This window comes from Jejuia pallidilutea, from assembly GCF_002973595.1.
GTDB classification, from domain to species: Bacteria; Bacteroidota; Bacteroidia; order Flavobacteriales; family Flavobacteriaceae; genus Jejuia; species Jejuia pallidilutea.
In genome coordinates this window covers 1-55,432 of record NZ_PVEO01000015.1, presented here as the reverse complement: position 1 = coordinate 55,432, position 55,432 = coordinate 1, and the positions used below count along the sequence as shown (strand labels likewise).

Sequence of the window (55,432 nt, the reverse complement as noted above, 5' to 3'; positions counted from 1 at the left end):
TAGCCCTGGACAGCTGTTTTCGGGGTTTTTGTGTACGTTAATTTAAAAAGAAACACTCGTATTTACAAGGGATGTGATTTTTATGAATGTGCCTCAGAAGAGAAAAGGTGCATCAAATTATGTAGTAGTTCTACGTATTTTATAAGTTCTTCTTTGGCAATAAACTCGTTTGCTCTATGGGCTTGATCGATGGAACCGGGACCGCATATAATACTCTGTAAACCAGCTTCGTTATACTGTCCTGCTTCAGAGGCGTAGGCCACAGTTCCAAAGTTGGTATTGGCGTTTATTTTGGATATTAGTTTTACAATATCGCTATCCGTTTTACTGTCAAAAGGGGTAACTGGTGGATGAATTTCTTTTGTTTCAATCTTAAAATCGGGGAATATTTTCTTTAACTCTTGCATGCGCTGTTGGCAATGTAACTTAAATGCATTTACAATAGTTGATATATCATCACTTGGAATTACCCTAGCATCCCAAGAAAAATACGCCTTGTCTGCAATAACATTTGGTGCAATACCACCATGGATTATACCCGTGTGTAATGAAGAATGAGGTGGTGTAAAACGCAAATCTATATGTCCAGCGTCTATAAGCGCATTCATTTTAGCTTCCAGCCATAGTATTAAACGTGCAGATTCGTTGATGGCGCTTACCTCTTTTCTAATACCACTACTGTGGCCTGCAGAACCATTTACGGTTGTAGTGTACAAACAAATACCTTTATGGCCTATAATAGGTTGCATTAACGATGGTTCTCCAATAATGGCATATTTTGGAGTTTCAGGATAATAATTTTGTAAATGGCGTATTAATTCTGGAGCAGATAAGCACCCAATTTCCTCATCGTACGAAAAAGCAAAATAAATAGGTTTTTTCAAATCTGCTTTAACCAAATTAGGAAGTACATTTAGGCAACAAGCTAAAAAGCCTTTCATATCGCAAGTGCCACGTCCGTAAAGGTTTCCATCATCTTTATTAGTCAAAACAAAAGGATCTGTATCCCAATTTTGACCTTTAACAGGAACTACATCGGTATGCCCTGAAAGTATGATGCCACCGTCTACAGAAGGGCCAATTCTACAGTGCAAAGAGGCTTTTGTGTGTTCTAGATTAGGAACTAAAGTGCAGGCTACACCAAATGATTCTATATAATCTTTTATCCAGTTTATAATAGTAAGATTAGAATCTCCCCCTAAAACAGGAAAGGCAACTAGTTTTTTTAACAAGGCTGTTGTGGTCATTTAATTTTTGTTTCTAAGTCCTTAATAATTTTAGAGGCATCCTCCTTATAATCAAACCATATGATATCTTCGGTTTTTTTAAACCAGGTTAATTGTCGTTTGGCAAAACGTCTTGTATTTTTTTTTATTTCTGAAATAGCAAATTCTAAGGACCACTCACCATCTAAATAATTAAACAATTCTTTGTAGCCAACTGTATTTAGGGCATTAAGATGTTTATACTCTTTTAAGGATTTTACTTCGTTAAGTAAACCTTCTTCTAGCATAATATCTACACGTTGGTTAATTCGGGAATAAATAATGTCTCTATTGGCATTTAAGCCAACGGTTATGGTGTTAAAAGAACGCTCTTGTTTCGCTTTATTTAAAAAGGAAGCATAGGGTTTCCCCGTGCCTATGCAAATTTCCAAAGCGCGAATTACGCGATGGGGATTATCAATAGCTATGTTATTGTAGCTCTCAATGTCTAGTTGTTTTAATTGTTGTTGCAGATAGTCTAATCCTTTTAGTTTAAGGTCTGAATTAAGTTGTGTTCTTATGCTTTTGTCTACATCAGGAAAGTGGTCTAGCCCTTTAGTAACAGCATCTACATACAAGCCAGAACCTCCCACCATAATTACAACATTATAGGTTTTGAAGAGGGAGTTTAAACAATTTATACCATCTTTCTCAAAACTACCAACATTGTAATTGTCTTTAATGGATTTGTGATGTATAAAGTGGTGTTTTACAGTAGCTAGTTCTGTTTTGGTTGGCGCAGCAGTACCAATTTGCATTTCCTTGAAAAACTGACGAGAATCGGCTGAAATTATTTCAGTATTAAAATATTGAGCTAATTTTATACTCAGCGCTGTTTTGCCAATTGCTGTTGGGCCAACTATTGAAATTAGATATTTGTTTTGAGTTTTTATTGGTTACTATTTTTAGAAATGTAAAGGTACTATGAAAAACAAAGTAGACCAAGGTATGGTTTTAAAAATAGTGTTTGCGGATAGATGCGATAAGGATTGAAGCGACATCCTTTTTTGAGGAACGAGAAAAAGATATAGCGGAAAGCCTGACCACGCCTAAGCGTGGTATCGCCCAAAAAATTAAATATGCAACTTTTCGCCACAATTGTAGCAGTAGTCGGCTTTGTCTTTATGGTTTTCTGCCAAACAATTTTCGCACGATTGGGAATTTAATGAAACGTTGTTACGTGTATCTTGTTTTTTGGGTTTGCTCTGGGCTGTGTATTCTGCGGAAACAATACCAGTAGGAACCGCTATAATACCATAACCTAAAATCATTACTAAAGATGCTATAAACTGCCCTAAAGGCGTTTGGGGAGCAATATCCCCAAATCCTACCGTTGTTAGCGTTACAATACACCAATACACACTTTTTGGTATATTAGAAAATCCATTTTCTTCACCTTCTACCAAGTACATTATGGTACCAAGTATTATTGCAATTATTAGTACCGCAAATAGAAAAACTGATATTTTTGCTTTACTTGCTTTTAAAGCGTTTACTAGATTATTTGAGGCGCCTAAGTACCTTGCTAATTTTAATATTCTAAATACACGAAGTAATCTTAAGGCTCGTAAAGCTGCTAACGCATGAATGCCACCAAAAACAAGGGAAATGTATTTTGGAATTGTGGATAATAAATCGATAATGCCATAAAAACTAAACACATAGTTTAACGGTTTTTTTACTGTAATAATTCTTGCAATGTATTCTATAGTGAAAAGAATGGTGATAACCCACTCTGAGATATCTAAAAAATTATGATATTTTTCGTCAATACTATTAACGCTCTCTAGCATTACAAAGAGGATACTAGCAATTATTACTATAAATAGTACGAGGTCGAATAATTTACCTCCAGGGGTATCTGCTTCATAAATAATGTCATGAAGTTTGGTTCGCCAGCCTTTTTTAGGTGTTATATCCATAATTCAAAAGTAGTAAACATTTATTACTTCTTTTTTGTTTTTTAGTTAATGGCTAAATCCTAGCAAATTCATTGCTGTTTCAGTTTTTGGGGTTTAGTTGTATATGTTAGAAACCTTAGCTATATAAGAACGTATAAGTATTATGCCGTGGTTTAAATTTTAATAACTATTAAATAGTTATTAGTTTTACTTTTTTATTACGTCTTAGGTAACTTTGAATAATGTGCTGGGTGTCTCTATTATTTTGCATGGGCGTAATTATAGATTCTAAAACCTCAATATTGTTTATTTGATAGTTGAGGTTGAAGAACCCAAGTCCTTGAAAAACACCATCTTTTATAAGAATTGCGCTTCTTTCATCCACATCACGTCCTTTATCTACAATTACCATATTTTTATTAGCGTAACTGTTTTTGTCTATTAGTGCTAAAACACGTTTGTTATAATCTGATGCCGATTCTTTGCCTATACAGGCACCGTTACATTCTTTTATGTCGAAGTTAAAACAGCTAGATTTGGTTTTGTATTCGCCTGTTAGTTTTTGGCATAAAACATAATCGCTAATAGCTTTGGTTATAAAACTTTTGCCACTTTGCAAATTACTAAAAGTGGTTATGGGTTTTTTTCTATTATCAGCTTTTCTTACACTTAGGTTTATATAATTATTATCGTCTATAAAACTATAAAGTGCATGTGTAAAAATAGAACGTCTTAAAGCTTTATTAAATATAGGTTTGTTGCGCTTTATCTCTTCGCTTTCTTTTAAAAGTGCAACGAGTTCGCTGCCAGTAGCTTCGTATGTTACAGCTGTAACTAGAGATTGAATTTTTTTTGATTTAGGGTTTGTGTTGGTAAAATGTTGATTAATACGTTTTTTTATATTGTTGCTTTTTCCAATATAGATTATTTCTCCATCTGCATTATGGATATAGTATACTCCTGTTATAGTTGGCAATTCTGCAATAATTTCTAAATGCTTGGGCTCTAGTTGGCGTTTGGGGTTTAACCTAACTACATCTTTAATTATGTTTTTTTCGGTATCCTTATCCAGCAACATTTTAAAAAGTTTTACGGTTGCTTGCGCATCACCAGAAGCACGATGTCTGTCGGCAACGGGAATACCTAAAGAGCGTACCAATTTCCCTAGGCTGTAAGATGGTTGCCCAGGAATTAAATATTTAGATAATTCTACTGTACAAAGCGATTTCCGTTCGTATTCAAAACCCAAGCGTCTAAACTCGGTACATAAAATTCTGTAGTCGAATTGTGCATTGTGGGCTACTAAAATACAACCTTCGGTAATTTCAACAATACGTTTTGCTACCTCATAAAACTTGGGCGCATTTCTTAACATATTGCTATTTATACCTGTTAAATTTACTACGAATGGCTGTATGTCTCTTTCGGGGTTTACTAAGCTTATAAATTGGTCTATTATTTTATGACCATCAAATTTATAGATTGCAATTTCGGTAATACCTTCCTCGTTATACTTCCCGCCTGTAGTTTCTATGTCTAATACTGCGTAAATACTGTAAAATTGTTTGTTATTAATTTTCGTTTTATAAACTAAAAACTATGGTTTATTTTAAAAACGACTAATTGTAATTTCTTGCCCCAAATATACTACTTCCAACACGAATCATTGTACTACCACAATTAATGGCCAATTTATAATCGCCACTCATACCCATGCTAATGGTTTCTGGTTTGAAATTTGAAACCTCTATGGTTTTTAAACTATCAAAAGTATTTTTTAAACTTTCAAACTCTTGTTTAATTTGTGTGTTGTTATCAGTAAATGTCGCCATTCCCATAACGCCCGTTATTTTGATGTTTTTTAATTCGGCAAAGGCAGAAGACTGTAAAATACTTGATGCGTCTTTGGCAGACATTCCAAATTTAGAATCTTCATTGGCTATTTTTATTTGCAGTAAACATTCAATAACCCGATTGTGTTTTTGGGCTTGTTTGTTTATTTCTTTCAACAATTTAAAATTGTCTACACCATGAATTAAACGTACAAAATTCGCCATATATTTTACCTTGTTGCGCTGTAAATGCCCAATCATATGCCATTCAATATCCTTAGGCATTTGTTCGTGCTTTTCAACCATTTCTTGTACCTTGTTCTCGCCAAATACACGGTGGCCAGCATTATAGGCTTCCATAATATCGCTTACGGGTTTAGTTTTAGAAACAGCAACAAGTGTAACATGTTTTGGAATTGCTTCTAAAATAGTATTAAGATTTTGTTTTATGCTCATTCTGCAAAATTACGAGTATTGAAAAGTTGGTGCAATTCTATATGTATTTATAATTTATAAAATGTATAAGTTGATTTATCTTATAAACTGAGAAGCTACTTTTTCTGCTTTTTTACTTTCTGAATAGTCATAAAACCCTTCTCCAGATTTTACGCCTAGTTTTCCAGCATTTACCATATTAACTAACAAAGGACACGGCGCATACTTGGGATTTTTAAACCCATTGTACATTACATTTAAAATAGACAAACACACATCAAGACCAATAAAATCTGCTAATTGCAAAGGGCCCATAGGATGTGCCATACCTAATTTCATAACCGTGTCTATTTCGGTAACACCAGCAACACCGTTGTAAAGCGTTTCTATAGACTCGTTTAGCATTGGCATTAAAATACGGTTGGCCACAAAGCCTGGGTAATCGTTAACCTCTACCGGTATTTTACCCAGTTTTTTAGAGAGTTCCATAATGGTTTGGGTTACTTCGTTACTAGTATTATAGCCACGAATAATTTCAACCAACTTCATAATAGGTACAGGGTTCATAAAATGCATACCAATAACACGTTCTGGATTAGAGGTAACAGCAGCTATTTGCGTAATTGAAATAGAAGATGTATTTGTTGCCAAAATTGTGGTGCCTGAACATGCTTCATCTAGCGCTTTAAAAATGTTTAGTTTTAAATCTAGGTTTTCAGTGGCAGCTTCAACTACTAAATCTGTGTTGTTAACACCGGTTTTAATATTGGTAAACGTTGTAATGTTATTAAGCGTTGTCTCTTTATCCTCTTTAGATATTTTTTCTTTGGCAACCATTCTATCTAAATTATTGGCAATGGTTTGCAGGCCTTTATTTAGGGCTGTTTCACTAATGTCTATAAGGTTAATTTTAAATCCGTTTTGTGCAAAAACATGGGCTATACCGTTTCCCATTGTGCCTGCGCCAATTACTGCTATGTTTTTCATATTTGTATTATATTATGATTATTTTGCTGTGATGTAAAACGAACTAAAAATGAAGGCAAAGGCTAAGAATTCTTCATCTCGATAAAAATCTTAAAAAACACCGATTTGAAAACTCAGCGTTGAACGTCCAATTTTTAATTCTTGGGGCTTTTAAAACTGATTAATAATCATATTTGCTACACGTAGTGCTTCTGTGCCGTCATGTAACGTTACAACAGGGGTTGTGTCGTTATTTATGGCATCCGCAAACGTTTCTAATTCCATTAAGATTGAATTTACATCAGGAATTTTAGGATTATCAAAATAAATCTGTTTTTTTATGCCTTCTGCATTTTGCAAAATCATATCAAAATCTCCCGGGTTTTCTGGGGCATCTTTCATTTTAACCACTTCACACTTCTTCTCTAAAAAGTCTACTGAAATGTAAGCATCCTTTTGAAAGAACCTAGCTTTTCGCATTTTTTTTAGCGAAATTCTACTAGCGGTAAGGTTTGCAACACAGCCATTTTTAAATTCAATACGTGCGTTGGCAATGTCTGGTGTGTCGCTAATTACTGAAACACCACTGGCAGAAATATGTTTTACTTCAGATTTTACAATACTTAAAATAATATCGATATCATGAATCATTAAATCTAATACCACAGGTACATCGGTGCCTCTTGGGTTAAATTCTGCTAAACGATGCGTTTCTATAAACATTGGTGTTTTTATATCCTCTCTTACCGCTATAAATGCAGGGTTAAAACGTTCCACATGGCCTACTTGTCCTTTTACCTTGTGTAGTGCCACTAAAGCTCTTATATCTTCGGCCTCTGCAACGGTATTTGTAATGGGTTTTTCAATAAAAATATGTTTGCCTTTGGTAATGGCGTTTATGGCACATTCATGATGCGAGAGTGTAGGTGTTACAATGTCTACAACATCAACAGCATCTATAAGTTCGTCTATAGAATCAAATAATTTATAACCAAATTCGTCGGCAACTTTTTGTGCCGTTTTGGTATCGGCATCGTAAAAGCCAACAAGCTCGTATTTTTCGGATTGTTTTAAAAGTCTTAAATGAATTTTTCCAAGATGGCCAGCACCAAGAACACCTGCTTTTAGCATAATTTATGTGTGTTTAACTAAAGTATTTACTATAAAAATTTAATTATGAATTTTTGCCAATATTAAAATAGAAAATGGTATAAATTTCACAGCTTAAAGATACTAAAATTAAATTCTGTGAAAATTGTTTTTAGCTTAAAAATGTTTGCTTAATTTTAGCAAAACTAACCTCCTGAAAATTGAAAGATACATTTAAACACAAAGGCTTGCGCCAACAATTGGTTAATGTTATAAAAGCCAAAGGCATACAGGACGAAAAAGTGCTAGCGGCTATTGGAAAAATACCGCGGCATTTATTTATGGACTCTGGTTTTTTAGACCATGCTTACCAAGATAAAGCATTTCCTATTGCGGCAGACCAAACTATTTCTCAACCCTACACCGTAGCATTTCAAACAGAGTTAATGCAGGTATCTCCCGAAGATAAAGTTTTAGAAATAGGTACAGGAAGCGGCTACCAAACAGCTGTTTTGTGCGAGCTGGGTGCACGTGTTTACAGTATTGAGCGTCAGCAAGAATTGTTTAAAAAAACAAGTAAGTTTTTGCCAAAATTAGGGTATAGGGCTAAAAAAATAATTTTTGGCGATGGCTACAAAGGGTTGCCAGACGAAGCTCCTTTTGATAGTATTATTGTTACAGCGGGCGCTCCTTTTGTACCCAAACCTTTATTGAGCCAGTTAAAAGTTGATGGCGGACGCTTAGTAATTCCTGTAGGCGATGATGTGCAGGTAATGACACTTTTTATTAGAAAAGGACCAAAGGAGTTTGAGCAGCATGAGTTTGGGGAGTTTCGGTTTGTGCCGCTTTTAGAGGATAGGAATTAGTATGTTGGTTAGTAGAATCTAGAATTTGGAGGTTGTTATTTATTTATTTATGTCTTTTCGAAAATTCCAAACAATTCCCTGCCCATTCTAGAAGGAATGGAATTGTAGCAATTTTTAAAAGTATTAACATTAAAAAGTGGTTTAAAATAGTTTAGATATTCTTCTTTTGAACCACCAAACGGACGTTTTTCCATATCGTTAGTGAGTGGAAAATTAAACCACAACCCCACAAGTTTTCCACGTTTATGCAGCAATTCATGAATTTTTAAGGCATATTGTTTTCGGTTTTCGGGCAGTGGTGGAAAAGAACAAAAGAAGGTTTGCTCTAAAACTAAATCGTAAATGCCTTTATGCTTAAAAAAATCACCTTTAATGATTTGTTCTGAAGGAAAATGAGGAACTCTTTTTTGAAAAGCTATTAAAGGTACATTCGCAATATCTAACACATAGGTATTTTCAAATCCGTTTTTAAATAAGTATTCGGCCTCATAGGAATTACCAGCACCGGGAATTAAAATTTTTAAGTTTTTGTTCTCCAGTTGGTCTATATATGTTTTTAGCGGGGTAGAAGGCACGCCAATATCCCAACCAGTATTATGTTGTAGGTAGCGTTTGGACCAATAATTTTCTATGTCTTTGGAAAACAAAGTTATAAGCGTTTAAAAGAAGTTATTCACAAATTTCTGTTTCGAACCCATCAATACTCTTGGTGTTATTTTCTTTCCAGTAGCGTTCAATGCGTTCTTTACCTTGTTTTTCTGCCCAAGCATTAAGTTGTTGGCGTTCCTCTTTAAACTCCATAAAAGGTACAGCATAACCGCAGGAGGTTTGCACACTTTCAACAGTCATATCAACTATTTGTCGGGTTCCTGGAATTTCAGGAAATAAATGTTTGTTGTCTTTAAATTCGGTATCTCTTTCGTGATATACTTTAGCGGTGCCGTAAAGTCTAAGTATAAGCGGTTTCCCTTCAAAAGAACAAAACATAACGGTCATTCTATCATTTTTTAAAACATGTGCTGCAGTTTCATTGCCACTCCCTGTTAGGTTTAGCCAAAGCACACGGTTTTTATTAACAATTCTAAACGTATCGGCTAAACCTTTAGGCGATAAATTAATTCTTCCTTCTGCAGCAGCAGTAGCAACAAAAAAAATATGTTGTGATGTAATAAATGATTGAAGTTCTGTAGGTATTTCAGTAAAAAATTTCGACATAGTTTTAGTTGCGAGGTAAGTAAGCTTTAGGTATGGCGTGTTCTTCGGTTTCCTGTGCCCAATATAAATTTATAATCCACCAGCGGTCTTCGTCGTAAAAAAGTTGAATACTATTAATACCACGCATAAAAGGTTTTTTGTCATCTTTACTATAATAACATTCGTAAGTGCTAAATACATGGGCTATATTGCCAAAGGTATTTACCGATCGGTGGATTTCTTTTTCAATAAAACCATTCATTTTTAACCATTTTTGTGAGTTTTTTATGTACTCGGCAGGTGTTAAATATTTGGCTTTGTATTCATAATCGGTATTCATTCCAGAGGCTATTAATTTAGCATCGGGGTGAAACAGGTATTTAAATTGTTTCCAATTACGGCTTTCTTCTTTTTCAGCAGAAATAACATTGTATAGTGTTTTTATGGTTTTATCTAACGTTAACACCTTGGTGCTATCTACTTTAAATTCTTTTTTTTCGGAAGCTTTTTTGTCTTCAGGTTTTTTTTGTGCTTGTAATATAAATGGTATACAAACTAAAAAGAGAAGGAGTGGTGATTTTTTCATTTTCAAAACTATGAAATACAATATAAATTAGCTAATTGTAACTTGTAAACGGTTAATTGTTTATTAAATTATTTGTAGATTTTTTTTATCCTATCTAGATTGCGCTTATTGTCACGATCTTTAATGGTTTCGCGCTTGTCGTATAGTTTTTTACCTTTAGCTAAGGCAATATCTAACTTTGCGTAGCCTTTATCGTTTATAAATAGGCGTAAAGGAATTATGGTTAACCCACTATTTTGCACCTCCTTATTAAGCTTTTTTAGCTCTCTTTTGTTCAATAATAATTTTCTAGTAGCCTTGGGCTTGTGGTTGTAATAATTACCAAAGGCATACTCTTGTATGGTCATATTTACCACAAAAAGTTCTCCGTTATCATTAAATTCACAAAAACTTTCGGCAATAGAGGCTTTACTGCTTCTAATAGATTTTATTTCGGTACCAGTTAACACAATACCCGCAGTATACTTGTCTAATATTTCATATTGAAAGCGCGCCTTTTTATTCTGTATGTTAATGGTTTTTTGCATACCTACAAAACTACATAATTTTATGGATAGAGGTTAAATGGCATAAGACTAAAAAACGTTAAATAATATAAAATAGAATTAAAGATATACGAAATACGTTTATTTTAGCCATCAAAATTTTTTCTGTTGAGTATGAAACTATTGGTTTTAAGTGCTTTTGCAATTTCAGTTTTGTTTTCGTGTAGCAGCGTACAAAAACATAACGAACAAATATCTAAACTACATGATGTTGAATTGCTTAGAGCAGATGTAGATAAAGTATATCTTCAACTTAAACGTCACCATCCAAAACTTTACCAATATACGCCACAAGAGGTTATGGAATTTAAGTTTGACAGTTTAAAGCAATCAATAAAATCACCAATGACATCGCGTGATTTTTACAAAAAACTTGCCCCCGTATTAACAAGCGTAAAACAAGGCCATGTATCTGTTCGTCCTTTAGGAAAACGTTTTAAACGTAAGGAACGTAAAGCGCTCTTAAAGAAAAAGTTTGAGTTTTACGATTTGGATTTTGAATATCTAGATGGAAAATTATGGGTAGAGCGTACTATAGGAAAAGACTCCTCCTTTGTTGGAGCAGAGGTGCTAAGTATTGCAGGAGAACCAGCTAGCGAATTGGCAGAATTGTATAAAACACGTTTTGCTTCCGATGGTTATAATACCACACTATATAACAGGTTTGTAAGCAAAGGCTTTAGACAATTTTATGTAAGGGATAAAGGGTTTTTAGATAGTTTACAAGTAACTTTTAAAACCAAAGATTCTGTATTTTCCAAGCTTTTTAAACGCGTGCCTAAAAAAGAGAAAGAAGATTCCACAAAAGTAAAAACCGATAGCATAAAAAAAGAAAAGCCTAAAAAACTAACTAAGGCCGAAAAGAAAGCTAATAGATTAGCCGCCAAAAAACGAAAAAAGGACAATAAGAAGTATGGGTTTATCTCCAGAACTAAAGAATACACCAGAAGTTTAACGTTTATTGGAAAGGACAGTAGTGTAGCCTACATGAAAATAAGAGGGTTTTCCAACGGTAATTACAAAACTTTTTACGAAGAGAGTTTTAAAAAAATAGACTCAGCCAATGTGAAAAATTTCATTTTAGACTTGCGCGACAATGGTGGTGGCCGTATCGCTGAAATAGAACGCCTGTATTCTTATTTAACCAATAAAGAATTTCAGTTTATTACAGAAAGCGAAGTAAATAGTAGAGTGCCTATTTTAAAATCTATAATGAGCAACACAACGCCAACCGGCATAAAAGTGTTGTCTGGGATACTATCGCCTATTTTGATAGTTCAGAATTTATTAAAAACTAAAAAAAGAGATGGTAAATTGTATTACAAATTTAAATATGCCAAACCAGAAGCACCAAATCCTTTAAACTATAAGGGTAAAGTATATGTATTAATTAATGGTAATTCGTTTTCGGCCTCTTCAATTATATCTACAAACTTAAAAGCTACAAACCGTGCTACCTTTGTAGGAGAAGAAACAGGGGGCGCGTACAACGGTACCGTAGCAGGATTTTATAAATTGTACCAATTACCTACATCAAGGTTAGTTGTTAGAATTGGCTTAATGCAAGTAGAAGCGCCATACAAGCAGGAACCAGACGGTTATGGCGTAAAACCAGATGTTGAAATTTTACCAACTGTAAAAGATAGGCAACAGCAAAAAGACCCTGAATTAGAATGGATTCTAAATGATATACAAGCAAGTAAATAACTAATAAATTAAAGTTATTTTGGCGCCTGTATACTTATAGTGAGTATGCAGTTTTTTCGCCTAATGTAGGTTTGGGCTTTCCGCTAATAGTTTTGGTGCGACGTTATCCCCAACAAAAACTCCCAATTTGTTTGCTGAGGTTCTAGAAGCAGAATCCCAAACACTGCCTATTTGTTTAAGTCCCTATTAACCAATTTTAAGGCGTTTTTTTTTATGGTCTTCACACAAAACATTTGTATTTTTGGTTTTCATATTTTTTAAATACAAAAACACACTATGAAATCATACGATGTAGCCGTTATCGGTTCTGGCCCTGGAGGATATGTTGCCGCCATCCGTTGTGCGCAATTAGGCATGAAAACAGCAATAATAGAAAAATATGCAACCTTAGGAGGTACTTGTTTAAATGTAGGTTGTATACCAAGTAAAGCACTTTTAGATTCTTCACACCATTACGAAGATGCGGTAAAACATTTTGAGGAGCATGGTATAGAAATTCCAGGTGATGTAAAAGTAAATTTGGAAAAAATGATTGCTCGTAAGCAAGCCGTTGTAGATCAAACTACAGGAGGTATAGATTTTCTAATGAAAAAAAATAATATTGATGTTTTTCACGGTTTAGGCACGTTTAAAGATAAAACTACCATAACGGTAAAGGGTAACGATAGTACCGAAACTGAAGTTGTTGCAAAACATACCATTATAGCTACTGGTAGTAAACCTTCAACATTACCCTTTATAGATATTGATAAGGAACGTATCATTACATCGACTGAGGCATTAAAGCTTAAAGAAATTCCCAAACACTTAATTATAATTGGAGGAGGCGTTATTGGCTTAGAATTAGGGCAAGTGTATAAAAGGCTAGGAGCCGAGGTTACCGTTGTAGAATATATGGATAGAATTATTCCAACAATGGACGCAGGACTTTCTAAAGAATTAAACAAAGTCTTTAAAAAGGCTAAGTTTAAAATGCAAGTGTCGCATAAGGTAAAATCTGTAGAGCGCAAAGGCGATGAGGTTATTGTGAAGGCAGACAATAAAAAAGGAGAGGAAGTAGAGTTTAAAGGCGATTATTGCTTGGTTTCCGTAGGGCGTAGTCCGTATACAGACGGATTAAATGCCGAAGCTGCTGGTATTAGATTAGATGATATAGGCAGGGTAGAAGTTAATGCGCATCTACAAACTAGTGCAGAAAATATTTACGCCATTGGTGATGTTGTAAAGGGTGCAATGCTAGCGCACAAAGCAGAGGAAGAAGGCGTATTTGTTGCCGAAACTATTGCAGGACAAAAACCACATATAGATTATAATTTAATACCAGGTGTGGTTTACACATGGCCAGAGGTGGCCTCTGTAGGTAAAACAGAAGAACAATTAAAAGAAGCTGGAATTGATTATAAAACAGGACAATTCCCAATGCGTGCTTTAGGTAGAAGTCGTGCTAGTATGGATTTAGATGGTTTTGTAAAGATTTTAGCCGACAAAACTACCGATGAAATTTTAGGTGTACATATGATTGGTGCCCGTGCTGCTGATATGATTGCAGAAGCAGTGGTAGCTATGGAGTACCGTGCTAGTGCCGAAGATGTATCGCGTATGTCTCATGCACACCCAACATTTACCGAAGCTATTAAGGAAGCGGCTTTAGCGGCTACTGACGATAGGGCTTTACATGTATAGAAATTAAGTTTTTTAATATTAAAGAGACTGTCTAAAAAGTATTTCAGTAGTATTTAGAGCTAAAAAAAACCTTAATGGTTTGATTATCAAATTTTTGGTTTTTTAAAGAAGCACTACATACATAAAAAGTGATGTTTTTTAGGTGGTCTTTTTAGTTTTTGTTTCATAATTTAACATTTTATTTAAACAAAATAAATCGAATTGCTTAATTTTGTGCGTTAGAAATCGCTTTTATGATGCACCCAAAACTATTATGTGTTTCGTTGTTACTTTTACTTTCCGTAGTTGTTACAGCTCAAGAAAAATTTGCTATTAGTGGTACTGTTACCGATGCATCAAATGGTGAAACTCTCTTTGGAGCCTCTGTTTTCTTAGAAGGCACTACCAGTGGCGCTATTACCAACGAGTATGGTTTTTACTCAATTACTGCAGAAGCGGGCGACTATAATTTAATCGTTTCTTACGTAGGGTATGCAACGGTTTCAAAAAAAATCTCATTAAATAGTAATCAAAAAATAGATTTTGAAATATCAGAAGCTTCAACAGAGCTAGACGAAGTGCTCGTTATTGCAGAAGAATCTGAGCGACTCAATATTAAAAGTCCGCAAATGAGTGTTTCAAAACTAAAACTTGAGACCATTAAAAATATGCCCGTAGTACTTGGTGAGGTAGATATTATTAAGTCTATTCAGTTACTACCTGGCGTTACAAGTGGTGCAGAAGGGTCTGCTGGGTTTAATGTAAGAGGTGGTGCTGCAGACCAAAATTTAGTATTGCTAGATGAAGCTATTATCTACAATACATCGCATTTATTTGGTTTCTTTTCAGTATTTAATGCCGATGCCATAAAGGATGTAAAATTATATAAGGGCGGTATACCGGCCCGTTTTGGTGGTCGTGTGTCTTCGGTTTTAGATGTGCGACAAAAAGATGGAAACAGCAAAAATTTCGAATTGAATGGTGGTATTGGCTTAATTTCTAGTAGACTTTCAGCAGAAGGCCCATTGTTTAACGATAAAGGTTCGTTTTTAGTTGCTGGTAGGGGCTCTTACGCACACCTGTTTTTACAGGCTTCTGGAGAAGAGAATGCAGCATATTTTTATGATTTAAATTTAAAAACAAACTATAATATAGATAAAAATAACAAACTGTATTTATCTGGTTATTTCGGAAGGGATGAATTTAATTTTGGTGCAAACTTTAATAGTGGCTACGGAAATACATCGGGTAATTTAAGGTGGAATCATATCTTTAGCGATCGTGTGTTTTCTAATTTATCCTTTATTTACAGCGATTATGATTATGTACTGGATTTTAAATCGTTTGATTTCGATTGGATTTCAGAAATTACAAACTACAATATAAAATACGATTTAAGTTATTACCAAAGCGATAGGCTTCAATTAGATTTTGGACTAAACGCTATATATTATGATTTTAATCCTGGAGAAATAAATCCAACTTCCCCAAATTCATCTATTAATCCACTAGTTTTAGACCAAAAAAGAGCCTTTGAAAATGGGCTGTATGCAAGTGCAGAATACGAAGTTTCAGATAAGTTAACAGCCACCATTGGCTTACGTTACAGCTATTTTATTAGAAACGGCGGACAACCAATTACAGAATACGAAAACGGGCTACCTATAGTTTACAATGAAACTTTAGGTGTTTACGAAGAAGGGAATGCCATTGGCGAAACTAATTATGCTAAAAGTGAAACCATAAAAACTTATGGGAATTTAGAACCTCGTTTGGCATTGGCATATCAACTAAACGAAAATTCATCCATAAAAGCGGGTTACAGCCACACAGCGCAATACATACATTTATTGTCTAACACATTATCTGTTACACCTTTAGATGTGTGGACGCCAAGTGGCTCGTTTATAAAACCACAATTGTCCGATCAATACGCCATTGGATATTTTAAAAACTTTAAAAATAAAAGCTATTCTTTAGAAATTGAGACCTATTACAAAACGGTAGCTAATAGAATTGACTACGTAGATGGATCAGATTTAATTGGCCAAAACACTATTGAAACCGAAATTTTAAATGGCGAATTAAGAGCTTATGGTCTAGAGTTTTTGTTTAGAAAAGCAAAAGGTGATTTTACCGGGTGGTTAGCCTATACCATATCTAAAGCAGAACAGCGCACACCTGGAGGTGCCGCAGGCGGACCCGGAATTAATAATGGTAATTGGTATTATGCGCCTCACGATAGAACCCACGATTTATCAATTACAGGAAGCTACAAATTAAATGATAAATGGAATTTTGGCGCAAACGTAATCTACCAAACGGGTCGCCCTGTTACGTATCCTGATGGGCAGTATACTTATGAGGGTTTAAACATCGCTAATTTTTCAGATAGAAATGCAAGTAGATTAACCGATTATCATCGTATTGACGTTTCTGCAACTTATGTGCCCAATAGAAAACCAGAAAAACGATGGAAAGGCGAGTGGGTTTTTGGTATTTATAATATTTATAACCGCAGAAATGCCGCATCAATTTCTTTTGGTCAGAACAGGGAAACTGGAGCAAATGAGGCTACACGAACTGCAATTTTTGGAATAGTACCATCTGTATCTTACAATTTTAAATTTTAAACCATGAAGCAGCACTTATATAACATCATAGTTCTTATTTTGGTTGTGTTTACATCTTGTACCGATGTGGTTGATGTAGATGTTCCAGAAGCAGCTCCAAGACTGGTGGTAGAAGCTTCCATAGACTGGGAAAAAGGCACCCAAGGCAACGAGCAGTTTATTAAATTAACTATGTCTACGCCATTTTTTGACAATTTAAGTAACACCGATGTTGCTGGTGCTTCTGTTAAAATTACTAATAATACCACTAACCAGGAGTTTGTATTTACAGATCAAGGTGCTGGTATATACGGCACAACTGCGTTTGTTCCTGTTGTAAACCAAACGTATACTTTAGAAATTAATTATCAAGGCGAAACTTATATTGCAGAAGAAACCATGACTCCTGTTGTAGACATCGATGAGATTAGTCAAGCTAGAATAGGAGGTTTTAATGATGAAGCTTTAGAAGTTGATATATACTTTAACGACCCACCTAATCAAGAAAATTTTTATTTCTTTAGGTTTGAAGAAGAAGGTGATTTATTGCCAGAATTACTTGCTATCCCAGATGAATTTACCGACGGTAATAGAATGAAGGTGTTTTTTGAAAAAGAAGACGATGAAGATATCGGTCAAGAAGAATTTGAACCAGGCGATGTAGCGTACATTAAATTTCATGGTATTTCAAAGCAGTATTTTAATTACATAGATTTATTAATTGAGCAATACGATAATGCTGCCAACCCATTTGGTACAGTTCCAGCCACTCTAAAAGGTAATTGTATTAACCCTGCAAATCCAGATAATTACGCTTTCGGGTACTTTAGGCTTTCGCAGGTTATTAGTGTTACATATATTTTTCAATAATACTAATAAGTTGTTTTATTGTTCAATAAGCTGTAGGCTAAGTAATTAAATAGTTTTACGTAAACCCTAAAATTACACCATACAGCAGTGCGTATAAAATGCGTATTAATATGGAGGGTTTTTAGTACACTATTACATTTTTTTTACTTTCTTTTGTTGTACATGTGACTTGTTTAATAATCATGTGTCTTAATACTATCAACAACATTATTTAGCCAAAAGCTACATTTGAAAACCCTAGAAGACATTAACAGTAAACCAGATGAAGATTTGGTAAAAGCAATCGTTGAAACTAACGACACATTGCTTTTTGAAGTGCTTTATGATAGGTATGCAACATTAGTGTATAATAAATGTTATGGTTTTGCTAGGGATGAAGATGAGGCTAAAGACTTAACACAAGATGTGTTTTTAAAACTTTTTGTAAAATTAGCTAGTTTTAAAGGCAAATCTAAATTTTCAACATGGTTATATGCGTTTACTTATAACCATTGTGTAAATTACGTAACGAGAAATACAGCTAAAAAAATTGAAAAGCAATCTGTAGATTATCAAGATATTGAAAATGTATCAGATAGCGAGATAGAAGATAAAGATTTTCTTAATATGCGGGTAGATAAGCTAAAAAAAGCTATGGAATTAATCTCCCCAGATGAGAAAATGATACTATTACTAAAATATCAAGATTATTTAACCATTAAGGAAATAGAATCGGTTTTAGGTATAGGTGAGAGTGCAGTTAAAATGAGAATTAAAAGAGCAAAGGATAAACTTAAACAAGTTTACTCTGATAATTAATAACTAATGGAGAATCCGTTTAAACAAATAAATAGACCGCTTAAGGAAGTGCCTCCAGAACTAAAGGCTAAGGTTATGAGCGATATCGCCATGGCGAAGCTTATTATGGAGTTAGCGGCTTTGTTTTCCTATAACATAGGTCATGTTATAGAAACGGTAATTAGAGAAAGAGAAAAAAAATAACCCAATTTATAAAAGAGAAATTAAGATAAACCAAATTACAACCCTTTAATTATGAAATTTATAGATCAACTAAAAGAATCGCTTCAAGCCGTTTGGTTTGAAATAGCTGCTTCCGTACCAAAAATTCTCGGTGCTATTGCTGCAATTATTATTGCGCTATTAGTAATTAAATTATTAGTAGGGGTAGTAAGAAAAACTTTAAAAATAGTTAGAGCTGATAAGTTAGATGATAAGATTAACCAAATAGATCTTTTTGGAGACAAAAAGATTAACATTAATATTATAGACATACTAGTTAAAGTAGTTAAGTGGCTGCTTTATGTTATTTTAATATTTATCATCACCGATATTCTTGAATTAACAATGGTATCAGATGGATTAAAAAATCTGTTAGGTTATCTGCCAAAATTATTTACAGCGCTAGCCATATTTGTTCTAGGCTTATTATTTGGAAATTTCGTTAAAAAATCATTGCAGTCCTTTTTTGAAAGCATGGAGCTTTCAGGAGCTAAAATGATAAGTCAAATCGTATTTCTGCTCATTTTAGTTTTTGTTTCTGTAACTGCGTTAAACCAAGCAGGGATTGATACAGAAATAATTACAAGTAACATCACCCTTATTATTGGAGCTATATTATTAGCTTTTACAATAGCATTTGGTTTGGGTGCTAGAAATGTAATAGAAAAACTATTAAGCACATTTTACACTAGAAAGCTTTATGAGGTAGGACAAAAAATAGAATTCAATGGCATTCAAGGTGAAATAGAAGCTATAAACAGTATATCTGTAACATTAAAAACAAAAGAAGGTAAATTAATTGTACCAATTAAAGATATTGTAGAGAGTAGAGTAAGTATACAGGATTAACTTTAAGTTAGGGTTAAAATTTGGTTGGTTACTTTTCTGTATGCCCAAAAGCTCTCTACATCTTACCATCCCTTTTCATTAGTTTGAAAAGGGATTTTTTTGTTTTTAATTTTAATAGGCTTACTTTTAAATAATGCTAAAATTTACAAAATGAACTCCCTTTACATATTAAAGATAAGTTGCGCCATATTTTTGGCCAGTACATGTCATATACATGCTCAGTCCCAAATACCTAAAAATTATAATTTGGTTTATAGTCAAGATTTTGAATCGACAAACGCCATTGATGATTTTGAAATGACTGACGATAATGTATGGCAAATTTCAAAAGATAGTACAGGCAACTGTATGGAGTTGCTCAGCCAAAGTAAATACGAGCCTAAAGTAAGATCTCCATTCAACATTGCACTAATAAAGGATGTTTTGGTAGGCGATTTTATTTTTGAAATAAAACTGAATCAAAACGGGCGCGAATATCCGCATCGCGACTTGTGTTTAATGTTTGGTATTACAAATGCCTCTAATTTTTATTATACACACATAGCCACAAAAGCCGATGAATATGCGAATTCTATCTTTATTGTAAATGACGAACCTAGAAAGAGTATAGCGACTGAAAGAACAGAAGGCAGCAACTGGGGAGCTATAGATTCTTGGCACACCGTTAGAATTGTTAGGAAAGTTGAAACTGGACTTATTGAAATTTATTTTGATGATATGTCCCAACCCATCATGAAATCTAAAGATACACATTTTAATTCTGGCTACCTTGGGTTTGGCTCTTTTGACGATACAGGTAAATTTGATGATATTAAGATATGGGCACCAAGAATGTTGGAGAAGAACGAGGGTTTTTTTAAGTAGTTATACATCTTTTATTGCAATTTAAGGTTTAGATTTGAAGGTATAAGAATTAAAACAGTAATTATAATTTTCTTTCTATTTGATTATTTGAGGGATACAATTCTTAAAAATTGTTTTTTCATGTATGGGAATAACGTAAATATTGAATTTAGTAGTTTACAGCTATTTTTAAGTTGGTTGTAGTTTAATAAAATATCGACATATAATAAACTGATTAACTGATTTTTGAAAATAAGTTTAAAAAAATCACGTTTTTAAACTGGGAGTTTAGTCGACTTAATTGTTTTTATAATACAATTAACAACAAAAAATTAATAAAAATGAAAACCCCAAATTTTAAACTAGTTACAATTTTTACTGCAATAGGATTATTCATTGGAACATTTTCATCTTGTTCAGATGATGATGGACCAACTGCTAATATAACTGTTAATGAAGGTCCATCTGGCGATATTGGTGGTGATTTTACTGGAAATGGAGGAAATACTTCTCGAACAATAAATTGGACTAATAATATAGCTACGGCTGATTATAATGCAGATATAACTGCTAATGCAACAGGAACATTTAATATTGTAGTCGCTGATTCTGAAGGAACTGTAGTTCTAGATAGAACTCTTAATGGAGGAACTGAACCTGATAGCATTGATGGTGTAACACAAGCTGGAGAACCTGGAAATTGGACTGTTACAATAACAATTGCTTCATTTAATGGCGATGGAAGTTATTCGTTAAGCGAAGGAAACTAATAATGGATTAGTAAATTAATAATATGTAAGGCTGTCTGAAATTGATGGCCTTTTCTTATATAAATAAAAACTAAGGTACAACATTGGCTCTAAGTAACTACTTAACTCCGCCTACTTCTGAAAAATCTCTCGGTTTTTATTTGATAACGTTAGTGCTTAAAACAAGCCCGAATCTACTCTAAGTTGCTAACGTTTGTGCCAAAGCCAAAATTAAAGCATATATACGTAGCCTGTGGTTATGCCATGCCGTTTTACTTGGCGTTAATGCGAGGCGTAAACTGTAAACCCTACCCGATAAGGTAAGGTTCAACTAAAAATAGCGACTGCTGTTATTAAAATAATTACTTCCTCTTATTCCGTTTGTTGTAGTTTTTATCGCCTCTAGTTTTTGGTTTCTTGTATTTTTGTGCAATTTTAAATTTGTAAGAACCTCCTAGGTTTTCCTTTTGGTTTTTTTCCTTTTTTTCATGAAATGCAGGTCCTGGTGCATCGTCATCACTACGCTTGGTAGGGTTGTTGCGCTCTCTAATTTGCGGACGTTCTTCTTCAATTAGTTCAGTAGAAATTTCAACCGTATCAGGGAGTTCCAAAACAGGAATTTTCATTTGCATAAGCGTTTCAATATTCTCTATAGCCTCTTGTTCTTTTTCAGTTGAAAATACTAAGGTTTTCCCTTCACGTTCTGCACGACCAGTTCTACCTATACGGTGCATGTAGTTTTCTGGATAATCTGGTGTATCAAAATTTATAACATGGCTTACGTTGTCTATATCTAAACCACGCGCCATAACATCGGTAGCAATTAAAATGCGGTTTTCACCGTTCCTAAATTGTTCAATGCTTCTTAGTCTGTAATTTTGGGTTTTATTAGAGTGAATTACGCAGAGTTCTTCTTTAAAATAATCATCTAATTTTTCGAACAAACGGTCTGCCATTCGCTTAAACGCTACAAAAATTAAGACTTTGTTAAAACTATCACGGTCTTGTAATAAATGCACTAACAAATTTACTTTGGTGTAAAAGTTAGGAACATTATAGCGGTATTGCGAAATATTATCTAAGGGCGTTCCAGAAACTGCGATGGATATACGTTCTGGATTCCTAAAAAAATCAGTAATTAATTCATCTACATCTTGCGTCATGGTAGCAGAAAACATAATATTTTGTCTGCGGTCTGGTAGAATATCAAAAATATTTATAAGTTGATGTCTAAATCCTAAATCGAGCATTACATCCACTTCATCAATCACTAATTTTTGAATAGATTTTAACTGTAATACGCGACTCACGGCTAAATCGTACAAACGTCCTGGAGTGGCTACAATAATATCTAGTCCTTCGGCAACTGCTTGCTTTTGTGTGTTAATATTTGTGCCGCCATAAACTCCTAAAACACGATTATTGATGTATTTTGATAGTTTTTCAATCTCTTCAACCACTTGTACCACCAATTCGCGTGTAGGTACTAAAACCAAAACTCGAGGATTATCTTGTTTAGAGAATTTTAAATTCCGCAAAATAGGCAACATGTAGGCAAAGGTTTTCCCTGTACCTGTTTGCGCTATACCTACAACATCCCTACCAGAAGCCACAACGCCAAAGGCTTCAGCCTGTATAGGTGTTGGTGTTGTAAAGCCTAAATCGTCTAAGGCGTTATAAAGCGGTGTGTTTAAATTAAGGTCTTGAAAGCTCAAAAGTGTAGTGTTTTGCGGCAAAGTTACGCTTATTTTCCTGTTTTACAGATGTGCATTGTTTATTTCTATAGTGTAAATGGCATTAAAGGTTTTGTTGGGTGGTAACGTTAAAATGGCTTCCTTTTGCTCTAAAACTTGATTGGTGTCTTCTGCATCAGCAATACCCAACCAAGGTTCAATACATACAAAATTACCATTGGGTTTTGCCCAAATACCCAAATAATTAAAATCTGGATAGCTTACAGTTACTACGTCTCCATTTTGTTTGCTTTTTAAAGTAACTTTTCTGGATTTTAAATTTTTAAAGATAAGCGCATCATCATTAAACAGATTATGGTGCAATTGCAACAATTTAGTGTTTTTTAAAATAGGTTTTGTTTTATTAGACACAAGTCCGTTCTCTGTATTTAACAAATGTGTATGTGCATTTTCGTTTACTTCAAACTCCAAAGAGTAATCGTTATAACTTTCATTGTTAAACACAGGGCACTTAAAGGCAGGATGCCCGCCAACTGAAAAATACATGGTGCTTGTATCTACATTTGTAATGGTGTGCGATACTTCAATAGTATTATCAACTAAAGTAAATTTTAATTCAAATTCAAACTTAAAAGGGTATTGTTTTAATAAGGTTTCGTTATGTTTAAAGGAAAAACTTAAACTGTTATGGGTTTCTTTGGTAAGTGTAATGGCGTTACTATTTCTAATTAAACCGTGTTTTGGAAGTGTGTAGCGTTTGCCATTATAAAAATAGCAGCCATTTTTAAGTCCGCCTATAATGGGAAATAAATTAGGCGCAAAACTACCCCAAACCTTAGGATTTGCATCCCACATAAATTGGGTGTTGTGTTTTACTGATGAAATCTCACAGAGTTCAGCGCCAGTATTTTGTACTACAATTTTTAATTTATCATTTTTTAAGCTATACATAATTAGAATATTTAACTGCTACAAAAATCTTAAAATTTTAAGTATTCTAAGTAACTTTGCAACTTTATTATTTTCTATTGAGAACAGAACGAATTTATAACATTCCCAACCCAAAAGCTTTTAAAAATCTACTATTGATTTGGGCGCAGCAGTTTGATGAAGTGGTTTGGCTAGATTCCAATAATTATAAGCAGAAATTTTCTAATTACGATGCCGTTTTAGCTGTTGATGCCTTTACGAGTATTCAAACCGATACTGAAACAGGCTTTGAGAAGCTAAAAGAGTACCAAACCAATACCAACGATTGGATTTTTGGCTATCTTTCTTACGATTTAAAAAATGATATTGAAGCTTTAACATCTAAAAATTACGATGGTTTAAGGTTTCCAGATTTATATTTCTTTCAGCCCAAAAAACTTTTTCTTTTAAAAGACAATACCCTTAAGGTTAACTATTTGAATTGTGTTGAAGATGAAATTAACGAGGATTTACAGGCTATAAATCAAAGCGAGGCAATACAACAAGGCAACCTGTGTAGTACCACTAAAATAAAACTAAGAATCCATAAAGACGATTATTTCTCTAAAGTCAATAAAATACTAGACCACATACATCGAGGCGATATTTACGAAGCTAATTTTTGTCAGGAGTTTTATGCTGAAAATACTTGTATTCATCCTTTAGAAACCTATAGAAATCTTAATGCTATTTCTAACCCGCCATTTGCATCATTTGTAAAGTTTTACGATAAATATGTTTTATGTGCATCGCCAGAACGCTACATTAAAAAGGAAGACAACAGCATTATTTCACAACCCATAAAAGGCACAGCAAAACGTTCTAGTAACCCCGAAGAAGATTTAAAGTTAAAAACTGCATTACAAAACGATGAAAAGGAGCGTAGTGAAAACATTATGATAGTAGATTTGGTACGTAACGATTTATCTAAAACAGCATTAAAAGGCAGTGTGAACGTAGAAGAATTGTGTAAAATTTACACGTTTGACCAAGTGCACCAAATGATATCTACAGTTACTTCAAAAGTAAGTGCCCAAACACATCCTGTAGATATAATAAAAAGCACATTTCCTATGGGAAGTATGACGGGTGCACCTAAAATTTCGGCTATGAAAATTATAGAAGGTTTAGAAGAAACCAAACGCGGTGTGTATTCTGGTGGAATAGGTTATTTTACACCTAGTGGAAACTTCGATTTTAACGTTGTTATTAGAAGTATTCTGTACAACGCCACAAAACAATACATCTCGTATTCCGTTGGTGGTGCCATTACTGCAAAAAGCGACCCACAAAAAGAATACGAGGAATGTTTGGTAAAAGCAAAAGCTATGCGAGAAGTTTTAGAAAACTAGGTTAAATGCTCTTTAAAATCTTCTATAGCCAACTCTAAAATGCGCTCTACGCGTTTTACTTCAATATTTTTTATTGTTGCAATATCTTCAAATGATAATTTTCCAAAAACGAATAAATCTACAATATCCGATACTTTTAAGGGCAACCATGTGTAGTATTTGCCTAGTAAATGCTTGTTGCGCTTGGTAGAAATATTAGAAATTTCAAAAGCATTTTCAATCGCGGCATTTTTGTCGTCGTACACAAAAACTTGTTTGTTCTCGTGGTCTTGATGGTAGGAAATATCACTTAATTCCTCATTCATAATAAAATCAAAACCTTCATCGGCAGTAAATGCCTCGTCTAAGCCATCTAGTTCGTCTATTAAAATGGAATGCGTACTCATTGTGTTTTGATGAAACGCTTCCTTTTTAAACAGCTCGTCTAAATCTGTATCTACAATTTTAAAAAGTTCTATTTTAATCGAAGCAGCATCAGCATCAATATTGTATCCCTGTTCGTAAAATTTCGCAATACCTTCATCTATAATATCATGAGATTTATACATGTTTTTAGGTATAATCTTTGTAGACTCTGCAATATAAAGCCTGTGCTTTACGTAGGCTTGCAAATGTTGCGTAGCAGAAACCACTTTTTTATTAAATTCCGTTTGGGTGTTTTTATCTGTTAATTTATCTATGGTACACATGGCTTTTTTATTTAAAAATTAGTTCTTTAAAGTTACAAAAACCCTATAATGAACTTATGATTTTTGTCATGTAAAAACTAATAAAAGATACTTATATACTATAGCAAACCTGTACGTACAGTTTTGTTTTTTATGGCGCAACCCAAAAGGGTCGGGCTTTCCGCTATATCTTTTTTTCATGCTTCAAAAAAGGATGCCGCTGCAATCCCTTGCGCGCTTATCCGCCAACTTTATCTCTAAACCCAAGTTGTATAAAACCTAAAAACTTTGCGCTTTGGCTGCTTTACAAGATTAAAATAAAACGTAAATTTGAGCATGCTTCAGAATTTTGAAAAACATATAGATAACAAACTTCCTTTTTTAAGGCATTCAAAAATACTTATCGCCATTTCTGGTGGAATAGATAGCGTAGTTTTAACACATTTATGCCATAACATAAAATTGAATATCGCTTTAGCGCATTGTAATTTTAACCTTCGGGACGATGAAAGTGATGCCGATGAGGATTTTGTTGTAGAGCTTTCAGAATATTTGGATGTAGAAGTATTTGCGCAACGGTTTGATACCAAAGCCTATGCTGAAGATAATAAACGCTCTATACAAATGGCTGCACGCGAATTACGCTACAATTGGTTCTCTGAATTAGCAGAACAATTACAATTCGATTGTATTTTAACTGCACACCATGCCGATGATAATCTAGAAACATTTTTAATAAACTTTACAAGAGGCACTGGTTTAGATGGTTTAACGGGAATTCCTGAAATTAACGGTAAATTTGTGCGTCCGTTATTACCATTTTCCAGTAAAGATATAGAGCATTACGCCAAGGAAAACAACATAAAATGGCGAGACGATAGCAGTAATACATCAGTTAAATATTTACGCAATAAACTAAGGCACGAAGTGGTTCCTATTCTAAAGGAAATCAACCCGAGTTTATTGCAAAGTTTTCATGCTACTTTAGAAAATTTAAATGATACTGCCGACATCGTAGAAGAAAGTACTTATGCGGTATTAAAGCGTGCTATTGTAACGATGGATGAAAACCATGTAGCATTCAAGATTTCAGAATTTAAAAAGGTAAATAACCCCAAGGCTTATCTCTTTGCGGTATTTAAGGATTTTGGATTCACGGAATGGAATGATGTGGTAGATTTGTTAGATGCCGAAACGGGAAAGCTAATTTGGTCTAACACGCATCGTTTAATAAAAAACAGGGAACATTTATTATTAACTGCCATAAATAATACCAACACAGATGAGGTAATTTTAATAGCGCAGAGCGAAACAAGGAAAGAAACACCACTCGGGACACTGTTCTTAAATGAAACTGATGTTGTTTTAGAACCCAATAACACTATGATATATGTTGATAAGGACAAATTAAAATTTCCTTTGGTTCTAAGAAAAAAACAGGAAGGAGATGTGTTTTATCCCATAGGGATGAAGGGTAAAAAGAAACTAAGCAAGTACTTTAAAGATGAAAAACTATCGCTTTTAGATAAGGAGAATACTTGGTTGCTTTGCTCTGGCGACAAAATTGTTTGGGTGGTAAAAAGAAGAGCAGATGAGCGTTTTAAAGTTTCTGAAAATACTAAGAATATCCTGAAAATTAAACTGTCATAATTTTTTATTAACGCCCATTATTAGACATCTATTTAGTTAAAACTATATGAAGCTACAAGGTAACATCGTAGACATACAAAACAAGCGTATTTACAAAGGTGAAGTTACTTTTAAAAACGGTATTATTACATCTGTTATAGAAAAAGCGCACAATGTAAATCATTATATTTTACCAGGTTTTATTGATGCACACATCCACATAGAAAGTTCTATGCTAGTACCATCAGAGTTTGCTAGAATTGCCGTTAAACACGGTACAGTGGCAACGGTTTCAGATCCTCATGAAATAGCTAATGTTTTGGGGGTTGCAGGTGTAGAATTTATGATTGAAAATGGTAAAAAAGTACCTTTTAAATTCAATTTTGGAGCACCCTCCTGTGTGCCTGCTACAAATTTTGAATCGGCTGGTGCAACTATAGATTCTGAAGCTATTAAAACATTGTTGCAAAATCCAGATATAAAATACCTTGCAGAAATGATGAATTATCCAGGTGTTTTATTTGAAGATGAAGAAGTGCTAAAAAAAATAGCTTGGGCAAAACATTATAAAAAGCCTGTTGATGGGCATGCACCAGGAGTAATGGGCGATGATATTTCAAAATATATTGATGCAGGAATTTCAACCGATCATGAGTGTTTTACACATGATGAAGCTTTGGAGAAACTTCAAAAAGGAATGAAAATTCTAATTCGCGAGGGGAGTGCAGCCAAAAATTTCGAGGCTTTAATTGGTTTGCTGCCAGAGCATTTTCTAAATATAATGTTTTGTAGCGACGATAAGCATCCAGACGACTTAATGCTAGGACATATTAACCAACTTTGTGCTAGGGCAATTTCAAAAGGAATTGATGTTTTTAAAGTGTTGCAAGCAGCTTGTGTAAACCCTGTAAAACATTATGGCTTAGATGTAGGTTTACTGCAAGTAGGTGATGCCGCAGATGTAATTGTTGTTGAAGACTTAAAAGATTTTAAAACACTTAAAACTTACATTAATGGCGAATTGGTGTATAATAATGGTACATCGTTAATAGCACCTGTAGTTTTTAAAAACCTTAATAACTTTAATTGTGAAACGAAAGTTGTTTCAGATTTTAGGTTTGAGTCCTCTACAGCACAAATCCAGGTTATCGAAGCTTTAGAAGGACAGTTGGTTACCAATAAATTAATAGAAAAAGCGACTATTAAAAATGGTAATCTAATTTCAAATACTAATAATGATATTTTAAAAATGGCGGTAGTGAATCGTTACGAAAATAAACCACCAGCTATAGCATTTATTAAAAATTTTGGTTTAAAAGCGGGCGCCATAGCATCATCTGTTGGTCATGATTCGCATAATATTATAGTAGTTGGTGCCTCAGATGAAGCCATATGTAGTGCCGTAAATTTAATTATAGAAAACAAAGGCGGTATTTGTGCTGTTTCAGATTCAAAAGAAAAAATAGTACCGCTACCTGTTGCTGGAATTATGAGCGATAAGGATGCAACAACCATAGGTAAGGCTTATGCCCAATTAAATACATTTGCAAAACAGTTGGGGAGTACATTAAACGCACCTTACATGACACTATCTTTTATGGCGCTTTTGGTAATTCCATCATTAAAACTAAGCGATAAAGGTTTGTTTAATGGAAAAGATTTTAAATTTGTCTCACTTGAATTATAATCTTTAACAACTGAAAACTGCGACTGACACTGTCAACTAAAATATGCCAATACTAGAATCTACCTATAAACCACCATTTTTATTTAAAAACGGATTTGTTGCTACCGTGTATTCAGGTTTGGCAAGACGCGTTACATTAGAGCAAGAACGAGAACGCATTACTTTAAAAGACGGAGATTTTTTAGATTTAGACTGGAGCTATTCAAAAGAAAAAAGTAATAAACTCATTATTTTGCTACATGGTTTAGAAGGTCATGGCCAACGCCCTTACGTAACGGGTGCAGCCAAATTATTTAATGCAAATGGGGTAGATGCCGTTTGTATGAATTTTAGAGGCTGCAGCGGAGAGGAAAACTTAAAATACTATAGTTATCATTCCGGAGCAACAGGAGATTTAATTGAGGTTATACAACATGCCATTACTAATAAAAACTACACTGATATTTATTTAAAGGGCATTAGCCTTGGTGCTAATATTATATTAAAATATTTAGGTGAAGGTAATGTAATACCAAACGAAGTTAAAGCAGCTGTGGCGGTTTCTGTGCCATGTAATTTATCTGGAGCAGCTAAAGAGTTGCATGCATTAAAAAATAAACTCTATCATGATAGGTTTTTAAAACCTTTAGTAAAGCGCCTTGAAGAAAAACAGCGCCGATTTCCTGGATATTTAAAAGAAGCTGATGTAAAATCCATAAAAACATTGTACGATTTTGATAATGTTTACACATCAAAAGCCCATGGATTTAAAGATGCGGAAGACTATTATGATAAATGCGCCAGTCTTCAATTCCTTCCAAATATAAAAACCCCATCTTTAATTATAAATGCGCTAAACGATTCGTTTTTATCTCCAGAATGTTACCCAGTAAAAGAAGCAAAAAACAACGCCAATCTTTATTTAGAAATGCCAAATTTTGGCGGACACTCTGGTTTTGTGCATAAAAAAAATGTGTACTATAACGAAAGGCGGGCTTTAGAATTTGTTTTGGGAGAATAAGTTTTTTAAGCTATAAAGAAGGTGTGTTTCTTAAAAAAAATCTGCTTAGTTAAGCGCTTTTATGTTTAAGCTAATATTTACTATATTTAAAATATGGGTAAATCACCAACAGAGAAAGCGTTAACACCTGAAGGTTTTAAAACTTTAAAGACTAAGACACCGCCAACAAATACCGCAGGTTTTGCAGGAATAAAAGCCGCAAGTTCGCATGCCTTTAAATATATTAAACCCAGTAACATTTTAAAGATATCAAAAAAATTAAATCAAAAAGGAGGGTTTGATTGCCCGGGTTGTGCATGGCCAGATCCAGATGATGAGCGTTCTTCTTTAGGCGAATATTGTGAAAACGGATTAAAAGCAATGGCTGAAGAAATGCAGAATACCTTAATTGATCGCGATTTTTTCAAAAAAAATTCTGTTGATGCTCTATCGGATTTATCAGATTTTGAAATTGGTAAATCTGGACGTTTATCAGAACCTATGTATTTACCCAAAGGCGCAACACATTACCAGCCTATTACATGGGCCGAAGCTTTTAAAAAAGTTGGTGCGCATTTAAACGCATTAGATAACCCAGACCAAGCAGTGTTTTATACCTCAGGAAGAACTACTAACGAGGCAGCCTTTTTATACCAATTATTTGTTAGGGAATTTGGCACTTCTAATTTACCAGATTGCTCTAACATGTGCCACGAAGCGAGTGGAAGCGCATTATCAGAAACCTTAGGCATTGGCAAGGGGTCTGTAACTTTAGATGATTTATATAAAGCGGAACTGGTAATGATTGTTGGGCAAAATCCAGCAACAAATCATCCACGAATGTTGTCTGCTTTGGAAAAGACAAAGCAAAATGGTGGAAAAATAATAGCTATTAACCCTTTGCCAGAAGCAGGATTAATGAAATTTACCAATCCGCAAAACCCCATAAAAATGTTAACTGGCGGTACAAAATTATCAGATGTATTTGTACCAATAACAATTAATGGAGACGTGGCATTTTTTAAAGCTTTGTTGTTAAAGTTAATTGAAAAAGAAGAAACTATTGGAAACGTTTTTGATAAAGCTTTTATAAATACCCATACCTCTGGGATTGAGGCTTTTATTTCAGATGTAAAAACCTATGATTTTAAGGCATGTTTGCAAGCATCAGGGGTTTCAGAAGCAATTTTTAATGATGTATTCAATTTAATACTCAATAACAATAAAATTATTATTTGTTGGGCAATGGGCTTAACACAGCATGAGAATGCGGTTGATAATATTCGCGAATTAGTAAACTTATTGTTGTTAAAGGGCAGTATTGGGAAAGAAGGCGCTGGTACTTGCCCTGTACGCGGACATTCTAACGTGCAAGGCGATAGAACCGTAGGTATTTGGGAATCTGCACCACAAGCTTTTTTAGATAAAATTGAAGCTAAATATGGTTTTAAACCATCGCCTAAACATGGTTATAGTGTTATAGAAGCCATAAAAGCCATGTACGAACAAAAAGCCAAAGTATTTTTTGGTTTGGGTGGTAATTTTATTTCGGCAGTTCCAGATACAGCTTATGCTGCACAAGCATTAGCTAATTGCAATTTAACGGTTCACGTAAGCACTAAGTTAAACCGTTCGCATTTGGTTACAGGAAAAGAAGCATTGATTTTGCCTTGTTTGGGAAGAGCAGAAAAAGATTATCAAAAAACAGGAGTACAAATACAAAGCGTAGAAAACTCCATGGGGGTTGTGCATACCACCAAAGGAGTATTAGAACCATGTTCAGATGCCTTATTGAGTGAAGTTGCTGTAGTATGTGGTATTGCAGATGCAACGTTAAAAAACCGCTCTAAAGTAAATTGGTTAGCCTATAAAGATAATTACGAATTGGTAAGAGATGATATTGCTGAGGTTGTTAATGGATTTGAAGATTACAACACCAAATTAAAGCACCCATCTGGGTTTTATTTGCCTAATGGAGCTAGGGAACGACAATTTAAAACCAAAACCGGAAAAGCTAATTTTAGTATTAATAAATTGCCAAATTGGAAATTAAAAGATGAGGAATTGATTATGATGACCATTCGTAGTCATGACCAATTTAATACTACTATTTATGGTTTAAACGATCGTTACAGAGGTGTGTTTAACGAACGCCGCGTTATATTTATGAATAGAGCCGATATGAAAACTCGCAATTTAAAAGAGCAACAGATTGTAAATTTAAAATCTGAGTACAATGGCGTTATACGAGAAGCCAATAATTTTAAGGTTGTTGGTTATGATATTCCTAAAAACTGTTGTGCTACCTATTTTCCAGAAACCAATGTATTAGTGCCTTTAGATAGTTTTGCTCATACAGCAAAAACGCCAGCATCAAAAAGTGTAAGAATAACTGTAGAAGCTTCATTGTATAAATAAAAAAACTGGCTAAAAGCAGCATTTTTTATTGCCTTTAGCCAGCTTAATTAAACTTTAGCTACTAATTATTATTAGTTAAATATTACGTCTTCAGTAGGTTTAATTACACTGTTAACTACATGTATTACACCATTTTTTGCTTCAATATCACTTTTAATAATTTTTCCGCTACCTATATAAGTAATTCCAAAAGGTTCGTCAACAGAAACAGTAATTTCTTCGTCGCCCTGTGTATCGATTACTTGTGAATCTTCAAAATTAAGTTTCATCACTTTATTGGGTAAAAAATGGTATGTTACAAAACGTACCAAATCTGCTCGATTTTTAGGATTTGTTAAATGTAAAAAGTCATCAACAGACATTTCTTTAAAGGCTTCATTAGTAGGGATTAGCAATGTATGGTCGTCTGTCATTAACATAGAAGGCGCCAAACCAGATAAGAACACCAAATTTGTAAATGTAGATAGGTTTCTATCCATTTGTGCCAATTCTAATGTTGTGTAATTTTGTGGCGCTTCAATGTTGTTTAATACTTCGTTACTGCTCCATTGAGCTGATAGTTGAAAAGCAAAAAGTAACATTGCTGTTAATAGTATGCTTTTAATTTTCATAATTTTTAAATTTTTAAAGTTAATATTTGTTTCTATTTGAAAATAAGTTAGTTATGTTGTTTTTTTTGACAGTATTAATGATTTTTTTAACGCATTTCCTAAGTTTAAGACTGTTTTTTTACTCATGTAGCTATTTTGCTTTACAAGCTATATTAAAGTTTAAATCGCTAAAAAGGGAATATGTTTTCTTTTAGATTGTGATAGTAATGCGAACTAAAAAATCTCTAATAATCTCTTTAGTATTGAAACTTGAAATGTGTATATTGCTTTCTATAATAAGAATGATATAAGCATGAAACCAACGCGATTTGAAACTGCCATAGCCTTAATAGATAAAGTAAATTCTGAAGATGTTAATACTTACCAAGTTGCTGGTATGGCGTACCCAAAAGAGCTATTGTATTCGCAACGAATGACTAGAAAGTTATTACAGTTTGAGCCCAATGCCTCAAAAGCATTACAAATTGCAGCGAGAGCACAACATATTTGTAGATGGCGAATTCCTAGGGATGAATATCCTATGGATAGGGTAGGATATTTAAAATGGCGAGAAACCTTAAAAAAAATGCATGCAGACTTAACTACCGAAATTTTAAAACAAGTGGATTATGATGCTGAATATATTGATAGGATAAGAAATATTATCCTTAAAAAAAGGATAAAGAAAAATGAAGAATCACAAACCATAGAAGATACCATTTGTTTGGTGTTTTTAGATTACTATTTTGAGGAATTTGCAGAAAAACATCCTGATGAAAAAGTGATAGATATTTTACAAAAAACATGGAAAAAAATGTCTGAAAGAGGTAGGAACGAGGCTTTAAAATTAAGTTTCTCAGAACGAAGTACAAAACTAATCCATTCGGCACTTTCTTAATTTTAATAGCACCAATATGACAAGAAAATTAATAAGTTCGGGGTCTACTTTTGAAAGGGAAATAGGCTACTCTAGAGCTGTTGTTCAAGACAATTGGATATTTATTTCGGGAACTACAGGATATAATTATGGGAACATGACGATTAGTGATGACATAGTTGAGCAAACCGAACAATGTATACTAAATATCAAAACAACTTTAGAAAAGGCAAATGCTACTTTGTTAGATATTGTTAGGATAACCTATATTTTGCCTGATGCGAACGAATTTAAAACGTGTTGGCCAGTTTTAAAACGCTATTTTGGAGATATTAAACCCGCAGCTACCATGTTTTCAGCTGGTTTGGCTGATGATAAAATGAAAATTGAAATTCAGGTAACTGCCCTAAAACATTAAAATATATGGAATATGCTACGCGATTTTTTGGTGCGATACAATCTGGAGATAAAAACCAGATAGAACATTTATTAAAGTTACATCCAGAATTAGTTAGCACAAAAGATGCTAGAGGTTTTACTCCACTAATTTTTGCCGCTTATTTTGATAAAATTGATATAGTAGAAACGCTTTTAAGCCATAAAGCACCTGTTAATGCTACAGATGCTTCTGGAAACACAGCGCTTATAGGCGTTGCATTTAAAGGGAATATACACTTAGCACAATTGTTGCTTAAATATGGAGCAACTATTAATGCGCAAAATAATTTAGGCTATACGCCTTTAATTTTTGCCGCAATGTACGGACAAACAAAAATGGTAGAATTACTCTTAAGCCACAATGCAGATACTGCCATTAAAGATAATAAAGGAAAGTTAGCTTTAGAGTATGCAAAGAATAAAGGATTTACTGATGTTGTTGATTTATTAAAGTGATATTTTTATTTTGTTTAATAGGTTTTTAGGCTATGGTTAGCAAAAGGTTTAATTCTGAATAGTTTTACTTTACTCGTTTAGCTTGTGTTGTAAAGGATAAGCCTTGTTGCCCCATAGTAGAGGTCATTACTGCCTCAAACAAAGGCTCGGGACAATCTTTAGGTATTTTCCATTCAATAATAAAATTAGAACCAGTTCCTCCAGAAACATCAATTTCATCAATTATTATTTCTGTTGTTTCCATAGGAGCCAAAAAAATTGGAGTATTAAAATATGTTCTAACCGATTTTCCGTGGGTATCATAATATTCTGCTCTTAACAGGTAAATTGTATCTAGTTCACTAGTATTTCTCATACTTACCATGGAAGTTAGATTGTGAGTTCTGTGTTCTGTTATACTATAAATTTGAGAGTAAACAGATAGATAGGATTTTCCAAATTCAAGAGAGTCTTTTGGTGATAGCTTTACAGCGCGTTTAGACCAATTTTCTGGATTTATAGAGCTAATTTCTTTTTCTTTGTTACAACTTAAAAAAAATATGGTTGTAATAATGACTAAATACTTTATTTTCATTTTAATTAAATGTGTATAGTAACTTTTCAGTATAATGAGTTGTAATAATTTTTAGTTGTGCTGTGGTAAACGAATGTAACTGAAATTTTAAACAATATCAAGCAGTTACAATAAAAAAACCATCCCTAAACAGAGATGGTTTTATGAAACAAATTTTCCTTTTTCAATTATGTATCTATAGATCCCATAACGCGTCCCATAAAACTATTTAGAGCGTCTTTTTTTGGTGTACCATCTTTGGTCATTTTATGCACTTCAATAGCGCCATACATGTTAGAGATCAATTCTCCAATTACATCTAATTCTTCATCTTTTAAAGATGGCACTTCGGTTAAGGCTTCTAGGGTTTCAATAGTTTCAACAACAAAATCCTCGTCGTTGTCTTCTATAAAATTAGTGAGATGCTTAATTACTGGTAACTTCATTTACTAAATCTTTTAAAACATCAAACTTATTGGTTTGTACTTGGTTTACAAAACTACCATTTTTAAAAGTAGCAAAAGTTGGTAGATTGTCTACCGTTGCCAGCTTTCTAGACTCAGGGAATTTTTCGGCATCGGCAATTACAAAAGTTACGTCTTCTAACTCAGAGGCTAATTTTTTTACCTTTGGTTTCATAATACGGCAATTGCCACACCATGTAGCTGAGTATTGTACTACTACGGTATCGTTTTCTGCTACTAAGCTTTGTAAATTGTCTTGATCTAATTCTTTTAACATAAGTAATTGTTTTAAAGTTTAAAAAAATAGGTTCCAAATCCTAAGACATAACTCTTGGGATTTAGAGCCTAAAATTTGGGATTTTAGTTGGCGTGTGTTGCTAAATACTGTGCTACACCATCTCTATTTGCGTTCATAGCGTCTTTACCTTCTTCCCAGTTTGCAGGACAAACTTCTCCTTTTTCCTGCACATGTGTTAAGGCGTCTACCAAACGTAAGTACTCACCAACATTTCTGCCTAAAGGCATGTTATTGATGCTTTCGTGTTGTACAATGCCGTCTTCATCTATAATGTATGTAGCTCTGTAAGTAACATTATCGCCTTCTACAGTTACAATACCAGTCTCTTCATTAAAGGTTTCGTTTGTAATGTCTAAAATACCTAAAGTAGAAGCTAAATTTCGGTTAGAATCTGCTAATATTGGGTATGTTACACCTTCTATACCACCATTATCTTTAGCTGTATTTAACCATGCAAAGTGTACCTCAGGCGTATCACAAGATGCACCAATAACAATGGTGTTGCGTTTTTCAAATTCGGCTAATGCTGCTTGAAATGCGTGTAATTCTGTTGGGCACACAAAAGTAAAATCTTTTGGATACCAAAACAGTACTACTTTTTTCTTGTTGTTTACTGCTTCTTCTAAAACGTTTAATTTAAAAGTATCGCCCATTTCGTTCATTGCGTCTACGTTTAAATCTGGAAATTTTTTCCCTACAAATGCCATATAATTGTGTTTTAAAGTTTAAATATTATTTTAATTTCAATGCAAAACTAACATATCATTACGGCTGTATATATAGATTGTAATTATTAAATTTTATTTAAGAATAGTATTTCTGTATCGCTCTAAAAAGTGGTGCTTGTTTTTAAGAATTGAGCAAAAATTAACTACTAAAATTATGAAACTTATAAATTGAACGAAAAAGTGTTGGGGTATTCTTATTTGGAATTTGAAAGTTGTTTTATTTTAATGCGTAAGGCAGCAAAAATTAGGGTTGTAAACGGGCTCATCCAATTAAAAATGGCATAAAAGAAATACTCGCCAACACCAACTCCTAAAACTCCAGACTGGTAGGCGCCACAAGTATTCCAGGGAATAAGGACTGACGTTACTGTACCAGAATCTTCGAGTGTTCTACTAAGATTTTCTGGAGCAAGACCTTTATCTTCAAAAGCTTTTTTAAACATTTTCCCAGGAATTACTATGGCTAGATATTGATCGGAAGCTATGGCATTTAAGCCTAAACAACTTATTACAGTACTTGCAAATAACCCAAAAACAGAGGTGGCTACAGAAAGTAAGGCTTCGGTGATTCTAGATAGTGCGCCAATGCCATCCATAATACCTCCAAATATCATAGCACAAACAATAAGAAAGATTGTCCACAGCATACCTTCCATACCACCAGATGAAAATAATTCATTTAGTTTTTCATTATTAGTAGAAATCTGCGTGTCTGTAAAAATAGAAGTAATAACTGTTGATAGTTTAGAATTACCTAAGTTGTTCAATACTTCAGTTTGAAATATAAATGCAAAAATAGCTGCAATAATAACGCCTGTAGCTAATGCAACTAACGGTTTGGTTTTCATTAAAATTAGTGCAATTACTATTATTGGTACTAAAAACAGCCATGGTGTAATGTTAAAGGTAGCATCAATTGTTTGTAGCAAATTACTAACATCTGCACTTCCGGAGGTGTCGATAGTGGCGCTTATAATAGCAAAAACAACCAGTGTTACTAAAATTGTTGGTACTGTTGTTATGGTCATATATCTAATATGAGTAAATAAATCTGTACCTGCCATTGCTGGTGCTAAATTGGTGGTATCGCTTAGTGGCGACATTTTATCACCAAAATAGGCGCCAGAGATAACAGCACCTGCAATCATGCCTGGGTTAATGCCCAGAGCAGTACCTATGCCTACTAGGGCTATACCAACGGTTGCAGAGGTTGTCCAAGAACTTCCTGTAGCAATAGAAATTATAGCTGAAATAACAACTGAAGCTGGTAAAAAAATAGCAGGACTTAATACCTGTAAGCCATAATAAACCATAGCTGGAATTACTCCGCTAATAAGCCATGTACCTGCGAGTGCACCTACCAAAAATAGAATTAGTATAGGCACAAATACACTTTTTAGGTTTTCCCAAATTTCAGTTAGCATAAGCTGTAAGGAAACCTTATTAAAAAAACCAACAAAGGCAGCTATGGCGCCTCCAATTAATAGTATAAATTGATTAGAATATGTTCCTAAAAGTTCGCCATCTGCAAACACTATATTGTAAAATAAGAGTCCCATTAATAGAATAACAGGAATTAATGCTTCAAAAAAATTAAGTGCTTTATTTTCTACAATATTTTGGTTATTGGCTTTAAAATCGGAGATATTCTTGTCGTCTTTCATCTAGAATTTTTTGATACGTAATGTTACGATTTTATTAATTTCTTTCAAAATGATGTGACTTGTTTGATTATTAGGGTCTTATATGTTAAAGGCCTAATGCCCTTACTATGATTTTTGCACTATCAATTTTATTTGTCTTTGTTGCTCTTTATTTTTTGGTGCATGAAAGTCCGTCTTCTTATAAAAAGCATATTAATTTTAATGACATTAAGAGTGCCAAGGATAATAGCCATACATGTTCGCCAACATCTACAAGTATTGATTTTGACATTGAAGCTTTATTAATGCCAAATGAATTAAACATTACTGTTGTTGAAGAAAAAAAAGTTTAGTTTTTTAACATTTTATCACATAAGCTTACTGTTTTGTTAATCGCGTAACTAAAAAGTTGGTTAACTTAGCTAACTTATATGGATTCTCTAACTCAAATTGTTTTAGGTGCTGCTTGTGGAGAAGCGGTTCTAGGAAAAAAAATTGGAAATAAAGCACTTCTGTTTGGTGCTATTGGTGGTACCATTCCAGACTTAGATGTTTTGGTAGGTAGTTGGATTTATGGTAACGAAATTGATGCAATGCTATTTCATCGAGGGTTTATGCATTCTATTTTTTTTTCTGTTGTGGCCGCTTTTGGTTTTGGTTGGTTGGTTTATAAACTATATAATTCTGGAAAACGACAAAGTACCACAACGCAAAAAGACTGGATAATGCTTTTCTTTTGGTCGTTATTTACGCATCCTATTTTAGATGCATTTACGCCTTATGGAACACAGTTGTTTGCGCCTTTTACTAATTACAGGGTAGCACTTAATAATATTGCAGTGGCAGATCCTGCTTATACGCTGCCATTTTTAATTTGCATGGTTGTTGTAATGTTTTTTAAACGTGTGTCCAAAAAAAGGCGTTTATGGTTAAAACTGGGTATTGGTATTAGTTCTGTTTACTTATTATTTACTCTGGGCAACAAGTTGTATGTAAATTCTATATTTAAAAAATCTTTAATGGCAGCTAATATTAATGCGTTTAGGTATAGTACACAGCCTGCAATTTTTAATAACATTTTGTGGTATGCCATTGCTGAAACAGAAACAGCATATTATGTGGCCGATTACTCATTGTTCGATACACAAAAAAGGTTTTTAAATTTTAGGGAAATACCCAAAATGAGAGATCTACAACCTTCGGAGTATAGCGATATTAAGGCTTTAGCATGGTTTAGTAATGGTTACTATAGTGTTTATGCTATAAACGATAATGAATACAGGTATAACGATTTGCGCTATCCGCTTTTAGATCCAGAAGACCCGGACAGCTCTGTATTTAGTTTATTATTGTATGAAGACGATAACCGATTGAACATGAAGCCTTTCGAGCCCAAGTTCGATCGTTTTGATGCGGTTCTTGTATCTCTTTGGGAACGGATCAAAGGTGTATGATTTTTAAGCTTTTAAAACTCCTATCTCTAACATACATTTTCGCATTACACCGTAAGTACGCTCAATATCCGCATCCAATCCTATTGAAAAACGAATAAGTCCGTCACTTAATCCCATTTGTTTTTGTTCTTCTTCAGGTATTTCAGAAGATGTAGATGTTCCAGGAGCAGAAAATAACGTTTTGTAAAACCCTAAGCTTACTGCTAAATACCCCAAATTTTTATGTTGCATCAGTTCCATAAGCGCATTGGCTTTGTTTAAACTTCCCACATCTATGGTTAGCATACCTCCAAAACCATATTCGGTATTCATCATATTTTTAAATAATTGATGCGACGGATGCGACTTTAAACCAGGGTATACCGTTTTTAGTCCTTCTGCTTCAAATTTTTCAGCTAAAAACATACCATTTTTACTGTGCTGTTGCATTCTAATATGTAATGTTCGTAAATTCTTTAAAATAGAAGAAGCGCGTAAACTATCCATAGTGGCACCAAGCAACATGCAGGCACCATCATTTACATTGCGTAAAGCGTTTATAAATTCTTGAGAACCACAAACAACGCCACCAACCGTATCGCTAGAGCCATTTATAAATTTTGTTAAGCTATGAATTACCACATCTGCTCCTAAAATAGCTGGCGAAATAGACAAAGGAGAAAATGTATTATCTACAACCAGCTTTAAACCATGTTTTTTGGCGATTTTTGCTAAATTTTTAATATCGGCCACTTCTAATAATGGGTTGCTTACCGATTCACAGTAAATAACTTTTGTGTTTTTGGTAATAGCAGCCTCCACAACGTCTAATTTCGTAATATCCACAAAAGAAGTTTCAATATTAAACTTTGGGATAAAATTTTTGAAGAACGCATAAGTGCCGCCATAAATGGTTCTACTAGAAATAATGTGGTCTCCGGCATTACACAATTGCAGCATTACCGAAGTAATGGCACCCATTCCAGATGCAGTAACATTTGCTGTTTCAGTATGTTCCATGGCAGCCAGAGCCGCTCCTAAATACAAATTAGAAGGCGAGGAGTGGCGCGAGTATAAATAACATCCATCTGCATTTCCTTCAAAGGTATCAAACATGGTTTTGGCAGAAAGAAAGGTGTATGTTGAGGAATCTGAAATTGAAGGGTTAACACCTCCAAATTCGCCAAAATATTGTAAATCCTGAATACTATTTGCGGGTTTAAAACTCATAATACAATTGTTTTATAATGATATAAATTTCGTAATATTTAGAATTAAAATCAACTATTATGTGTATATGTAAAAAATAAAACTATATAAATTGTATAATGTAGATTTAAAGTTTGTAATTTGTAAGATGAAAACCCATAGAGCGAATATTTTTCAATTATGATTTTTGATGAAACCGATAAAAAATTATTAGAACGCCTTCAAAACGATAGCAAGCAGACCAATAAAGAATTATCTAATGCCTTAGGGCTTTCTGTAACAGCTGTATACGAACGTATTAAAAAGCTTGAAAAAGAGGGGTATATTGATAGTTATACTGCTGTAATAAATAAAAGGAAAATAGACAGGAATTTTGTGGCATTCTGTCATGTTAAATTATTGCAGCATAGTCAGGATTTTGTAGTTAGTTTTGAAAAGGAAGTAAATGGTTTAAATGAAGTTTTGGAATGTTATCATGTAAGTGGCGATTACGACTACCTTTTAAAAGTAATTGTAAAGGATATGGAAGCATTTAGAGAGTTTATGGTAAAAAAATTAACCACCATAAATCATATAGGAAGTACACATAGTATGTTTGTAATTAATGAAGTTAAACAAACCAATATTATAAGGTTTTGATCTATTCCTCAACATATAAGTTTAAAGAGTCTTTTTTCGGTTTATCCACAGGAGTTAATATATCGTACTTTTTTCTTTAAGCGATATGTTAACTTTTTTAAGTGGTATTTTATTTGCTACAACATATAAAAACTCCAAATCCACACTTTTGGTTGCTGTAAAGCACGTTATTTATGGATGTTGATTATTTACCGTTGGTATGGTAGAAATGCTTGGGTTTCCTATCTAAATAATAAAATAAACCGCCCCTAATTAAATGTTTTTACTATTTTAGACCTAGCTATTATTAACCAATATTATTAATTATGAAAAAATTAGGACCTATTATCTTAGGATTTATTATCGGTGCAGTGTTAACGTATTTGTTCTGCCCTAGGCAAACGGAAGATATGCATACTATTGACACTAAAATTAAAGTGCCAAAGGACACCATTTCAGTAGCAGAGGCTACTAAACTATTTAAAAACTGGAAACAAAACAATGCAACAGAAATAGACTCTACACTTGAAGTTGAAGGTTCTAGAAAGAAAACAACTAATGTTGGTTGGTCTTTAAGTGAGGTTAGAAATTATTTAGATTATGCTGAAGCAACATCAGATTCGTTAGGGTTTAAAATGACAGGTATAAGCGTATATATGGGTAATTATGGTAAAAACGCTAATCCCAAACTTAAAAATAGAAACACCTTGTTTATTGTACCTACTGGCAGTAAAAAACTATCTAAGGCCAGTGCTCTAAATATAACACTTCAAGATGATGGAATTATACCAATAACTCCATTAAACCATGGTGGTGGAGGTACAGGTGAATATCCTTGATTATAAATGAGTAATTTTTTATTAGATAATTATCACCTTATAACATACTCTTTAGAGTTTTTAGCAGCTGTTACAGGTTTGTTTTTTTATATAAAATACAAAAACACAGCTGCTAAATATTTTATTTATTTTCTTTGGTTCATAGCTATTTCAGATACGCTATGTTACTATACGCACTATGTAAAACCAGATAGATTTTTAAGCTTTTTAATTGGAACTAAGTTTGAAAAAAATCATTGGTGGGCTAATTTATATTGGGTAATTGGCGCTATAATGTTTTTCTCTTTTTATTATCGTAAAATTTTAAAAACAGAATTACACAAACGCATGATTAAGGTAGCAAGCTATGGCTTTTTTGCTTTTTCACTTATTTATATAGCCCTTAATTGGGATGCTTTTTTTAATCAATTCTTTTTTGTTTTAGATTTGCTTGGAGCTTTAATAATATTTCTTTGTGCCGTTTTATATTTTATTGAAATTCTGCTCAGTGAAAAAATATTAGTGTTTTATAAATCGCTTAATTTTTACATTAGTGCAGTTATTTTTATTTGGTGGCTAATTATTGCACCGTTAACATTTTATGATGTTTACTATAAATACGAAATAGGTGTTGGAGTTTTTGATAAGGCTTTTGTTGATTTAAGATTTCAAATTTTCTTATTTGCTAATTTATTTATGTATTTAACCTATACCTTTGCTTTAATATGGTGCAAACCGGAGAACGAATTGTAAGTAGCGCTTCAGAACGCTATATGTTGATATATATGATTGCCGTTTTGGTAATTATAACGACGCTCGTCATCATATTTTTTATTGTTTTTCAAAAACGGAAAAACAAGCTACTTCTTGAAAAAATAGAGCAACAACGTGCTTTTGAAAAAGAGATGATTTTGGTACAAACCGAAGCGCAAGAACAAACCTTAAAAAATATTGGATGGGAACTACACGATAACGTTGGCCAATTACTGTCCTTTGCAAGTATGCAACTAAGTATTTTAAAAATGCAGGTAGCAGACGATGTTAAGGATAAGTTTAAAGACACTACTGAAGCGCTGAGCAACGGGTTAAAAGAAGTACGTGCATTATCTAAAACGCTAAATAACGATGTGATTTTAAATATTGGTTTTGAAAAATCTATCACCAATGAACTAGATCGCTTAAGGCGTATGAAATTTACATCTGCTGAACTTAAAACTATTGGTAACAAAGTAGATTTTAAAGACCGAAAGCATGAAATTATTGTATTTAGAATACTTCAGGAGTTTTTATCTAATTCTGTTAAATATTCTGAGGCAAAAAACTTAAATATTACTTTAAATTATCAACCCAATCAAATTATTATATCTGCAAACGATGATGGTAAAGGTTTTGATACGGATACTATTGAGAAGGGTTCTGGACTTATAAACATGAAAAGTAGGGCTGAACTTATTGGTGCAAATCTAGAGTTGAAATCGCAACCCAATAAAGGTGTACTATTACAATTGTTTTATCCTTTAAGTTGATAATTATCCAAGATATTTAAACACTTTTCTTAGTAAATTTAATTTCTTTTTGTAGGGTGCATATCGCATGGGTATATCTAACCAAGTACCACGTTTCATAATAGATTTTTTATGAGAGAATGCATCAAAACCATGCTTACCGTGGTAATTGCCCATACCGCTAGTGCCTATACCGCCAAATGGTAATTTAGGGTTTCCAAAATGTACCAAAACATCGTTTATCACACCACCTCCAAATCTATATTTTTGGATGGTTTTTTCTATAAAGTGTTTGTTTTTAGAGAAGATATAAAACGATAGCGGTTTATCTAAATTCCTAATAATAGTTTCAATATCGGCTTCATCTTCATATGTTAATACAGGAAGTATAGGACCAAAAATCTCTTCTTGCATTAACTTACTATTTAGCTTTGGCGCATCTACAAGGGTAGGACTTATATAGTTCTCAACTTCATCAACATCACCGCCATAAATAATGGTTTCATTGTTTAAAAGCGCTTTAAGTCTTTTAACATTTTTCTTATCTATAATTCTAGGAAAATCATTAGACGTTTTTGGGTGTTTACCATAACGTCTGGTAATTTCTTCAATTATGCTATTTACAAGCTCGTCTTTTATGTTAGGGTTTACAATAAGATAATCTGGTGCAATACAAGTTTGCCCGCCATTAAACAGTTTTCCCCAAACCAAACGGCGTGCCACTAGCTCAATATTATTAGTATGGTCTATTATACATGGCGATTTTCCGCCCAATTCCAATGTAATGGGTGTAAGGTGTTTAGCTGCGGCTTCTGCCACAATTTTACCAACTTTGGTACTTCCTGTAAAAAATATATAATCCCATTTTTGGGCCAATAGTTCGGTGGCGGTTTCTACACCACCTTCAACCGAAACTGCAACAGGTTCTGGAAATACATTTTTAATAATTTGGGTGAGTATATTAGATGTGTTTTGCGTTAATTCACTGGGTTTTAAAACTACTGTGTTGCCAGCTGCAATTGCCATGATAAGCGGTTCTAAAGCTAATAAAAACGGATAATTCCAAGGCGCTATAATTAAAACCGTACCATATGGCTCTTTGTAAATATAATCTTTAGATGGAAAGGTTAACAAGGAAGCCGAAACGCGTTTGGGTTTTGCCCAGTTTTTAATATGTTTAATGGCTAAGTTCAATTCAGAAATTACTAGTGCAAATTCACTAATATAAGATTCGAATTCCGATTTTTTGAAGTCTGTATTTAACGCATCTAAAATTTCTTGTTCTTTCTTTAGAATTTCAGATTTTAAAGCTTTTAATAGCGATAGCCGATACTGAATATCTTTTGTTTTTTGGGATAGGAAAAATGCGTTTTGGGCTAGTACAATATCAGGAATTGATTTCATTCCTTAAAGATAAAAAATTAAAGGCATGCATTCCAAATAACATCTTCTGGTAATGGTGCAATTACCGAGATTTGTTCTTTTTTTACAGGGTGAGTAAACTCAATATGTCTAGCATGAAGATGTATGCTTGCATCTTTATTACTTCTATCGAAACCATATTTTAAATCGCCTTTAATTGGGCAGCCTATGCTGGCCAATTGTGTACGTATTTGGTGGTGCCTGCCCGTTTCTAAGTGAATTTCAAGTAAAATGTAATTGTCTAGTTTTTTTATGGTTTTATAATGAAGAATAGCTTTTTTACTATCCTTAATTTCTTTAGAATGTGTATAGGATTTATTGTTTTTAGGATTTTTTTTAAGCCAATGTATAAGTGTGTCTTCCTGTTTTAAGGGGTGTTGTTTTACAACCGCCCAATAGGTTTTTTTAATAGCTTTTGATAAAAATAATTTATTTAGCCTTGGTAGTACTTTACTGGTTTTAGCAAAAATTACAATGCCGGATGTTGGTCTGTCTAAGCGATGTACAGTGCCTAAATAAACGTTTCCTGGTTTGTTGTATTTGTTTTTAATATACGCTTTTACAACATCGCTTAAGGGTGTGTCTCCTGTTTTATCGCCTTGAACAATATCGCCCGCACGTTTATTCACAATAATGATGTGATTATCTTCGTAAAGTACCTGGAGATTGTTTTTGTTTGAAAGTATTTTTTTTGACACTTTTTTTATTTTACACTAAGATGCACTTAAGCTTTCACAGAGCTTTTAGGTTTAAAAATTAGAAACGGATTTTACTGATTTTCACAAATTTTAAAATGAAATTGAATATTACAATTACTTTTTCACTTTTTGGCACATATTTGTTAGGGCAATAGTACTAATTAATAAGACTCACTCTCATTAGGGAAATCCTGAGTTTTTACATCATCAACATATTGAGAAATGGCATTGCTCATGTCTTCATATAAGTTCAAATATCTACGTAAAAACCTTGGGTTAAATTCGTGGGTCATCCCAATCATATCATGAAGTACCAGTACTTGTCCATCAACATCGGGTCCAGCGCCAATACCAATAATGGGAATGCTAACGCTTTTAGCGACTTGTTTGGCCAATTTTGCTGGAATTTTTTCTAAAACTATGGCAAAACAACCTAGTTTTTCTAGCATTTTAGCATCTTCTAAAAGGCGTTCAGCTTCTTGCTCTTCTTTAGCACGAACTGTATAGGTGCCAAATTTATAAATAGATTGTGGGGTTAAACCTAAGTGTCCCATTACAGGAATACCGGCATTTAAAATACGTTTTATAGACTCTTTTATTTCTTTGCCGCCTTCTAGTTTTACAGCATGGGCGCCACTTTCTTTCATTATTCTAATGGCAGAACGCAATGCTTCTTTAGGATCGCTTTGGTAGCTACCAAAAGGCAAATCTACCACAATAAGCGCGCGGTAAATAGCACGAACTACAGAAGATGCATGATAAATCATTTGGTCTAAAGTAATGGGCAGCGTGGTTTCATGTCCCGCCATAACATTACTAGCAGAATCGCCTACTAAAATAACATCAACACCTGCGCTATCAACAATTTTAGCCATGGTATAATCGTAAGCGGTTAGCATAGATATTTTTTCGCCCGTAGCTTTCATATCAACGAGTGATTTTACGGTAACGCGCTTGTATTCTTTTTTGGCTGTAGACATGTCTTATTTATTTTATTCGCCCGTAAAAATAGTAAATTAAAGGTATTCCTAATTATTTTCTTTATGAAGTTGTTGTAGATACCTTATTTGGATAAAATGAAATGTTGCTGCGAGCTAGTGGGCAATGGTTTGAAGTAGTACCTTTTTTTTGAAGTTTGAAAAATAGACCTGCCTGCTTGCATCTGGTATGCAAGTATGGCGGAAGTCTCTATGCAGGCTTGGGTAGCTTGAGCGATCAAGGGACGGTGCCAAAAAACTACTTCCTTTTTATAATTTTAAAAGATTTTTCCTTACCGTTTTGGTTGGTTTTTAAAATATAAATACCAACAGATAAATTGTGCCCATTAATTGGTAGTGGGTAATTTTGGTTATCTTCTGAAATGGTGATGTTACCGTTAGTAATAGCGCGCCCCATAATATCGTATAGTACAAAATGTAAAGGCTCGTTTTGTGATAAGCTTACTATTCTTAATGCTATGCTATCTATAAAAGGGTTTGGATATACCGATGCGTTATAGCCGTCTTCTTCATTAACTACAAGAAACGGATCTGTTATGGAGATTTTTAATTCGCTTAAGCCATAACAGTCTCCTCCAAAATTTGATGTAGGTGTTATAAGCACATATCTTGCTTTGGTTGCATTAAAATCTGGTCCTTCTACACCTTCATAGGTTGAAGTTCCTGTAGCTTGTTCTATGTTAAATTTACCCAAGTTATCCCAAGTAACTCCATCTAGGGAGTAATCTATAGTGAATTCATTAATTCCATAATTTAACTGTTTTGGCGTATTTGTGTTCCAAAATTTAGTTTCGTTAAGTACGTAATCATATCCTAAATCGTACATAATCCAATGGGTTTCCCCATAAGATGAAATAGGATTTTGCGATGGTTCGCAAGATATCCAACCATCAAACCAATTGGTACTATGCCTATCTGGATAGCATTGTGCTTGTAGCATTTGCAAACCAGAAATTAAAAATACCGTTATGTATATGTTAAAACGTTTCATCATGATATATTCATAAAACCTAATGGAGGTGTACCGCTATTTGTGTCGTAAAAATTGGATAGGTTTGGTAAAATGGTATTTAAATCTGAAGGGGCAACGCCAAACCAGAGTGCCAATTCAGCCATATATAAATCGGCAGCTGTGGTAGGTATTATTACACCACTTCTTAAATCTAAATCACTACCTAGGGCAAGAGTAGGGTAGTTGCCATAAATTTCTCTCCCGTTAACTGCTCCACCCATCATAAAGGCATTTCCGCCCCAAGCATGGTCTGTTCCGTTGCCGTTAGAGGTTAATGTTCTTGAAAAATCTGATACGCTGAAGGTAGTAACGCAATCATTCATATTTAGTTCAAATAACAGGCTATTAAAATAATTTAAAGCGTCATTAACTTCCTTTAAATTGCTACCGTGATTTATTAATAGTTCGTCATGATTATCAAACCCTCCAATTTCTACGAAGAAAATTTGTCTTGAAAAGCCTAGGGTATCTCTAGCACCAATGGTTTTAGCTACCATGTGCAATTGTTCTGCCAAATTGTTTTCTTCTGGAAGTGGCGTAATAAACTCTTGAACACCATCTACAGCTTCTTGAAATGCTAAATTGGCATCATTGGATGCTTTTACGGTGTTTTTGTAAGTGTTTTTATAAATGTCTTGATAGTCTTTTTCCAGCATAGAATTTAACGCCTCGGTTTTTAGTTCGTTAAAAAAACCATTGCCACCATAACCGCTAATGCCAACACTACCAGAGTTTTTAATGGTGTATGGGGTAATTTGGTCTCCACGTTGAAAAATATTTGAACCACGTAGGGAAATATTCATGGAGATAGCGTTGTTGGAATTCATTGATTGTACTAAATCTGCAATTTTTCCGCCCCAACCAATATTTGAGCGTTCCCCAGGATTGCCCGTTTGCCACTGTTGTACTTGGTCTGAATGCGAAAACAAGCCCAAAGGTGTTTTAACTACATTGTTTTTAATATCGCTTTTTGTTGAAGGTTCTATTAATGTTCCTACGTTTGATAGAAACGCTAAATTGCCACTTTCAAACATTTTACGCATATCTGTAAGTTCAGGATGCAATCCAAAAACTCTACCATCAGACGTATTCGGGTTTATTTGTAAAATATCGTTTTTGGGAATTGCTAAATTAGAGCGTGTAGTAGCGTATTCGTTATATTCTGTATTGCCTTTTGGAATTAACATGTTAAATGAATCGTTTCCACCACTTAGCAATAAACAAACTAAAGCTTTATAATCGCCGCCATATGGGATGATTGCTGAATTATCCATGGCAGCTGCCGCCATAGCTTTTAGGTTTATTAAAGACGAAAAAAGGGTAGTATAACCTAATGCAGCACAGGAGTCTCCAATAAATTTTCGTCTAGATATCGTGTTTTTTTTCTTTGTCATAGGTTTTATTTAAGGATGACGTAATCTGGACTAATCATAATAAGATATAATGCCATTTTAACTCTTAAATCTGCTTGGGTTACATCGTCGCCCCAACCTCTCGTTATACCTTCAACAGCTTTTACTATAGTTTGTTTAGTATCGTTTGAAAGTTGCCCACGAGTAAATAGTTTGTCTAGCTGATTTACTAAAACCTCACTGTCTTTTGCGTAGTAAGTTAAGGCTTCAAAATTTAATGTTGTGCCTTCTAGTTCTAATCCCCAAGTTCTTAAAACCTCGTACCAACGCGGATTTGTCCAAGCATCAACCTGATTGAGGTAGTTAATACTTGTAGCTGAATTATGAATTTGAAATTCTGGTGCTACTAGTTTAGCGTTCGCAAATGCACTGTTAGGCACATATTCTGGTAGGAAAAAATTAAATACACTAGGAGCCGATAGCGGTGCTTGACCAGTGTCTCTGTAAAAATGCTGACCGTTATTCCAAAATCTTCCATCGTTATCATCTAAATCTATTTGGCGAACTACATTAAAATAGCGCATCATAGGTTCAATCATTTTACCACTCGTTGGGTTTTCTGCCCAACTACAGCTTCGGGCCTCTTCATCTAATAAAATAGCTTTAATTACAGCTTTCATGTCGCCTCTTACGCCTTTGGTATTATTAAACGCAGCACTAACGCGAGATACATAAGCAGGCGAAGGATTAGATTTTACCAATTGCTGAATTAAGCGTATTGAAATAAAAGGTGCTGTATTTTGGTGGTTAAATAAATGGTTGATGGCAGCATCTACATCTTGCATTCCCGATTGTCCACTAGGTACGGTGTAACCATTTAACAAATACTTAGGTCCTGGTTCATGCCACTCATCATACATCATCATAGGTACATCCTTTCGGGCATGGTAGTGCCCTAATCCAAATTTTGGTGTTTTATTTGAAAAATCCTCTACTTCTGCGGGGCCCAAACCTGTGAAAATTTTTGCAAATTCCTTAATATCGTCATTATTATAGGTTGGTATACGGTTGCCTTGTCCATCTATAACATAGGTGCCATCTTGGTTTAGTTCATACAAACCTATTGTAAACAGTTGCATGATTTCGCGTGCAAAGTTTTCATCGGGATGTATATTTCTATCAGGTATACTTTTTGGGTTGTTATAATGACTTAAATATACGCCCATCATTGGGTGGAGCGTTATGTCTTTTAGAAGGTCTTTAAAATTACCAAAAGCGTTATCTTTTAGTACATCATAATAATCTGCTAAACCAAGCCCGTAACCAGATAAGTTGGAATCTCTAGAAACTACTAAAATTTCACTTAATGCCAGAGCGATTCTTTGGCGCAGTAAATCTTCGTTGTTAATATTGCTTTGCCACCATGCATACATAAAGTATTGCCAATTTGGGGTGTCAAAATCTTCAGCATTGCCACCGTTCGAGATATGTATTTGGCGTGCTTCTGAAAAAATATCTTGAGTTAATTGTTGAAGTGGTGTAGATTCTATACCGAATTGATTATCAATCCAGTCTTCAAAAGGCATTTCTGAAACGTTTTTTATATAATCTAAATTTGTACCAAAAGTGGCTTGTGCTAAAAATCTTGAGGTTTCTAAAAGTCTGCCATCTAAACCATTACCATTTATTGTATTTACGGCATCGGCACTTTCTCTCCAATTTGTTTTTGTTTGTTGGCTGCTAGATGTTACCGTAATACCTTTACTGTGGCCTGCACCTAAATAATCTCTGTAATTCTGAGCAGAAATACCAATTGAGAAACAAACAAGCACAAAAAGTAGATGTTTTTTCATAGTTTTTAGGTTGAACATGTTTAGGAATGTAAGTTTTTTAAGTCTTAATTCGTTCAAATATAAGTAATTAACCGATTAAAGAATTATATTTTCGATGAATTGCATATTTTTGATTCATTTAATCGGAATTTCTAATGTATAATTAAGAATTAAAACGATAAATTAAGTAAGTGATTGTGAATCATAAGATTTGGTATAATACTTAACAGTCTGATAGGTGAACACCAATAGCTAAACCACCTTCCGAGGTTTCTTTGTATTTTGTATTCATGTCTTTTGCGGTTTCCCACATGGTATTCACAACTTTATCCAAAGGTACTTTTACATTTTCGGGAGAGGTATCTAGAGCCAATTCTGCTGCATTTATGGCCTTTATGGCGCCCATAGCATTGCGCTCAATACAAGGTATTTGCACTAAACCACCAATAGGATCGCAAGTTAAACCCAAATGGTGTTCCATGGCAATCTCAGCAGCTACCAGAACTTGCTCTGGCGTACCGCCAAGTAATTCGGTTAGTGCTCCAGCGGCCATTGCAGAAGATACGCCAATTTCTGCTTGACAACCACCCATTGCAGCACTAATTGTAGCACCTTTTTTAAAAATACTGCCTATTTCTCCTGCAACCAGTAAAAAGCGTTTAATATCCTCGAAATTACCATCGTGGTTTTCTATTACCAAATAATACATTAACACGGCGGGAATTACGCCTGCACTTCCGTTTGTTGGTGCTGTAACTACGCGACCTAATGATGCATTAACTTCGTTTACGGCCAAGGCAAAACAACTTACCCATTTAAGGATTTGCCGAAATTTTACTTCTGTATCTCGTATAGCATAAACCCATTCTACAGGACTACTGTAAGGTTTGTTACCTTTTAAATTTTTATGCAAATCGTAAGCACGACGCCTTACGTTTAATCCACCCGGTAAATTTCCTTCAGTGTGGCAACCTATGTAGATGCACTCTAGCATAGTATCCCAAATACGTTGTAGTTGCGCATTAATTTCGGTTTCGGTACGTATCGATTTTTCATTCTCTAAAACTACTTGAGAAATGGGTTTATTAAGTTGTTTACAGTATTGAAGTAATTCTGTGCCCTTATCTATAGGATAGGGGAACGTACATTTTATTTCGTAGTTCTTTTTAGCGTTTTTGCGTTCTTCCTTAACTACAAAGCCACCACCAATAGAGTAAAATTTTGAGGTTAACTTTTTACCGTTAATAACGGCTGTAAAACTCATACCATTGGCATGGAATGGTAAAAATTTTCTATTGAATATAATATCTGTTTTTGGATTGAACTTTAATTGAAATTCACCTCCAAAATTTAACGTATGGTTGTCTTTAATGTTTTTTACAGTGCTTTCTATATCTACGGTAGGAATGGTTTCAGGATCTTTTCCACTCAGTCCTAACATAATGGCATAGTCGGTTGCATGTCCTTTTCCAGTAAGAGACAATGAACCGTAGAGGTTAACAGTGATAGCTTGTACGTTTTGGAACTTTTGCGACGTTTTAAGCTCGCTTATCCACCGTTCGGCAGCACGCCATGGACCAAGTGTATGAGAACTTGAGGGGCCAATGCCAATTTTTAGCATGTCGAAAACAGAGATACATTCCATAGTTACGCAAACGTTATAGTTAGCAAATATAGATTGTTTTTTTGCGCTCGCAAAACCAAAAAGGAGCAAAGTATTTTGAAGGTAAAATAAATAAGTTTGATGACGAGCTTTAGCACACAAACCCGCGCAAGGGATTGCAGCGGCAGCTTTTGGTCCCGCCAATGCGGGAAGCCAAAACTATTAGCGTAAAGCCCGACCCTTGTGGTTGCGCCCAAATACATAGTGATTATAGTTGTATTATTTTATACAACTGTGGTATACTGCAGATTGAGAATATGACAGTATGTCACACTTTTTGCCTTGGCATAATGATTGACTGTCTTTAAACGATTTATAAAACGAACATTCAACACAATAAAAAACATATTATGAGTAAAATTATTGGAATCGATTTAGGAACAACCAACTCTTGCGTTTCGGTAATGGAGGGTAACGATCCTGTTGTAATCCCAAATGCAGAAGGTAAGCGTACCACGCCATCGGTAATTGCATTTGTGGAAGGCGGAGAAATAAAAGTTGGTGATCCTGCAAAACGACAAGCGGTAACAAACCCTACTAAAACGGTTTATTCTATTAAGCGTTTTATGGGGAATAAATATTCTGAATCTAAAAAAGAGGCAGAACGTGTACCTTATAAAGTGGTAAAAGGTGACAATGACACACCAAGAGTAGATATTGATGGTAGATTGTACACGCCACAAGAACTTTCGGCTATGATTCTTCAAAAAATGAAGAAAACTGCCGAAGATTATTTAGGACAAGATGTAAGTAGAGCGGTAATTACAGTACCTGCTTACTTTAACGATTCGCAACGTCAAGCAACTAAAGAAGCTGGTGAAATTGCTGGATTAAAAGTAGAGCGTATCATTAACGAGCCTACAGCAGCAGCATTGGCTTATGGTTTAGATAAAAAAGGTAAAGATCAGAAAATTGTGGTATTCGACTTTGGTGGTGGTACACACGATGTTTCTATTCTTGAATTGGGAGATGGCGTATTTGAAGTATTATCTACAGATGGTGATACACACTTAGGTGGTGATGATGTTGATGAGAAAATCATTAATTGGTTGGCAGATGAGTTTAAGGCAGAAGAGTCTATGGACTTGAGACAAGACCCAATGTCTTTACAGCGTTTAAAAGAGGCTGCTGAAAAGGCTAAAATTGAGTTATCTTCTTCTTCTCAAACAGAAATTAACTTACCTTACATTACAGCAACTGCAAGCGGACCTAAGCACTTAGTACGCACGTTAACACGTTCTAAATTCGAGCAATTAATAGACGATTTAGTAAAACGCACTATTGAGCCATGTGAATCTGCTTTAAAAGCAGCTGGATTAAGTAAGAGTGATATTGATGAAGTAATTCTTGTAGGTGGTTCTACACGTATTCCTGCGGTACAGGCAGCGGTTGAGAAATTCTTTGGTAAAGCCCCAAGTAAAGGTGTAAACCCAGATGAAGTTGTATCTCTAGGTGCTGGTATTCAAGGTGGTGTATTAACTGGTGATGTAAAAGATGTATTGCTTTTAGATGTAACGCCATTATCTCTTGGTATTGAAACTATGGGTAATGTATTTACTAAGTTAATTGAGGCTAATACTACCATTCCTACTAAGAAATCGCAAGTATTCTCAACAGCAGCAGATAATCAGCCTTCTGTGGAGATTCACGTATTGCAAGGTGAAAGAGCAATGGCTGCAGATAATAAGACTATCGGACGTTTCCATTTAGATGGTATTCCACCAGCAAGACGTGGTACACCGCAAATTGAAGTAACGTTTGATATTGACGCCAATGGTATCATTAAGGTATCTGCGGAAGATAAAGCTACTGGAAAGAAACAAGATATAAGAATTGAAGCGTCTTCTGGATTAACAGAGGAGGAAATCCAGAAAATGAAAGCAGATGCTGAAGCGAATGCGGAAGCAGATAAAGCTGCAGCTGAAACAGCTCAGAAATTAAATGAAGCAGATTCAATGATTTTCCAAACGGAAAAGCAATTGGAAGAGTTTGGTGATAAATTATCTGATGATAAGAAGAAGCCAATTGAAGACGCTTTAGAAGAGTTGAAGAAAGCTTATGAATCTAAAGATTTGGCACAAATTGAGCCTGCTTTAGAGAAAATAAACGAAGCTTGGAAAGTAGCGTCTGAAGAAATGTACAAAGCACAAGCCGAAGCGCAACAAGCTGGAGGTAGTGCTCAACCAGGACCTGATGCAAATGCAGGTGGTGGAGACTCCAATGAAGGCAGCGATGTTGAGGACGTAGATTTTGAAGAAGTGAAATAACACTTTAAGTCGGAAGGCCAAAAGTAGAGGTTTTAAAGAGGCTGTCTGAAAAGGCAGCTTTTTTTTTGCGATTGATAGAGTTAGTTTTTAACTTTAAGGATGAGCAAAAAAGTAGTTTTTAAGACCTACCATCAAGACCAGCTAAGTCTATTGCCACCAAGTTATGATGATTTAGTCCCTACTAATCATCCT

The 55,432-nt window shown here is 34.2% G+C and carries 53 protein-coding genes; 25 read left to right on the top strand and 28 right to left on the bottom strand.

The annotated features are described in order from the left end of the window. Positions 1 to 80: 80 nt before the first annotated feature. The 7 genes from argE to CLV33_RS16580 form a co-directional block, all read right to left on the bottom strand. Positions 81 to 1,247 (bottom strand): acetylornithine deacetylase, encoded by a 1,167-nt coding sequence (gene argE / locus CLV33_RS16610; protein ID WP_105474818.1) that lies wholly within the window; start codon positions 1,245 to 1,247, stop codon positions 81 to 83. Next, the gene (miaA, locus tag CLV33_RS16605) at positions 1,244 to 2,158 is read right to left on the bottom strand and encodes a tRNA (adenosine(37)-N6)-dimethylallyltransferase MiaA (protein WP_105474817.1); all 915 of its coding nucleotides are present in this window, start codon (positions 2,156 to 2,158) and stop codon (positions 1,244 to 1,246) included. The genes argE and miaA overlap by 4 nt, the downstream gene beginning before the upstream one ends. A 180-nt stretch (positions 2,159 to 2,338) precedes the next feature. Next, complete coding sequence (locus CLV33_RS16600) at positions 2,339 to 3,187, bottom strand: ion transporter (protein ID WP_211297577.1); 849 nt, start codon at positions 3,185 to 3,187, stop codon at positions 2,339 to 2,341. Positions 3,188 to 3,356: 169 nt separating this feature from the next. Then, on the bottom strand, positions 3,357 to 4,718 hold the full coding sequence (locus tag CLV33_RS16595) for an exonuclease domain-containing protein (protein ID WP_105474815.1): 1,362 nt from the start codon (positions 4,716 to 4,718) through the stop codon (positions 3,357 to 3,359). Between the two features lie 67 nt (positions 4,719 to 4,785). Then, entirely contained in the window at positions 4,786 to 5,454 is a 669-nt protein-coding gene (locus CLV33_RS16590; RefSeq protein ID WP_105474814.1) for a YggS family pyridoxal phosphate-dependent enzyme, read from the bottom strand. 75 nt (positions 5,455 to 5,529) lie between these two features. Then, complete coding sequence (locus CLV33_RS16585) at positions 5,530 to 6,420, bottom strand: 3-hydroxyacyl-CoA dehydrogenase family protein (protein WP_105474813.1); 891 nt, start codon at positions 6,418 to 6,420, stop codon at positions 5,530 to 5,532. Between the two features lie 150 nt (positions 6,421 to 6,570). Then, positions 6,571 to 7,530 carry a Gfo/Idh/MocA family protein gene (locus CLV33_RS16580; RefSeq protein WP_105474812.1) on the bottom strand — a complete coding sequence of 320 codons (960 nt, stop codon included), beginning with the start codon at positions 7,528 to 7,530 and terminating at the stop codon, positions 6,571 to 6,573. 179 nt (positions 7,531 to 7,709) lie between these two features. Here CLV33_RS16580 and CLV33_RS16575 point away from each other — a divergent pair, with 179 nt between their 5' ends. Next, complete coding sequence (locus CLV33_RS16575) at positions 7,710 to 8,354, top strand: protein-L-isoaspartate(D-aspartate) O-methyltransferase (RefSeq protein ID WP_105474811.1); 645 nt, start codon at positions 7,710 to 7,712, stop codon at positions 8,352 to 8,354. Positions 8,355 to 8,401: 47 nt separating this feature from the next. Here the strand turns inward: CLV33_RS16575 and CLV33_RS16570 are convergent, their stop codons facing one another. The 4 genes from CLV33_RS16570 to smpB form a co-directional block, all read right to left on the bottom strand. Further along, complete coding sequence (locus CLV33_RS16570; RefSeq protein WP_105474810.1) at positions 8,402 to 9,001, bottom strand: class I SAM-dependent methyltransferase; 600 nt, start codon at positions 8,999 to 9,001, stop codon at positions 8,402 to 8,404. 22 nt (positions 9,002 to 9,023) lie between these two features. Beyond that, positions 9,024 to 9,569: a pyridoxamine 5'-phosphate oxidase family protein gene (locus CLV33_RS16565; RefSeq protein ID WP_105474809.1), complete on the bottom strand. Its 546-nt coding sequence runs from the start codon at positions 9,567 to 9,569 to the stop codon at positions 9,024 to 9,026. Positions 9,570 to 9,573: 4 nt separating this feature from the next. Next, positions 9,574 to 10,134, bottom strand: a complete 561-nt coding sequence (locus CLV33_RS16560) for a hypothetical protein (RefSeq protein ID WP_105474808.1) — start codon at positions 10,132 to 10,134, stop codon at positions 9,574 to 9,576. A gap of 68 nt (positions 10,135 to 10,202) precedes the next feature. Further along, positions 10,203 to 10,661, bottom strand: coding sequence for an SsrA-binding protein SmpB (smpB, locus tag CLV33_RS16555; protein WP_042246135.1), 459 nt, complete (start codon positions 10,659 to 10,661; stop codon positions 10,203 to 10,205). Between the two features lie 132 nt (positions 10,662 to 10,793). On the opposite strand from smpB, the gene CLV33_RS16550 reads away from it, so the two are divergent. The 9 genes from CLV33_RS16550 to CLV33_RS16515 all read left to right on the top strand — a co-directional run bounded on the left by CLV33_RS16550 (position 10,794) and on the right by CLV33_RS16515 (position 20,991). Beyond that, positions 10,794 to 12,386 (top strand): S41 family peptidase, encoded by a 1,593-nt coding sequence (locus CLV33_RS16550; RefSeq protein ID WP_105474807.1) that lies wholly within the window; start codon positions 10,794 to 10,796, stop codon positions 12,384 to 12,386. Positions 12,387 to 12,662: 276 nt separating this feature from the next. After that, positions 12,663 to 14,069 (top strand): dihydrolipoyl dehydrogenase, encoded by a 1,407-nt coding sequence (gene lpdA / locus CLV33_RS16545; RefSeq protein WP_105474806.1) that lies wholly within the window; start codon positions 12,663 to 12,665, stop codon positions 14,067 to 14,069. A gap of 233 nt (positions 14,070 to 14,302) precedes the next feature. Beyond that, on the top strand, positions 14,303 to 16,681 hold the full coding sequence (locus CLV33_RS16540; RefSeq protein ID WP_394340410.1) for a TonB-dependent receptor: 2,379 nt from the start codon (positions 14,303 to 14,305) through the stop codon (positions 16,679 to 16,681). Positions 16,682 to 16,684: 3 nt separating this feature from the next. Next, positions 16,685 to 17,530: a DUF4249 domain-containing protein gene (locus CLV33_RS16535; protein ID WP_105474805.1), complete on the top strand. Its 846-nt coding sequence runs from the start codon at positions 16,685 to 16,687 to the stop codon at positions 17,528 to 17,530. A gap of 228 nt (positions 17,531 to 17,758) precedes the next feature. Then, on the top strand, positions 17,759 to 18,328 hold the full coding sequence (locus CLV33_RS16530; RefSeq protein WP_052415073.1) for an RNA polymerase sigma factor: 570 nt from the start codon (positions 17,759 to 17,761) through the stop codon (positions 18,326 to 18,328). A gap of 6 nt (positions 18,329 to 18,334) precedes the next feature. After that, positions 18,335 to 18,511 (top strand): hypothetical protein, encoded by a 177-nt coding sequence (locus CLV33_RS17580; protein WP_162834941.1) that lies wholly within the window; start codon positions 18,335 to 18,337, stop codon positions 18,509 to 18,511. Between the two features lie 51 nt (positions 18,512 to 18,562). Beyond that, positions 18,563 to 19,378, top strand: a complete 816-nt coding sequence (locus CLV33_RS16525) for a mechanosensitive ion channel family protein (protein ID WP_042246150.1) — start codon at positions 18,563 to 18,565, stop codon at positions 19,376 to 19,378. Positions 19,379 to 19,528: 150 nt separating this feature from the next. Beyond that, positions 19,529 to 20,242 (top strand): hypothetical protein, encoded by a 714-nt coding sequence (locus tag CLV33_RS16520; protein ID WP_105474821.1) that lies wholly within the window; start codon positions 19,529 to 19,531, stop codon positions 20,240 to 20,242. A 320-nt stretch (positions 20,243 to 20,562) separates the two neighbouring features. Then, on the top strand, positions 20,563 to 20,991 hold the full coding sequence (locus tag CLV33_RS16515) for a hypothetical protein (protein ID WP_105474804.1): 429 nt from the start codon (positions 20,563 to 20,565) through the stop codon (positions 20,989 to 20,991). Positions 20,992 to 21,332: 341 nt separating this feature from the next. Here CLV33_RS16515 and CLV33_RS16510 read toward each other — a convergent pair whose 3' ends face one another. Both CLV33_RS16510 and CLV33_RS16505 read right to left on the bottom strand, forming a co-directional pair. Then, on the bottom strand, positions 21,333 to 22,685 hold the full coding sequence (locus CLV33_RS16510; protein WP_105474803.1) for a DEAD/DEAH box helicase: 1,353 nt from the start codon (positions 22,683 to 22,685) through the stop codon (positions 21,333 to 21,335). Positions 22,686 to 22,727: 42 nt separating this feature from the next. After that, on the bottom strand, positions 22,728 to 23,615 hold the full coding sequence (locus CLV33_RS16505) for an aldose 1-epimerase family protein (protein WP_211297576.1): 888 nt from the start codon (positions 23,613 to 23,615) through the stop codon (positions 22,728 to 22,730). Between the two features lie 77 nt (positions 23,616 to 23,692). Between CLV33_RS16505 and pabB the strand changes: the two genes are divergently transcribed. Next, positions 23,693 to 24,985, top strand: coding sequence for an aminodeoxychorismate synthase component I (pabB, locus tag CLV33_RS16500; RefSeq protein WP_105474801.1), 1,293 nt, complete (start codon positions 23,693 to 23,695; stop codon positions 24,983 to 24,985). On the opposite strand, the gene CLV33_RS16495 is transcribed toward pabB, so the two are convergent. After that, positions 24,982 to 25,674 (bottom strand): hypothetical protein, encoded by a 693-nt coding sequence (locus CLV33_RS16495; protein ID WP_105474800.1) that lies wholly within the window; start codon positions 25,672 to 25,674, stop codon positions 24,982 to 24,984. The genes pabB and CLV33_RS16495 overlap by 4 nt on opposite strands. A gap of 315 nt (positions 25,675 to 25,989) precedes the next feature. On the opposite strand from CLV33_RS16495, the gene tilS reads away from it, so the two are divergent. From tilS to CLV33_RS16475, 4 genes are all read left to right on the top strand, one after another. Next, entirely contained in the window at positions 25,990 to 27,303 is a 1,314-nt protein-coding gene (gene tilS, locus CLV33_RS16490) for a tRNA lysidine(34) synthetase TilS (RefSeq protein ID WP_105474799.1), read from the top strand. Positions 27,304 to 27,349: 46 nt separating this feature from the next. Further along, on the top strand, positions 27,350 to 28,969 hold the full coding sequence (gene ade / locus CLV33_RS16485) for an adenine deaminase (protein WP_105474798.1): 1,620 nt from the start codon (positions 27,350 to 27,352) through the stop codon (positions 28,967 to 28,969). Between the two features lie 43 nt (positions 28,970 to 29,012). Next, positions 29,013 to 29,969: a YheT family hydrolase gene (locus CLV33_RS16480; protein ID WP_105474797.1), complete on the top strand. Its 957-nt coding sequence runs from the start codon at positions 29,013 to 29,015 to the stop codon at positions 29,967 to 29,969. Between the two features lie 93 nt (positions 29,970 to 30,062). Then, positions 30,063 to 32,366 (top strand): FdhF/YdeP family oxidoreductase, encoded by a 2,304-nt coding sequence (locus CLV33_RS16475; protein WP_105474796.1) that lies wholly within the window; start codon positions 30,063 to 30,065, stop codon positions 32,364 to 32,366. 71 nt (positions 32,367 to 32,437) lie between these two features. Here the strand turns inward: CLV33_RS16475 and CLV33_RS16470 are convergent, their stop codons facing one another. Continuing rightward, positions 32,438 to 32,977: a fasciclin domain-containing protein gene (locus tag CLV33_RS16470; protein ID WP_042244606.1), complete on the bottom strand. Its 540-nt coding sequence runs from the start codon at positions 32,975 to 32,977 to the stop codon at positions 32,438 to 32,440. Between the two features lie 292 nt (positions 32,978 to 33,269). On the opposite strand from CLV33_RS16470, the gene CLV33_RS16465 reads away from it, so the two are divergent. The 3 genes from CLV33_RS16465 to CLV33_RS16455 are packed head-to-tail and all read left to right on the top strand — an operon-like array spanning position 33,270 to position 34,727. Then, positions 33,270 to 33,854: a DUF4202 domain-containing protein gene (locus CLV33_RS16465; protein WP_105474820.1), complete on the top strand. Its 585-nt coding sequence runs from the start codon at positions 33,270 to 33,272 to the stop codon at positions 33,852 to 33,854. 16 nt (positions 33,855 to 33,870) lie between these two features. Further along, entirely contained in the window at positions 33,871 to 34,251 is a 381-nt protein-coding gene (locus CLV33_RS16460) for a RidA family protein (protein WP_105474795.1), read from the top strand. A gap of 5 nt (positions 34,252 to 34,256) precedes the next feature. Next, positions 34,257 to 34,727: an ankyrin repeat domain-containing protein gene (locus CLV33_RS16455; RefSeq protein WP_105474794.1), complete on the top strand. Its 471-nt coding sequence runs from the start codon at positions 34,257 to 34,259 to the stop codon at positions 34,725 to 34,727. A gap of 64 nt (positions 34,728 to 34,791) precedes the next feature. On the opposite strand, the gene CLV33_RS16450 is transcribed toward CLV33_RS16455, so the two are convergent. From CLV33_RS16450 to nhaC, 5 genes are all read right to left on the bottom strand, one after another. Then, entirely contained in the window at positions 34,792 to 35,301 is a 510-nt protein-coding gene (locus tag CLV33_RS16450; RefSeq protein WP_105474793.1) for a DUF3124 domain-containing protein, read from the bottom strand. A 167-nt stretch (positions 35,302 to 35,468) separates the two neighbouring features. Continuing rightward, positions 35,469 to 35,726: a DUF6952 family protein gene (locus CLV33_RS16445; protein ID WP_042244611.1), complete on the bottom strand. Its 258-nt coding sequence runs from the start codon at positions 35,724 to 35,726 to the stop codon at positions 35,469 to 35,471. Continuing rightward, positions 35,707 to 36,021 carry a thioredoxin family protein gene (locus CLV33_RS16440; RefSeq protein WP_042244613.1) on the bottom strand — a complete coding sequence of 105 codons (315 nt, stop codon included), beginning with the start codon at positions 36,019 to 36,021 and terminating at the stop codon, positions 35,707 to 35,709. Before CLV33_RS16440 ends, CLV33_RS16445 begins: the two co-directional genes overlap by 20 nt. Before the next feature lie 83 nt (positions 36,022 to 36,104). Continuing rightward, on the bottom strand, positions 36,105 to 36,749 hold the full coding sequence (locus CLV33_RS16435; protein WP_042244615.1) for a peroxiredoxin: 645 nt from the start codon (positions 36,747 to 36,749) through the stop codon (positions 36,105 to 36,107). A gap of 215 nt (positions 36,750 to 36,964) precedes the next feature. Beyond that, the gene (gene nhaC / locus CLV33_RS16430) at positions 36,965 to 38,434 is read right to left on the bottom strand and encodes a Na+/H+ antiporter NhaC (RefSeq protein WP_105474792.1); all 1,470 of its coding nucleotides are present in this window, start codon (positions 38,432 to 38,434) and stop codon (positions 36,965 to 36,967) included. 107 nt (positions 38,435 to 38,541) lie between these two features. Between nhaC and CLV33_RS16425 the strand changes: the two genes are divergently transcribed. Further along, complete coding sequence (locus CLV33_RS16425) at positions 38,542 to 38,766, top strand: hypothetical protein (RefSeq protein WP_105474791.1); 225 nt, start codon at positions 38,542 to 38,544, stop codon at positions 38,764 to 38,766. Positions 38,767 to 38,844: 78 nt separating this feature from the next. Then, positions 38,845 to 39,867 (top strand): metal-dependent hydrolase, encoded by a 1,023-nt coding sequence (locus CLV33_RS16420; protein WP_105474790.1) that lies wholly within the window; start codon positions 38,845 to 38,847, stop codon positions 39,865 to 39,867. A gap of 3 nt (positions 39,868 to 39,870) precedes the next feature. Here the strand turns inward: CLV33_RS16420 and CLV33_RS16415 are convergent, their stop codons facing one another. Continuing rightward, positions 39,871 to 41,076: an aminotransferase class I/II-fold pyridoxal phosphate-dependent enzyme gene (locus CLV33_RS16415; RefSeq protein ID WP_105474789.1), complete on the bottom strand. Its 1,206-nt coding sequence runs from the start codon at positions 41,074 to 41,076 to the stop codon at positions 39,871 to 39,873. Between the two features lie 159 nt (positions 41,077 to 41,235). Here CLV33_RS16415 and CLV33_RS16410 point away from each other — a divergent pair, with 159 nt between their 5' ends. From CLV33_RS16410 to CLV33_RS16395, 4 genes are all read left to right on the top strand, one after another. Next, positions 41,236 to 41,694, top strand: a complete 459-nt coding sequence (locus tag CLV33_RS16410) for an Lrp/AsnC family transcriptional regulator (protein ID WP_105474788.1) — start codon at positions 41,236 to 41,238, stop codon at positions 41,692 to 41,694. A 305-nt stretch (positions 41,695 to 41,999) separates the two neighbouring features. After that, positions 42,000 to 42,512: a hypothetical protein gene (locus tag CLV33_RS16405; protein WP_052415137.1), complete on the top strand. Its 513-nt coding sequence runs from the start codon at positions 42,000 to 42,002 to the stop codon at positions 42,510 to 42,512. Between the two features lie 6 nt (positions 42,513 to 42,518). Beyond that, positions 42,519 to 43,244 (top strand): hypothetical protein, encoded by a 726-nt coding sequence (locus CLV33_RS16400; protein WP_105474787.1) that lies wholly within the window; start codon positions 42,519 to 42,521, stop codon positions 43,242 to 43,244. Beyond that, positions 43,217 to 44,017, top strand: coding sequence for a sensor histidine kinase (locus CLV33_RS16395; RefSeq protein WP_105474786.1), 801 nt, complete (start codon positions 43,217 to 43,219; stop codon positions 44,015 to 44,017). Before CLV33_RS16400 ends, CLV33_RS16395 begins: the two co-directional genes overlap by 28 nt. A gap of 3 nt (positions 44,018 to 44,020) precedes the next feature. On the opposite strand, the gene CLV33_RS16390 is transcribed toward CLV33_RS16395, so the two are convergent. The 7 genes from CLV33_RS16390 to CLV33_RS16360 all read right to left on the bottom strand — a co-directional run bounded on the left by CLV33_RS16390 (position 44,021) and on the right by CLV33_RS16360 (position 52,955). Further along, positions 44,021 to 45,400 carry an aldehyde dehydrogenase gene (locus CLV33_RS16390; protein ID WP_105474785.1) on the bottom strand — a complete coding sequence of 460 codons (1,380 nt, stop codon included), beginning with the start codon at positions 45,398 to 45,400 and terminating at the stop codon, positions 44,021 to 44,023. Positions 45,401 to 45,417: 17 nt separating this feature from the next. Then, positions 45,418 to 46,116 carry an RluA family pseudouridine synthase gene (locus CLV33_RS16385; RefSeq protein WP_394340409.1) on the bottom strand — a complete coding sequence of 233 codons (699 nt, stop codon included), beginning with the start codon at positions 46,114 to 46,116 and terminating at the stop codon, positions 45,418 to 45,420. Positions 46,117 to 46,277: 161 nt separating this feature from the next. Further along, positions 46,278 to 47,096 (bottom strand): 3-methyl-2-oxobutanoate hydroxymethyltransferase, encoded by an 819-nt coding sequence (gene panB, locus CLV33_RS16380; protein WP_042244630.1) that lies wholly within the window; start codon positions 47,094 to 47,096, stop codon positions 46,278 to 46,280. A gap of 256 nt (positions 47,097 to 47,352) precedes the next feature. Then, positions 47,353 to 48,108 carry a T9SS type A sorting domain-containing protein gene (locus CLV33_RS16375; RefSeq protein ID WP_105474783.1) on the bottom strand — a complete coding sequence of 252 codons (756 nt, stop codon included), beginning with the start codon at positions 48,106 to 48,108 and terminating at the stop codon, positions 47,353 to 47,355. Continuing rightward, positions 48,105 to 49,520 carry a DUF1501 domain-containing protein gene (locus tag CLV33_RS16370; RefSeq protein ID WP_105474782.1) on the bottom strand — a complete coding sequence of 472 codons (1,416 nt, stop codon included), beginning with the start codon at positions 49,518 to 49,520 and terminating at the stop codon, positions 48,105 to 48,107. The genes CLV33_RS16375 and CLV33_RS16370 overlap by 4 nt, the downstream gene beginning before the upstream one ends. A 5-nt stretch (positions 49,521 to 49,525) precedes the next feature. Then, on the bottom strand, positions 49,526 to 51,331 hold the full coding sequence (locus tag CLV33_RS16365; RefSeq protein WP_170064034.1) for a DUF1800 domain-containing protein: 1,806 nt from the start codon (positions 51,329 to 51,331) through the stop codon (positions 49,526 to 49,528). 202 nt (positions 51,332 to 51,533) lie between these two features. After that, positions 51,534 to 52,955: an L-serine ammonia-lyase gene (locus CLV33_RS16360; RefSeq protein WP_105474819.1), complete on the bottom strand. Its 1,422-nt coding sequence runs from the start codon at positions 52,953 to 52,955 to the stop codon at positions 51,534 to 51,536. Between the two features lie 344 nt (positions 52,956 to 53,299). Here CLV33_RS16360 and dnaK point away from each other — a divergent pair, with 344 nt between their 5' ends. Next, the gene (dnaK, locus tag CLV33_RS16355) at positions 53,300 to 55,240 is read left to right on the top strand and encodes a molecular chaperone DnaK (RefSeq protein WP_262497093.1); all 1,941 of its coding nucleotides are present in this window, start codon (positions 53,300 to 53,302) and stop codon (positions 55,238 to 55,240) included. The last annotated feature ends 192 nt before the right edge of the window (positions 55,241 to 55,432 follow it).

Coding starts and splice junctions, on each gene's coding strand:
- argE (WP_105474818.1), bottom strand. CDS start 1,247: ATGACCACAACAGCCTTGTTAAAAAAACTAGTTGCCTTTCCTGTTTTA.
- CLV33_RS16600 (WP_211297577.1), bottom strand. CDS start 3,187: ATGGATATAACACCTAAAAAAGGCTGGCGAACCAAACTTCATGACATT.
- CLV33_RS16590 (WP_105474814.1), bottom strand. CDS start 5,454: ATGAGCATAAAACAAAATCTTAATACTATTTTAGAAGCAATTCCAAAA.
- CLV33_RS16585 (WP_105474813.1), bottom strand. CDS start 6,420: ATGAAAAACATAGCAGTAATTGGCGCAGGCACAATGGGAAACGGTATA.
- CLV33_RS16580 (WP_105474812.1), bottom strand. CDS start 7,530: ATGCTAAAAGCAGGTGTTCTTGGTGCTGGCCATCTTGGAAAAATTCAT.
- CLV33_RS16565 (WP_105474809.1), bottom strand. CDS start 9,569: ATGTCGAAATTTTTTACTGAAATACCTACAGAACTTCAATCATTTATT.
- CLV33_RS16560 (WP_105474808.1), bottom strand. CDS start 10,134: ATGAAAAAATCACCACTCCTTCTCTTTTTAGTTTGTATACCATTTATA.
- smpB (WP_042246135.1), bottom strand. CDS start 10,661: ATGCAAAAAACCATTAACATACAGAATAAAAAGGCGCGCTTTCAATAT.
- CLV33_RS16550 (WP_105474807.1), top strand. CDS start 10,794: ATGAAACTATTGGTTTTAAGTGCTTTTGCAATTTCAGTTTTGTTTTCG.
- lpdA (WP_105474806.1), top strand. CDS start 12,663: ATGAAATCATACGATGTAGCCGTTATCGGTTCTGGCCCTGGAGGATAT.
- CLV33_RS16540 (WP_394340410.1), top strand. CDS start 14,303: ATGATGCACCCAAAACTATTATGTGTTTCGTTGTTACTTTTACTTTCC.
- CLV33_RS16535 (WP_105474805.1), top strand. CDS start 16,685: ATGAAGCAGCACTTATATAACATCATAGTTCTTATTTTGGTTGTGTTT.
- CLV33_RS17580 (WP_162834941.1), top strand. CDS start 18,335: ATGGAGAATCCGTTTAAACAAATAAATAGACCGCTTAAGGAAGTGCCT.
- CLV33_RS16525 (WP_042246150.1), top strand. CDS start 18,563: ATGAAATTTATAGATCAACTAAAAGAATCGCTTCAAGCCGTTTGGTTT.
- CLV33_RS16520 (WP_105474821.1), top strand. CDS start 19,529: ATGAACTCCCTTTACATATTAAAGATAAGTTGCGCCATATTTTTGGCC.
- CLV33_RS16515 (WP_105474804.1), top strand. CDS start 20,563: ATGAAAACCCCAAATTTTAAACTAGTTACAATTTTTACTGCAATAGGA.
- CLV33_RS16505 (WP_211297576.1), bottom strand. CDS start 23,615: ATGTATAGCTTAAAAAATGATAAATTAAAAATTGTAGTACAAAATACT.
- CLV33_RS16495 (WP_105474800.1), bottom strand. CDS start 25,674: ATGTGTACCATAGATAAATTAACAGATAAAAACACCCAAACGGAATTT.
- tilS (WP_105474799.1), top strand. CDS start 25,990: ATGCTTCAGAATTTTGAAAAACATATAGATAACAAACTTCCTTTTTTA.
- ade (WP_105474798.1), top strand. CDS start 27,350: ATGAAGCTACAAGGTAACATCGTAGACATACAAAACAAGCGTATTTAC.
- CLV33_RS16480 (WP_105474797.1), top strand. CDS start 29,013: ATGCCAATACTAGAATCTACCTATAAACCACCATTTTTATTTAAAAAC.
- CLV33_RS16475 (WP_105474796.1), top strand. CDS start 30,063: ATGGGTAAATCACCAACAGAGAAAGCGTTAACACCTGAAGGTTTTAAA.
- CLV33_RS16470 (WP_042244606.1), bottom strand. CDS start 32,977: ATGAAAATTAAAAGCATACTATTAACAGCAATGTTACTTTTTGCTTTT.
- CLV33_RS16465 (WP_105474820.1), top strand. CDS start 33,270: ATGAAACCAACGCGATTTGAAACTGCCATAGCCTTAATAGATAAAGTA.
- CLV33_RS16460 (WP_105474795.1), top strand. CDS start 33,871: ATGACAAGAAAATTAATAAGTTCGGGGTCTACTTTTGAAAGGGAAATA.
- CLV33_RS16455 (WP_105474794.1), top strand. CDS start 34,257: ATGGAATATGCTACGCGATTTTTTGGTGCGATACAATCTGGAGATAAA.
- CLV33_RS16450 (WP_105474793.1), bottom strand. CDS start 35,301: ATGAAAATAAAGTATTTAGTCATTATTACAACCATATTTTTTTTAAGT.
- CLV33_RS16445 (WP_042244611.1), bottom strand. CDS start 35,726: ATGAAGTTACCAGTAATTAAGCATCTCACTAATTTTATAGAAGACAAC.
- CLV33_RS16440 (WP_042244613.1), bottom strand. CDS start 36,021: ATGTTAAAAGAATTAGATCAAGACAATTTACAAAGCTTAGTAGCAGAA.
- CLV33_RS16435 (WP_042244615.1), bottom strand. CDS start 36,749: ATGGCATTTGTAGGGAAAAAATTTCCAGATTTAAACGTAGACGCAATG.
- nhaC (WP_105474792.1), bottom strand. CDS start 38,434: ATGAAAGACGACAAGAATATCTCCGATTTTAAAGCCAATAACCAAAAT.
- CLV33_RS16425 (WP_105474791.1), top strand. CDS start 38,542: ATGATTTTTGCACTATCAATTTTATTTGTCTTTGTTGCTCTTTATTTT.
- CLV33_RS16420 (WP_105474790.1), top strand. CDS start 38,845: ATGGATTCTCTAACTCAAATTGTTTTAGGTGCTGCTTGTGGAGAAGCG.
- CLV33_RS16415 (WP_105474789.1), bottom strand. CDS start 41,076: ATGAGTTTTAAACCCGCAAATAGTATTCAGGATTTACAATATTTTGGC.
- CLV33_RS16410 (WP_105474788.1), top strand. CDS start 41,236: ATGATTTTTGATGAAACCGATAAAAAATTATTAGAACGCCTTCAAAAC.
- CLV33_RS16405 (WP_052415137.1), top strand. CDS start 42,000: ATGAAAAAATTAGGACCTATTATCTTAGGATTTATTATCGGTGCAGTG.
- CLV33_RS16400 (WP_105474787.1), top strand. CDS start 42,519: ATGAGTAATTTTTTATTAGATAATTATCACCTTATAACATACTCTTTA.
- CLV33_RS16395 (WP_105474786.1), top strand. CDS start 43,217: ATGGTGCAAACCGGAGAACGAATTGTAAGTAGCGCTTCAGAACGCTAT.
- CLV33_RS16390 (WP_105474785.1), bottom strand. CDS start 45,400: ATGAAATCAATTCCTGATATTGTACTAGCCCAAAACGCATTTTTCCTA.
- panB (WP_042244630.1), bottom strand. CDS start 47,096: ATGTCTACAGCCAAAAAAGAATACAAGCGCGTTACCGTAAAATCACTC.
- CLV33_RS16375 (WP_105474783.1), bottom strand. CDS start 48,108: ATGATGAAACGTTTTAACATATACATAACGGTATTTTTAATTTCTGGT.
- CLV33_RS16370 (WP_105474782.1), bottom strand. CDS start 49,520: ATGACAAAGAAAAAAAACACGATATCTAGACGAAAATTTATTGGAGAC.
- CLV33_RS16365 (WP_170064034.1), bottom strand. CDS start 51,331: ATGAAAAAACATCTACTTTTTGTGCTTGTTTGTTTCTCAATTGGTATT.
- CLV33_RS16360 (WP_105474819.1), bottom strand. CDS start 52,955: ATGGAATGTATCTCTGTTTTCGACATGCTAAAAATTGGCATTGGCCCC.